The organism is Larkinella sp. C7, assembly GCF_006149005.1.
Classification (GTDB): domain Bacteria; phylum Bacteroidota; class Bacteroidia; order Cytophagales; family Spirosomataceae; genus Larkinella.
Window position 1 is genome coordinate 230,687 of record NZ_VBSL01000006.1, and the last position, 57,671, is coordinate 288,357.

The window sequence follows — 57,671 nt, forward strand, 5'->3', positions numbered from 1 at the left end:
GCCAAGTTTTTAAACAAGGTCGAAGAGAAGATTGTCAAGCCGACGCTGGCCGGTTTGCAAAAGGAAGAGATTCGCTATCAGGGTTTTATTTTTGTCGGTCTGATTAATGTCAAGGAAGAACCTTACGTCATTGAATACAACGCCCGGATGGGTGACCCGGAAACGGAAGTCGTGCTGCCGCGCATTCAGAATGATTTTGTGGAATTGATGGTGGCAACGGCCGATGGCGAACTGGATAAAATTCAGCTCCAGATTTCCCCGCAAACCGCCGTCACCACCGTCGTTGTGTCGGGGGGCTACCCGGATGCGTACGAGAAAGGCAAGTCGATCACCGAACTCACGATGCTGGACGACGTAACGGCTTTTCATGCCGGTACCAAACCGGGTTTCAACGGCCACGTGCTGACCGACGGGGGCCGTGTGCTGGCGTTGACGGCCGTCGCCAATTCACTCGAAAATGCCGTTATGAAGTCGCAGAAAGCGGCCCGCGCAGTGCAGTTCGAGGGGAAATACTACCGGAAAGATATTGGGCTTGATTTGATTCGCTATCAGGATTAATCAGACACGTTTATACAAAAAAACCGCCCTACTTCGGGGCGGTTTTTTTGTTGTCTTTCGATTGGTTTCAGGTCTTTCTGCTGATCAGATAAATGTCCTGAAGCTGGCTACTATGAATTGAAGTCGGTTGATTGATTGAATCAAACCGCGTCAACCTCAATACTTCGCAGGCTGATTGGGCTTCGGCGTCGATTTTTTGATGAAATTCCGAATGTCCTCGTTGGACGTCACCAGATCTTCCTGACGCAAATACATCATGTGGCCGCTCCGATAGCCTTTCCAGTCCATTCGGGCTTTGAGTTTTCCGCTGGGGTCCATTTGCCACATGTTATACTGGGCATTGAAATAGTCACAGGCCCCGTCGTAATAGCCGGATTGGACCAGCAAATGCAGGTACGGATTCTGGGCCATCGCCTGCCGCAGGTTTTCGCCCGACCGGTCGGCATTCTGACCCGCCCGATCCCAGGGATGCACCGGCCCGAACATGTAGTATTTCAGGTCAGTTTTGTAGTTCAGGAATTCCCGGAAATAGTAGTTGATGGGAGCGGCAAACGAGTGCAGCCAGGACGTCAGTTCCGGGGAATAATCCGGACGCTCGCCCGCATCTTCCCGGTCGATTCCCAGATAGCGTGAATCCAGTCGGCCAACGGTATGGCCTTTGTCACGCAGCAGTTCCTTCCAGAAGAAAGAAGCCGGAATATCCATGTTATGCTCCAGCACGACTTTTTCCGACAAACCGGAATACCGGGCGACTTTGGCGGCAATCTGCTTTTTCTTCTGTGGGTCCAGAAAACCGCCCATCGTCAGCGCTGGAATAAACTCGTTGATGGTGAATTGCTCCACTTCCGGCAGCATGGCCGTCAAATCTTTCTTTTGCAGGTCGTCGGGCAGCACTTTGTGATACCAGGCCGTGGCCGCATAAAAAGGCAGCATGTTGGCAGCCGCCACCGGCCCTTTCCGTTCAATTCCCAGATCGGTCGGTGATACCAGAATCACGCCGTTGAGGTACATCCAGTTGGCGTTTTGCAACTCCAGTGCCAGACCCGAAACCCGCGTGGTTCCGTAGCTTTCGCCGATGAGGTATTTGGGCGACGGCCAGCGGTTTTTCCGGCTTACGAAGGTGTTCAGCCATTCCGCCAGGTATTTGATGTCAGAATTTACCCCGAAAAACTTCGAGCGGGGCACGTCCTTGCTGGCCGGGCGGGAATAGCCCGTGTTGACCGGATCGATGTAGACGATGTCGGCCACGTCTAGAATAGAGTTGGGATTGTCTTTGAGCGTGTAAGGTTGTAATGGATAACCTTCGCTGTCGATGTTCAGCAGTTTAGGCCCCGTATAGGCCAGGTGCATCCAGACCGACGCGGTTCCCGGCCCCCCGTTGAACGAAATGACCAGTGGGCGGGTGGTGCGGTCTTTCACATCCGTCCGTTCGTAGTAGGTATAAAATACGCCGGCAATGGGCTTACCCTCTTCGTCCCAAACCGGCTGTGTTCCCACCATCGCCGTATAAGGCACTTTGACGCCCTTGATCGTAACGGTGTGCGATGTCGTGATGGTGGAGTCCATCGGGAGCCTCAGGTCGTTGGGACCGGGTTTGGCCGAAGGCGCACCGGCGGGCCGGGGAGTGGCTTCGGCAGCCGCCGGTGGCGGACCGCCCTGTCGGCGTTGCGCAAAAGACAAGGAACCCGTGGTAACAGCCAGCAGGAGTATAACTACAATTCTTTTCATGGGTTGTTTGTGGTTAAAATCAGATAGTTAGGTTTAGTATTTGGCGGGTTGGTCCGGTTTTGGCAAGGTTTTTTTGACGAATTCGCGGATGTCTTCGGTCGAGGTGGCAAGGTCTTCGTCGCGCAGGTACATCATGTGACCGCCCCGGTAGCCTTTCCATTGCAGACGGTTTTTCAGTTTGCCGCTCGGGTCCATGTTCCAGAGGTTGTATTTCGCGTTGAAATAATCAGTCGCGCCGTCGTAATACCCCGATTGGATCATTACGTGGAGGTACGGATTCTGGGCTACGGCCTGCCGGAGGTTTTCGCCCGTCCGGTCGGTATTCTGCCCCGCACGGTCCCACTGCCCGGTTTGGCCGGAAATGTAGTATTTGAGGTCGGTTTTGTAGTTCAGTTTTTCGCGCAGGTAGTAATTGATGGCGGGCGTAAACGAATGCTTCCAGGAATCATACTCAGCCGCATAATCAGGCCGCTCGCCCGCTCCCTGCCGGTCGATCCCCAGATAGCGGGAGTCCAGCCGACCCACCGTGAAGCCTTTATCCCGCAACAGCTCTTTCCAGTAAAAAGACGAAGGAACCGCCAGGTTGTGTTCGAGCACGACTTTTTCCGATAAACCGGAATACCGGGCAATTTTAGCTGCCATCTGCTTTTTCTTTTCCGGCTCCAGAAAACCGCCTTTGACGATAGCCGGTGTCAGTTCATTGATGGTAAATTGCTCGACTTCCGGCAGAATGGCATCCAGATCTTTCTGCTGCAAATCGGTGGGTAACACTTTGTGGTACCAGGCTGTGGCGGCATAATACGGCAGCATGTTGGCAGCGGCTACCGGCCCTTTCCGGTCGATGCCCAGATCCGTCGGTGACACCAGAATCACGCCGTTCAAGTACATCCAGTTGGCGTTTTGCAACTCCAGCGCCAGGCCCGAAACGCGCGTCGTTCCGTAGCTTTCGCCGATGAGGTATTTGGGTGACGGCCAGCGGTTTTTACGGCTCACAAACATATTGAGCCACTCGGCCAGGTATTTGATGTCGGCATTGACGCCAAAAAACTTCGACCTCGGAATCGAATCATTGACGGGCCGCGAAAAACCGGTGTTGACGGGTTCGACGTACACAATGTCGGCCACGTCCAGAATGGAATGCGGATTGTCCGTAACGCCGTACGGCTGAACAGGATAACCTTCGCTGTCGACTTTGACGCGCTTGGGACCGGTGTAGCCGATGTGCATCCAGCAGGAAGCCGCGCCCGGCCCGCCGTTGAAAGAAATGAACAGGGGCCGCGTCGTCCGGTCGGTCACATCGGAGCGTTCGTAGTAGACGTAAAACAGACTGGCGATGGGCTTGCCGTTTTCGTCATAAACCGGTTGCGTACCGGCGGTAGCTTTGTAGGGAACCACTTTGCCTTTAATGGTAACCTGATCGGTGGTCGTTACGGCCGCATCCAGTTTCAGCGTGCGGTTTTGGGCAAAGGAAGAAAAGGTAGTCAGAAAGCACACCCACAGGAGGGGAGCAAGGTATTTCATGATGTGATGGGTTAAAAGGACTGATTTTTAGATGTTACCGGTTCATAAGCCCGTCAGTTTTCCGGGTTTGATATCCAGTTGGTTGACCGTTGCGTTTAAGGCATCGAACTCGGTTTGCTGGCCCGTTTGCTTATACAGTTTTGCCAGCGCTACGTAACTTTCGGTATTATACGGATTTTGCGCCAGCGACTTTTTAAAGGCAGCCACGGCCTCCTCTGTTTTTTTACTCAGGAGCAATAACACCCCATCCGATTGCAAAGCTGCCGATTGGTAAACCGCATCGCCCTTCGTGGAAAGGGTTGTATACAGCGTTTCGGCTTCCGGCAACCGGTTGGATTCGGCCAGCAGTCGCACCAGGCGTTGTTTATACAGCCCGGTCAGGGTTTGTTTGTCCGCCAGGGTTTTTGTCAGGAAGTACGACACGGAATCCGGTTTTTGCAGTTTGGCATAGCCCTCCGCAATCCGCAGATCAAAATCCGGGCGGGCATTTTTCCCCGCATCCAGAATCCGCTGCACCTGCTTCATGGTTTCAATCGCTTCCTGATAGCGGCCATTCGCCAGCAAGGCGTCGGCATACAAACCCCGTAACTCATAATTCTGGGGCCGTTGCAATACCAGTTTTTTCAGGCCATCGAGCTGGTCGGCATGGCCCAGCATGGCGCGTCGGGCCGCAGCAAAGGCCCGCGCATCATCACGCCGGTCGCGCAGGTAGGTCGAGACATCCGGCCCGTTGGCGGCATAGTCCTCAGCCGCTTTGATGGCCGGTCCCAGGAGGGCATTCTGCACATACATTTCCCGCAACTGAATGGACAGCGTGGCCCGGGTCTGGTAATCTTTTTCCAGATCCAGCGCCTTTTTTAGCCAACGCGCCTGGGTTTTGATGAGCTCGTCGTGGTTTTTGTCCGGCGTATGGCTCGCTTCTTCCCACTGCGCATAAGCGGCATACACCGGCGCGTAGTTCGGGTCGATTTCTTCGGCGGTTTTGATGTACGTGTAGGCCTGATCAAACGCTTTCTGTTGCTGTTTCAGACGCGCGTAGGCCAGGTAAGCCGGTTGGTATTTTTTGTCGTAGACCAACGCCGTATCCAGAAATGCAGCCGCTTTGGCCGGATCGGTTCTAACGACCTTGTTGCTCATGTTCAGGTAAACCTGCGCCCAGTTGGAAGCCATCACCACCTTGTCGCCGTTGAGATACGCCCGTTCTTTTTTCACCAGCGCGTCCAGGAAGGCATACATTTTCGGGTCCCGGCTTTTCAGTTCCGCCGTCGTGTTCATCGACTTGAAGTCGAGCGGATGCACTTTCATGGGTTCAAAATACGCCGGGTAGGTCTGGGCAAAATACTCCGATTCGTTGTTCTGGGAGTAATAATCCAGCGTCAATCCGTTTTTCATGGCGTTGTAATACAGGGCGCGGATCTGCCGGTTTTCGGCGTCGGTCAGCACGCGACCGTGGAACAGGTGGACGTATTCGTGCAAGACGACATTCCGTTCCTGATAGGCTCCCCGTTCGACGTATTCAATGGCCGCAGCCCCGCTTCCCACGCCCCGAATGTCCATCCACTGGCGGTTGTCAAAGGTGGTGTTGTACCGAAAATGGGGCGCGCGCATGGCCAGCGCCAGGTCGATGTGCAAGGGCGGCACCACAAAGGCGTTATCCTGCTTGGACAGGAAGGGGAAATACACCACGCTGGTGTACATTTGATTCCAGACCATCGCTTTGGCCCGGTCGCCGGGATAATAGCTCAGGTCGGGAAACACATTGACAAAGTTCTCCGGATCGCTGATGCGGGTGGTTTTCAGCACATTTGTAGTCGAATCGTACGTCATCAGGTACGGAATTCGCTTGGATTTAATCACCGCCGACAAGCCGTTGTGGGCCGGGCCATAGTGGGTTTTGGTAGCCAGAATAGACCGGAAGATGGTTTCGGCCGAATCCAGGTTGCTTTTCCGGTTCGGGTTGTCAAAATCGCTGTAATACAGCGACGCGCGGTGCATGGCGGGCAAAACCGACTGCGGATATTCCTTGCCGACCCGGTGGGTCACGGCCAGGGCGCTGGCCAACTGTTTTGTCCGAAACAGCCGGTCGGCTTCCTTCAGTTTTTCCCGGATTTCTTTCTCATCCTTGTCGGCATAGTCGGCATAAGTCAGGTTGGTGTGGCCGTTGCCCCAATGCCAGTGCGTCTGAAAATGCAGCGGATTGATGTTTAGGGCGAGTTGCCACTGAGCCGCCATGTCGTTGAGCTGCGTGGCATCGATCCGGCGCCAGATGGCGTAGCCGTAGCTGAAACGGGCATCGGCGTTGAACGGGTCGAGCGTGAGCGATTTCACCAGGGGCGCTTCGGCTTTTTCGGGGTGCTGATCCCAGAAATACACATTCGCTTCCAGTTGGTAGGCGGCTGCCAGCGACGGATTCTGCTTCTGAAGCTTTTTGGCAACGGCCATCGCTTCGGTGTAGTTTTTCTGCAACAACAGCGCACGGCCCAGCACGATTGCCGTTTCCGCATCCGTCGGATGGCTGGCCAGAATAGACCGGCACTGATTGACTGCGTTTTGCAAATCCCAGGCTTCAATGGCCAAAACCGCTTTCAATTGCCGACCCCAGCGGTTGTTTTTATCCAGCGACAGGGCTTTTGTGACGGAAACTTCGGCTTTTTTAAAGTCATTGTTCAGCCAGTCGTATTCGGCCTGCAGCAACAGCTTTTCAACCACCGTCAGCCCTTTTCCGGTTTTCATCTCGGCCAGGGCTTGCGGCCACAACCCGAGGTCCAGCATTTTTTTGACGGTTTTGGCCTTGCCAGTCGCTCGGTTCACCTGACTGAGCAACTCCGCGCGTGTTTTTTCGAGATCGGCCTGCGCCCGGCGCGTATCACCAACCTGCTGCGCCATTACCGCTGAGGTAATGGCGAGCAGGAAAAGGAGCAGGAAAGACTTTTTCAGCATGTGAAAAAAGAGTTTAGGTCTAACCGGAATCGCTTATTTGCGGGTATCCCAAAAAACGCGATCCAGCATGGATGCCTTTTGCTTCGCATTCGGATTGTTGTTGATTTCCGATTGCGCGTAGAACAAGGACCGGGGCACTTCGTCGTAAATGGCCATCGGTGTTTTGTGCGGGGTCAGGGCCGGATAACCCGTCCGGCGGTAATCCGTCCAGGGTTCCATCAAAACCGCATGGTTCGCTACATATTTCTCCGTAATGATCTGCTCCAGTTTTTGCTGGTTGGTTCCGGTCAGCGTTCCCTGAGTCGCCAGGTAGGTCGTCACATTCGCTGCGGCCACGCCCGCGTCGGTCATGGATGCCCGAATACCGGCTTCGAAAAACGATTGGGCATTGCCCGGTGCGCCATACAGCAAAGCGGCTTCGGCTCGGATAAAGTTGTATTCGGCGAAGGTCAGCAACCGGGCTGGACCTGCACCCGAGAAGGTAATGGCCCCGTCTTTCAGGCTCCCGTCCGGATTGATTAACGAAACGTTGGGCGCTGAAGCCGTTCCGTAAATATACTGATAGTTCCGGGAATAAGCCGACGACGGATCGGTATCCAGCACACTGGCACCCTTGAAGGTAGCCGGGTTGGAGTTGAACGGAAACGGAATGAAATACGAAGACCGGCGGGGGTCGTTCTTGCCATTCATCAGGTTGACAATGAACCGGTTGGGAAAAAACTGGTTTCTAAACTGGCCGTTTTCCATGCTGTACAGTGGATTCTGGCGTTGTGACTCGGCCAGGAAAGCCATCTGGAAATTGTCCGCCGGGCTTTCCATGAATTTAGCTCCGCTGTTTACCAGCGCCGTAATTTGCTGGGAAGCATAGGCCTGGTCTTTGGCCGAATAATGCAGAAAGATTCGCAGTTTCAGCGTATTGGCAAACTTGATCCATTTGTCTTTGGAAACCGCCCAGGTCGTTCCGCTGTAAATCGTGCTGAACTGGTTGGGCGACAGCGCCGAGGTGGCGGCATTGACATCCGTCAGCCCTTCGTCGATCAGGCGGGTCAGGTCCTTATAAATCACCTCGTCGTCGTCAAAAGCCGGGTAGAAATTCTCGCTGTGTTTGCCGGCCTGCGTATAAGGAACATCGCCCCAGGCATCGACAAGGATCTGATAGACATACGCTTTCAGGATTTTTCCGACCCCGGCATAATGCGGACTGCCTTCGCGGGTGGCCTGCGCAATCATCAGCTCCAGGTCACTCACCGTCGTGCCGAAAATCCGGACCCACTGGCTATTGACATCGGAGTCGTTGATGTTATACCGCTCGTATTCTTTAAACGTCCCGAAACCGGTATTGGGACCCTGACCACTGAACTGCTGCGAGAGCAGGCTGGCGTAGCGGAAAAGGTCACTGGCGCCCATGTAGCCGATGTTGACCGTAACGGAAGGGAGCAACTGCGACACCTGAACACGCTGAATGTTGTTCGGGTCGTCGTTGACATCCAGGTAAGAACTGCAGGAGCTGAAAAAGAGCCCCGTGGCAAGAAGGGAAGTATAGAGTAATTTCTTCATGATCTCAATGGTTTGTTCGATTCGTAATCACCCGTTAAAACGTCGCTCTCAAACTTCCGCCGATGGTCCGGGCGGTGGGTTGGATGCCAAACTCCAGACCGCGCGCATTGCTGACACCCAGCAGGTTTTGTTCCGGATCGAGGTGGGGGTAATTCGGGGCGTGAATAAAGAGATTCCGACCGTATACCGACAATTGAAGTCCTTTGATGAATTTTACATGATCCAGAACGGACGCCGGAATTTTGTAGGTCAGGTTGGCTTCCCGCAGTTTCAGGTACGTAGCGTCCAGCACGTAGCCTTCCCAGGCCACATATTTGCCCTGCAAACTGTAGTACTGCTGCGCCGTGACGCCAATTGTGTTCGGCGTGCCGTCTTCCCGAACGCCATCGAAAATGTAGGGCCGGTTGGGCGTACCGTCGGCGTTAAACCGGGGGAATTCGGCCGTTTCGGCGGCCACCCCATTGATGCGCAAATCGCCGATGGTACGGGAAAGCTGATCGCCTTTGTGTTTGTAATCGAGCAGGAACGACAGGCTGAAGTTCTTGTAATTGAACGTGTTGGTGAAACCGGCCGTAAACCGTGGATTCGGATTGCCGACCCGCTGCACCGCCGTCGTTACTTTGGGCAAGCCGTTGGCGCCGATGATCATGCGACCCTGTGCATCCCGCTGATAGGCATTCGACCAGATCTGACCGTATTCCTCGCCCGACACCAGCCGGATGTTGGGTGACGTAAAGCCGCCGATCGAGATGTTGGCGACGCCCGGTGCCAGTTCTTTCACGATGGACCGGAAACTGGTGAAGTTGAGGGATGATTCCCAGCTGAAGTTTTCTTTCTGGATCGGATTTCCCGAAATCAGCAACTCGATCCCTTTGGTCGACAGCTTACCCGCGTTCGTCACCAGGCTGGTGAAACCGGAGGTGGAAGGCACCGGAACCGAGAAGATCAGGTTGCGGCTGTCGCGTTTGTAAACCGATCCGTCGATGAAAAGACGACCGTTAAACAGCGTTACTTCCGCGCCCAGTTCGATTTCACGCGTAAATTCCGGCGTCAACTGCGGATTCCCCGTGCTGTTGTCGTAGGTGTACCCCGCCAGTCCGCCAAACGGAAAGTTGACGGCCGTTGACCCCAAACCGTCACCGGCGCTCGCCCTGCCGTAATAGGTGTTGATGGCGTAGGGGCTGGCTCCCTTACCCACCTCACCTATGTTCGCCCGGATTTTGGCCGAAGACAGGATTTTCGATTTCAATGAAGGAAACGCTTCCGTTGGCACAAAACTGAGGGCAACGGCCGGGTAGAAAATGGACCGATAGCCCGGAGCCAGCGTAGAAGAGAAGTCGTTCCGTGCTTTGGCGTTCACCGAAAGCCAGCTTTTGTAGTCGAAAACAAGGTCAGCAAACACCCCAACAGCCCGTTGCTCAGTAACGGAAGAGGTCGGGTTGAACGTCAGGAAGTTTTTGATGTTGTCGAAACCCGGCACAACGATCCCCAGACCGATGTTCTGCATTTCGCTGTTGTAGTTGGAAATGATTTCGTTCCCAACCGTTGCAATCAGGTTGATGTCCGGGGTGATTTTCCGGTTTCCGGTCAGTGTGAAATACGAGTTCAGGTTGCGGATCAGTTGCGAGCGGTCCAGCACCCCACCGGCGCCCGCCGAGTTGGTGTTGGCATTGCTGCGTACACCTTTGTCGTCGAACCCTTTGGTGGTGAAGTTGAAAATATCCGTACCAATTTTCAGATCGGCCTGCAACCAGTCCAGAATATCGTATTTCAGGTTCACATTTCCGAAAAACCGGTTTACTTCCTGGTGGTTTTTAATGTGTTCCAGCGACCAGTAGGGGTGATCTTCGGCGGCAAACCACAATTGATTCCCGGCGGCATCCTGAAACGGTTTGTTGGTCAGATCGTAGCTGCGGGGTGTATAAATCCCCCGCCAGAGTGAATTCGCTCCCTGGTTCCCGGATTGCGTCCGGTCGGAGACGTTGTTGGCGTAGGAGAACGAGGTCGAGATTCTGAATTTGTCCGTCAATTGCGTCCCGGCATTCACCGACAGGTTGTTCCGGTTCAGTTTGTTGTTCGGAACCAGCCCGGTTTCGGCCGAAAAACCGTAGGAAACCCGGTAATCATATTTGTCAGTGCCGCCTGAAAAGCTCAGGTCATTCTGCGAAGAAATGGAGCTTTGCAAAATATCCCGAATGTTGTCCGGATAGGCCTGCAGGGTTTCCGACTCGCCAAACCAGTTCGTTACCGTTTGTCCCGCAATCCGCGGTCCCCAGGAACCGGCCACGTTGTTGATGTAATTTCCGTTGCTGCCCTGTGCGTATTCGTTCTGGAATTTTGGAAACCGGCTCACCGTTCCGACGGCGACATTGGTCGAGAACGAAATCTGCTTTTTGACGCCTTTCTTGCCTTTTTTGGTAGTGATCAGGATGGCACCCGAAGCCGCCCGCGAACCGTACAAAACCGTAGCAGCCGCCCCTTTCAGGACGTTGACGCTCTCGATGTCCTGCGGGTTGATGTCCGAAATCCGGCTGGAGTTCACCACGCCGGTATTGACGGAATTGCCTCCCCCGGAATTGTCCAGCGGAATCCCGTCGACCACGTACAGCGGCTGGTTGCTACCCGTAAAGGTGGAGAAACCGCGAATGGTTACGTTGGAACCGGCAAAACCACCGCCCGCACCGGTGACCTGAACCCCGGCCACTTTTCCGGCCAGTGAGTTGGTTACGTCCGTGGTCGGGGCCTGGCTGAGTTGTTCGGCTTTCACTTCACTGACGCCGTATCCCAGCGTTTTCCGGTCGCGGGCAATCCCGAACGACGTGACGACCACCTCACTCAGTTGCTTCGCATCTGATTCCAGCGCAATAGAAATCGTACTCCGTCCGTTGACAGGAATTTCCACGGGCAGAAAACCGATGTAGCTCACCACCAGCGTGGCGTTTTCGGGGACGGAAAGCCGGAACTTACCGTTGGCATCCGTGATGGTGCCGGTATTGGTGGTGCCTTTCACTAAAATAGACGCCCCCGGCAGCGGGTTGCCATCCTCTTTAAAAGTCACAACACCATTGACTTCAATATCCGCCAATTTTGCGGGAAGCCCACCTGCGACGGCCCTACTTCCTGCCAGCAGGCAGAAAAAGACGATAAGCATGGTCAGGGGGCCACGGTTTGATAGGATAGATTGCTTCATAGTCACCTACGGTATGATTGGGGTTAATTGCATGCTGAGTAGTCCAGAATGCCAGTCAGGTCGGAGTCTGCAGGTTTCTTGGCCTGCGTCGGTCGGATTGATCGGTACCAGAACTCTGCCTGATTCAGCGCATCCGGAACGCCACGGTTTGGTGTTCTCAAACAAAGAAAAGCAACATTTTCTTTCCCGAAAGAGGGGTAGGGGGATTCGGCTAAAATCTATTTATCAATAGACAATTTTTGTTAAGCCTCCAAAGAATTGCTCATTAACTACTTTTATTGTAGAATAATATTCGGTCAATTTGGAAAAGTGGCGGGCTTTAAAATTATAAATTCCGGTTTTTTCAAAATGCCTCCTGAATCGGGAAAAGGTGAAAACAAATCCCCGTTTTATCTAAAAAAACCGGTATGACGGGGTTGTCATACCGGTACATTCACCGCAACAAGTGAAGATTCGCGGGACCGATCAATCGGGATTTAAAAAAGGGTAGCGGTAGTTTTTGGGAGCATCAAAGGTCTCCTTGATGGTTCGGGCCGACACCCACCGCAGCAGGTTCAGCTCGGAACCGGCTTTGTCGTTCGTTCCCGATCCCCGCGCGCCCCCGAAAGGCTGTTGACCCACCACCGCACCGGTGGGTTTGTCGTTGATGTAAAAATTGCCCGCAGCATTCCGCAAGCGACTGGTCGCCAGTTCGATGGCATACCGGTCGCCGGACAGGATCGATCCGGTGAGTGCGTAGATGGACGTTTTATCGATAACATCCAGCATGGTTTCATATTCGTCATCTTCGTAGACGTAGACCGTCAAAACCGGGCCGAACAGTTCTTCGCACATCGTCACGTACTGCGGATCATCGACCCGCAAAACCGTCGGTTGAATAAAATAGCCAACGGTTTTGTCATACGATCCACCGGCCACGATCTCAACGCCCTCGTCGTTTTTAGCCTGATCGATGTAGCGGGCCAGCTTGTCGAACGAACGCTCGGAAATCACGGCATTCACGAAATTGCCGAAATCTTCGACCGGTCCCATTTGGATCGTACTCAGGTCCTGAACCACTTTTTCCCGGATAGCCGCCCACAACGACGCCGGTAAATAGGCGCGGGAAGCCGCCGAACATTTTTGTCCCTGGTATTCGAACGCACCCCGCACCAAAGCCGTGGCAACGGATTCTACATTGGCACTGGGGTGCGCCAGAATAAAATCTTTCCCGCCGGTTTCGCCCACAATGCGCGGGTAGCTTTTGTAAGTAGCGATGGAATTACCAATGGTTTTCCAGATGGTTTGAAAAACCGCCGTTGAACCCGTGAAGTGAATGCCGGCAAAGTCAGGATGGCTAAAAATAACCTCTCCGGCAACGGGGCCGTCCACGTTGATCAGGTTGATGACGCCACCGGGTAAACCGGCTTCTTTCAGCACGTCCATGATCACTTGCGCGGCATACACCTGGTTTTCGGACGGCTTCCAAACCACTACATTGCCCATCATGGCCGCTGAAGTCGGCAGGTTGCCTGCAATGGCCGTGAAATTGAAGGGCGTCAGCGCAAACACGAAGCCTTCCAGGGGGCGTTGTTCCAGCCGGTTCCAGACGCCCGGTGAGGAGTTGGGCTGGATGTCGTAAATTTTCGCCATGTACGAAACATTAAACCGCAGGAAGTCAATTAGTTCGCACGCAGAGTCGATCTCGGCCTGGTAGGCATTTTTCGACTGGCCGAGCATGGTGGCGGCATTGATTTTATAGCGATACGGCCCGGCGATCAGTTCAGCGGCTTTCAGGAAAATAGCCGCGCGTTCTTCCCAGGGCAGGGCTTCCCAGCGGGGCTTGGCCGTGAGGGCGGCTTCGATCGCTTCCTGAACGTGGCTGGCATCGCCTTCGTGGTAATAACCCAGAATATGGTGATGGTCGTGGGGGGGGCGAATGGCTCGTCTGGTACCCGTTCGGACTTCGCGATTTCCGATGTAGAGAGGAATGTCCACTTCCTGCGCCCGGGCGCTTGCCAGGGCTTCCTTCAATTTGGCTCGTTCGGGAGTCCCGGGTGCGTACGAATAAACCGGTTCATTTTGGGGTTCCGGAACACGGAAAAATCCTTTTGACATAAACAATTGGTGATTAAATCAGTCCTTCAAAGGTATTGTGCCCCGGTTCTTCCTTTGCATCCAAAATTGTCCAAATGTCATCCAAAATTGCCAAAACCGCCATACCCGAAATTCCCGCTATACATTAGGGGACAAAATACAGACGATGAAAAACGGAACGAAAATAGACCTGGATAATACGGCCGATGCTTTTGCTTATAAAACCGATCAGCAGTTGCGGAAAGCGCAGGTGATGTTCACCCTGATGAATCAAAACTGGCTGGTGAGCCTGGGAGCGGGGCTTACCTCCCTGGCCGTAAAATGGAATCTGCCGGTCAAAGGCCTGATCCGGTCCACCATTTTTGAGCAATTTGTTGGTGGGGAAAGCCTTGATCAAACGATAGATACCATCAAAACGCTTGCCCGGTTCAACGTGCAGGCCATTTTGGATTATGGGGCGGAAGGCAAAGAAACCGAAGCCGACTTCGACCGGACGAAGGAAGAGTTCATTCGGGTCGTTCGGTTTGCCGCTACCCGTCCCAATGTGCCGTTGATGGGCATCAAGATTACGGGCCTGGCGCGATTTGCCTTACTGGAAAAACTGAACCCCCTGGTTCGGCTGACCGATCAGACCGTCGAGATCGATACCGGTTCGCTGACTCCTTCCGAAAAGCAGGAATGGGAGCGGGTGGTCAGCCGAACGGTTGAAATCTGCGAAACGGGGGCTAATCTCAACATTGGAATAGTAATAGATGCTGAAGAATCGTGGATTCAGGATACGATCGATGCGCTGACAATGCAGGTGATGACGGTTTTCAACCAAAAGGCCGCCGTCGTCTTCAATACCGTCCAGCTATACCGCCACGACCGGCTTGACTTTCTGAAACGGAGCTTTGCGCTGGCCCAAAACCGCAAAGCCATTCTGGGTGTCAAAATCGTTCGGGGAGCCTACATGGAGAAAGAGCGAAAACGGGCGCTGGAGCGCAATGAAACCGTGTTGATCCAGCCCGATAAAGCGGCTAGTGACCGGGATTTTAACGCTGCGGTTGATTTCTGCCTGAATCATCTCGACCGAAATTCGCTGATTGTAGCTTCGCACAATGAACACAGCGTGCAACACACCGTCGGGAAACTGCTGGATGCCGACCTGCCGCTCAACCACCCGCACGTTCATTTTTCCCAGCTTTTCGGCATGAGCGACCACATCACGTTCAACCTCGCCAAAATGGGTTGCAACGTGAGCAAGTATCTTCCGTATGGACCCATCGCCGACGTTATTCCGTATTTGATGCGACGGGCGCAGGAAAATAGTTCGGTGGCCGGGCAAACCAGCCGGGAGTTATTTCTGATCCGGAAAGAAGTGGCCAGAAGAAAGTTATAACCGGTTCGGTTTTCGAATTATCATACTGAGCGGGCTACGATACCCCGACAGCGGCCAAAGACCCTGTCAGCGGTATCGTAGCCCGCTCAGTATGATAACACGGCCTTCATCAAGCGATTTGTTCCCGTTTTCAGGACGCCTGGTAAACTTTGGAAATTGTAATCATTTCAAGAGTGAAAAATGAACTTCGGTAATACTTTGATACTATTCCGATATGTGGTTTACGGACGAACTTTTGTAACAGTATTAGCCAATAATCAACAAATATTATCCGCTAGTTTGTAAAATATATAGAATAATGATAATATTGGTATATACTTCGTAAAACAACCGTTAAATGAAGTAAAGTTGTAAAATTGTTCATTTTGCCGGTCATTGTAAAGGCCTTGCCATCTCTAATTGTATTATTTTGATGTTTAATGGTTAAACAATTACCCGATTTGACTGTATGAAAGTACTACAATTTACTCCGCCTGCCCCCAAAGAGGATTCCGTAATTGTAGACGAGGACTTCCTGGCTCATTTTTACAACCATTTTCACCGGCATAAACAACTCCAGATCACGCTTATCCTCAAGGGGAAAGGTACCTTGATGGTGGGGAACTACAGCCAGGCTTTCCGGCCTAATGAAGTCTACATTCTGGGGCCGAACCAGCCCCACATGTTCAAATCGGAGCCGGGGCATTTTACGAATCCACGGCTTGGGAATGCCCACGCGATCCACATCTTTTTCGATCTGGAACGGATTCCGAAAGCCTTTCTGGCTCTGCCCGAAATGGAGTCGATCAGCCGGTTTCTCGATCTCATTCAGAATGGCCTGCAACTGCCGGCCGAACACACCGAATACGTTGCCAAAATCCTGAAATCCCTGGAAGACAAAACCAATCTGGACCGGCTGCTGGCGGTTATTCAGTTGTTCCAATATTTTTCGAAGGAAGTAAAGGGGTGGAAGTCGTTGCAAACCGGTTTCGCCGATTATTCATTTTCGGATTCGGACGGTATGCGGATGAATGACGTTTTCCAGTATACGCTCGATCATTATGCAGAGCCCATTACGCTTGATAAAATTGCCGACATCGCACACATTACCCCGCACGCGTTCTGCAAATACTTCAAGAAGCACACCCGCAAAACGTACAACACGTTTTTGAACGAAATCCGGATCAACGAAGCCTGTAAACGAATTATCAACAGCAGCAACGACGGCATTTCCAGCATTGCCTATTCGACCGGGTTCAACAGTGCCACCAATTTTAACCGGGTTTTCAGAAAAACCACCGGCATGTCGCCCAGCGACTACATCCGGGAATACAAGAGCAAGTAAGGCAACGGTTTAGATCTGTTTTTCGAACGTTTCCGGGAGCTTCTCACCGGTATTCCGGTTTTTCCGGATCAGGAAATAAATCGGGATACCGGTGAGGGTGATGATGAGTCCGGGCCAGGTATAGGTGGGTTTGTAGATAATCAACAGGAGGCAAAACGCGAGGCCCATCAGAATGTATAGAACCGGCAAAACCGGGTAGCCAACGGCTTTGTAGGGCCTCGGTGCGTCGGGGCGTTTTGTTCGCAGGATGAAGATCCCGGCAATCGTCAGCATGTAAAAAACCACAACCACGAACGAAATCATATCCAGCAAGTCGCCATAACGGCCGCTCAGGCTCCAGACGCAGGCCACCAGGCACTGAATCCAGAGGGCAAAACCGGGTACGGAATTTTTGTTCAGTTGCCCCACTTTCCGGAAAAACAAGCCGTCTTTGGCCATGGAATAATACACCCGCGCTCCGGCCAGAATCAGGCCGTTGTTACAGCCAAACGTGGAAACCATGATCATGATGGCAATGATGGTGGTTCCGGCATTGCCGAAAATGACGTGAGACGCCGTCACGGCCACCCGGTCTTTGTCGGCCGAGGCAATCTCCTGCAACGACAGCACGCCGGTATACATGATGTTGGTAAGCAGGTAAATCACCGTGACGATGATGGTGCCCAGGGCCAGACTGAGCCCGATGTTTTTCTGCGGATTTTTGATTTCGCCGGCAATGAAGGTGACGGTATGCCACGAATCACTGCTGAAAATCGATCCGACCATCGCGGCCGCAATGGCACCGAAAGCCGCCAGCGTGGTATAGGATTCAACGCTTCCGTCGGGGCTGAGTTTGTGTAAATCCCAGATGTCGACGTTCGTCCAGTTGGCTTGCCAGACATCGGATTTGATCGCATAAAACCCGAATACGATGAGACCCAGCAGGCTCAGCAGTTTGGCCAGGGTGAAAGTCGTTTGAATGAGTTTCCCGCTGTTGACCCCGCGGGTGTTGATGAAGGTGAGTAAAACGATAATAAGAATTGACAGAAGCTGTGCCGCCGAGATTTGCAGAAAGTTCAGGTCGAAGATGATGTGGTCTTCACTGAATTGGGGCAACAGATAGGCGGTGAATTTGGCAAACGCCACGCCTACGGCGGCAATGGTGGCGGTATGAATGACGGTGAAGAAACTCCAGCCGTATAGGAAACTGATGAGGGGATTATAGGCTTCTTTCAGGTATACATATTGCCCGCCCGCTTTCGGATACATGGCGCTCAATTCGCCGTAACTGAGGGCCGCCGTCAGGGTCATGAAACCGGTGATCAGCCAGACGGCCATCAGCCAGCCCGCGCTGCCGGTGTTGCGGGTAATGTCGGCACTGACAATAAAAATACCGGAACCGATCATGCTGCCGGCCACCAGCATCGTGGCATCGATTAATCGCAGGGAAGGCTTGAAGGCCGAATGTTCTTGCATAAAAGAAAAGCGGGAAAACGGTGTCGACGCCGGGTAAAGTGGATGTCTTAACTATTTATCCAAAGGTAAGTGGCCTGTAACCGCCAAATACCTCCGGTTTTAGTCAATCCTAAACATATTTTAACCGTTTTCATGTGATCATGGATGGGGTTTCTGCCCAACCTGCCCGGAGTCGTTGGGTTCATGCAACCGTTTATGCCTTTTTTTATTAATTTAGGGTATAATTTTGAGGTTGACCGGCCCATGAACGGCGTGAACCGGTTGAGTACAGTGTTCACCGCCCAATTTGGATCTATATAAAATGTGATCCGGATGAAGGCACAAAAAGAAGCGGGGCCGCCCGCACGATCACGAGTTGAGGGTTAAGAGTGAAGAGTGAAGAGTGAAGAGTTAAACGGAGCGCGATAGCCTTATTTTAACTCTTAATTTTCAACTCTTAACTCTTAACCCCTAACTCTTAACTATATAAGGGTTATGGGATGCAAATCATGTACGACCGGCGGTTGTGGGACCAAAACCGCGACCGGAGCCGTGGGCGGATGCAAGAATAATGGGGCCTGTGGCACCGGCGGTTGCAATAAAATGAATGTGTTCGACTGGTTGAGCAACATGGAGACGCCCTCCACACGCCGGTACGATGCAGCCGTAGAAGTAAAGTTTAAGGGTGGCCGGAAGGAATACTACCGAAACCCGCACCAGATCGATCTGACGACGGGTGACTACGTTGTCTGTGAAATGCAGACGGGCTACCACATCGGCTGCGTGTCGCTCCAGGGGGAACTGGTTCGCTTGCAGATGTTGAAGAAAAACATCCCGTTTTCCGACGACCTGAAAGTGATTCACCGCGTGGCTTCGCAGAAAGACCTCGAAAAACACGAGCAGGCCATCGCCCGCGATCTGACGACGATGTACCGCACCCGCGAGGTGGTGAAGGAACTGAAGCTGAACATGAAACTGTCCGACGTTGAATACCAGTCGGATAACACGAAGGCGACGTTTTATTACTCGTCCGACGAGCGTGTCGATTTCCGGGAACTGATCAAGATTCTGGCCGCCGAATTCAAAATTCGGGTCGAAATGCGGCAGATCAGCCTGCGGCAGGAAGCCGGGCGACTGGGCGGTATTGGCTCCTGCGGCCGCGAATTGTGCTGCTCCACCTGGCTGACCGATTTCAAAAACATTACGACCTCGGCGGCTCGCTATCAGAATTTGTCGCTGAATCCCAGCAAGTTATCGGGGCAGTGTGGCCGTTTGAAGTGCTGCCTGAACTACGAACTCGAAACGTACGTGGATGCGTTGCGCGATATTCCGCAGGTGGAAAAACCGCTGGAAACCCAGAAAGGCCGGGCGTCGCTCCAGAAAACCGACATTTTCCGGCGGATCATGTGGTTTGGCTACAGCACCGAAAGCACTTGGTATCCGCTGCCCATCGCGCGCGTCATGGAGATTCAGGAACTGAACAAAAAGGGCATTATTCCCGAATCGTTCGACCTGCTGGAGCCGATGGCCGAGCGGAAAGAAACCGCCAAAGGGTTGAACTCCCTCAACAGCGATCTGGAGAAACTGGACAAAAAATTCAGCGACCGCAGCGATCGGAAGAAAAAACGGAAGAAGAAAAAACCGTCATCCGGTGGTGGTGGTGAGCCGTCGGCTTCGAACGCCCGCCCGGAGAACGGAAAAGCTTAACAATGAAAAAACCGGTCGGAAGGCCGGTTTTTCATTTTCCCAAGATGGGTTTTATTCTACCGCATCATACACCAGAACCTTGCTCCAGTACCGTGCGCAGGTTTCCACAAATTTCAGGTGGATGGGATCTTCCTGATACGCATCGTGGGCCGCTTGATCACTGAAAATATAGGTCAGTGACCAGTCGTAGGAATGATCGATGACGGGCCGACGCGTATCGGCGGGTTTGCCAATGTACAGCGCTTCAAAATGCGTAATGCCTTTGAGCGTTTCAAGGCCGGCGCGGAGCGCCTGGCGGTCGTCGTTGCTTTCGGGGTTCGTGAGCCAGAAATATACGGTATGAACAAACATGCTTGTTTTTTCGACCGGTTCGCCGGTACGGTTTTAGGAGTTAACGCTACATTGAGCCTGAAAACTAACTATTTTTCTCCAACTGCTTTACCAATACTTCGAAATCTTTCGGATAGGGCGCTTCAAAAATCGTTCGTTCACCATCCAGCAGCGTAAACGTCAGCGAGCGGGCGTGCAGGGCCACGCGCTGAATGAGCGACTGTTCTTCGGTATCTTTTTTCAGGTTGAATTTCCGCTTCAGATCCGACAGAAAAACCGGTTTTCCACCATACGTCGGATCATTGGCAATGGGGGCTTTCAAACACATCAGGTGAACCCGAATCTGGTGCATCCGGCCAGTAATCGGCAGACACTCCATCAGCGTATGCATCCGGTATACTTTCAGCGTATTGAAAATGGTTTCGGCCTCTTTCCCTTTTTGCCGGTCTATTTTCACCGCCGTTCCGTCTTTGATGGGCGAAATGGGCAGATACACCGAAATACCTTCGAAATCGTGAATACCGTCCACAACGGCGTGGTAGCGTTTGGTTACTTCCCGGTGTTCGAACTGCATGGCCAGATGGCGGTAGGCCGCTGGGTTTTTGGCAATCGCCAGAATGCCCGACGTGCCTTTGTCCAGGCGGTGGCCGAGCTGGGCGTCGGGGTGGTAGGCTTTGGCTAAGCGCAGGATACTCTGCGACTTATCGGCATTCCGTTCGTCGAGCGAAGCGATATTCGCCGGTTTATTGATTAAAATATAGTCGTCGTTCTCGAAAACAATCAGATCTTCAAAATTCAGTTTCATAGTACAAAGGTCCTGAACAACAGAATGCTATCCAAGCCAAAAAGATTCCCTGTCGAAAAACCGGGTGAATGGCAGTGTTATTTCGGGTACAATCAACAGCGATTGGACACCGTTCTTCGGCCACAATCCGATAACTTTGTCGTACAATAACCGGATCAGGTGTTGATCCAGCTCCCGGTTTTCCCCCGATTTCAACCGGCGGGCGGGCTACATTAAAATTTGACCAATCCGTTTTCCAATGTCGTACTGCACCGCCATCAATTTCATGACCGCCGACCGAAAGGCGCTCCACAAAGCCTACCACGACCATCTCTACGGTTTTCCGATCCATGATGACGACGAGCTGTTTTGCCGGCTGGTGCTGGAAATCAATCAGGCCGGTTTGAGTTGGGAAACGATCCTGAAAAAGGAAGCCGGTTTTCGAAGGGCGTACGACAATTTCGACATTCAGAAAGTTGCAGCTTACACCGACGCCGACCGCGAACGACTCCTGGCCGATGAAGGCATCATCCGCAACCGGCTGAAAGTCAATGCCGCCATCGAAAACGCCAAAACCATCCTGGAACTGCAGAAAGAACACGGTTCGTTTGAAAACTGGCTGGAACTTCACCATCCCAAAACCAGGGAAGAATGGGTGAAGCTGTTCAAAAAAACGTTTCGCTTTACCGGCGGGGAAATCGTGAACGAATTCCTGATGAGCATCGGCTATCTGCCCGGCGCCCATGCGGCCGACTGTCCGGTATTTGAAAAAGTGTTGGAAAACAAGCCGTTATGGGCCGTGGGGCGTTAATCGGCTTTGTCGAGTTTAAAGCTGAACACGGTGCCTTTATCCGGCTTGCTCATCACCGTGATTTTCGATTTGTGGGCGTTCAGAATGTGCTTCACAATGGCGAGTCCCAGTCCGGTGCCGCCCCGTTCTTTCGAGCGGCTTTTGTCGACGCGGTAAAACCGCTCGAAGATGCGGTTGAGGTGTTCGGGCGGAATGCCGGGGCCGTTGTCGCGCACCTGAATGATGTACTGCTTCTTTTCCTCCTCAAAACTGACCACCACCTTGCCGCCGTTGTTGCCGTATTTAATGGCGTTTTCGATCAGGTTGGTAAGTACCTGCGTGATGCGTTGCGGGTCGGCTTTGACCAGAATACCGCCGGGCTGGTCGGACTTGATTTTTAAGGAAGCCTGCCGGGCCAGCGCGTTATTTTCCAGTTGCTCAAACACCTCCAGCGTAATCTGGTAAATATCCACCGGCTCAAAATGCATCTTCACCTCGCCGGTTTCCAGTTGCGACAGCGCGACGAGGTCTTTCACCAGCGCATCCAGCCCGTCGAGGCTTTTGGCGGCTTTGGCCAGAAATTTATCCCGAACGGTTTCGTCGTCGATGGCCCCGTCGATGAGCGTGTGTACGAAGCCCTGTGCCGCAAAAATGGGCGTTTTCAATTCGTGAGAAACGTCGGCCAGAAACTCACGCCGGAACTGTTCGAGTCGCCGGAGTTCCTCGATTTCCTTCTGTTTGCGGGCCACGTAGACAAAAATCTCGTCGTTCAGCTTCTTGAACGGATTGCTGTTTTTAACGATGGTAGTCCGGGAAATTGTGAAATCCTTGATGCGCAGTTTGTGGATGGTTTTGTAGAGTTTGTTGACCTCACGATACACCAGAATTTCGATGGCGTACAGAATCAGGAAAAACGAAACGATCAACGACGAAATCGCCACCACAAACAACATGCTGCGCGTGACGCCTTCCACAAACGTCAGAAATACGACCGTCAGGACCGAAATCAGACCGGCCAGCAGAAACGCAGCAATGCGGGGGCTAAGCGACATGAAGTAAAGATAATCGCTTAACCTTCATCATTGAACATGTACCCGACGCCTTTCAGGGTTTTGATGTAGGTTTCGCCGATTTTTTCCCGCAGTTTCCGGATGTGTACATCGACAGTGCGTTCGAGGACGTAGATATCGACTCCCCAGATTTTTTGCAGCAACTCTTCCCGGCCAAATACTTTGTTGGGCGACAGCGCAAGGAAAAACAGCAGTTCGAACTCTTTTTTGGGCAGCACGACGGTTTTGTCGCCGGTCGTCACGGTGTAGTTCAGGCGGTTGATGACCAGCCCGCCGATTTCGATTTTCTCGCCCGGATCGGCTTTCTGGGCTTCGCGCCGGAAGAGGGCGTTGATGCGGCTCATCAGCGCGCGTGGTTTGATGGGCTTCGTAATGTAGTCGTCGGCCCCGATTTCAAAGGCGGCTACTTCCGAATATTCCTCGGAGCGGGCGGTTAAATAAAGAATAAACGTTTGGCGCAGATCAGGCAAATTGCGGAGTTGGCGACCGGTTTCGATGCCGTCGAGTTGCGGCATCATGATATCGAGCAACACCAGTTCGGGAACAAACGAGCGGGCGGTATCGAGGGCTTTTCGGCCATCGGGCGCGGTGCGGACGTCGTACCCTTCTTTCTCCAGATTGTATTGCAACAGCTCGACAATGTCGGGGTCGTCGTCGACCACCAGCACACGGTGGAGTTGTTGGGAATTCTTCGTGGCACTCATTCTCAGGTTTGTTGGTGTAATTTGGAATCGAAGGTACGCGCTGTGTCAGCAATTTTACGAAGTTAACTCTATTGTTAACAAAAACTTAACACGAAATGGTGTTACCCCGCACAATACAAAGTAATTAAAAAATGGGCGGGTAAGTACACGGTCAAACCGGAAGGGATTCTTTGGTTCTTCCGTTTAAAACGACTAAAATAGTGATACATTTAGCGTGATAAATCGCTGAAAAGAAATGAAATAACCGATCATTATCAGACCGCAGCCCCATGATTAAAAAAGCCGTATTGATCGTTGCCCTGCTTACCGTTCATCTGACTCCGGTTTTTTCGCAAAACCGGACACCTGTGCTCCGGCAGGATGTGCCGCTGGATTCCATTCGCCTGAGCGACCCGTTTATTCTGGCGGATAAAAACACATCGACGTACTACATGACCGGTACGGGGGGCATGCTGTGGAAAAGCAAAGACCTGAAAAAATGGACCGGCCCTTTCAAAGTAACCCGGACGGACCCTGCCTCCTGGATGGGGCCGAACCCGATGATCTGGGCGGCCGAACTCCATCAGTACAAAGACAAATACTACTATTTTGCCACCTTCACCAACCGGGCGGTGAAAATCGATACGGTCGGCGAGAATATCATCGAGCGTCGTGCCAGTCATGTTCTGGTGAGCGATCAACCGGAAGGGCCTTACGTTCCGATGAAAGATCCAACCTATCTGCCTGCCGACAAGCCAACGTTGGATGGCACCTTGTGGGTGGAGAAGGACGGAAAACCGTATATGGTTTATTGTTATGAATGGCTGCAAAACCTGAATGGGACCATTGAAAAAATCGAACTGAAACCGGATTTAAGCGGGTCGATTGGCGAAGGAAAGCTGCTGTTTCGGGCCAGCGAAAGCCCCTGGAGTCGTGAGAATGGCGGAACCGGCCCCAACAAAGTGACGGACGGGCCGTATCTATTCCGTACCGGAACCGGCAGGCTGGCCATGCTGTGGACGAGTTGGATCGGGGATGTCTATACACAAGGCATTGCCTATTCGAAAAGCGGCACGCTGGATGGTCCCTGGCTTCACGAAAAAGAGCCCATCACCCCACCCAATTACGGTCACGGCATGTTGTTTCGGACCCTGAATGGCAACTGGTTGATGTCGCTTCACAGTCATAAAAGCACTAACGGTCGTACGCACCGGGTTCCGCATTTGTTCGAAGTAGACTTTTCGGGCGATAAACTGGTGGTCGGGAAGCCGTATTTGCCTTAGGGATGCGCTGGCATTTCCCCGTTTTTGGGAAGACCATAAGGCAAACCCTTTTTTGCCTTATGGTCGGCTATTACCCTTGATATTTGATTTGGGCGATATCCTGCACCCGGAAAGAATCGTTTACCGATTCAGGGCATTCATAAATCGTTCCGGGTAGCGGGTACCTGAAACGATTCCGGCTGGCATGATCGCTTCAATGCTCTGCAAGTCTTCCCGGTTGAGTTGCACGTTTTCAGAGGCTATGTTTGCTTCCAGATAGTTGATCCGTTTGGTACCGGGGATGGTAATGATATCGTCACCCTGAGCCAGCACCCAGGCAATGGCTAACTGAGTGGGCGTACAGCCTTTTTCAGTGGCCAGCATTTTAATCTGTTCAACTAGCGCCAGGTTTTTGTAAAAATTCTCACCCTGGTAGCGGGGCATGTTGACCCGACTGTCCTTGAGATCATTGGGCGTTCTAATTTCCCCGCTTAGAAAGCCCCGGCTTAACGGGGCGTAGGCAACCAGCCCGATCCCCAATTTTCGAATGGTTGGCAGCACTTCGGCTTCTATATCGCGGCTCCAAAGCGAGTACTCGATCTGTAAGGCGGTGATGGGATGTACGGCAGCGGCCTTACGGATCGAATCGGGCGATGCTTCCGAGAGGCCGATGTAACGAATCACCCCTTTTTGGACTAAGTCAGCCAGGGCACCGACCGTTTCCTCGATCGGAACCGTTGGATCTACCCGTCCCTGGGTGTAGAGATCGATGTAATCGGTTTTGAGACGGCGGAGACTGTAAAACACCGCGTTGCGAAGGTAATCAGGGTGGCCGCAGACCGGACCAGGTGTCATCGATCCGTCAGGTCCAGGAGTAACCAACTGCCCCGTTTTTACCGATAGAAAAGCTTTTTCCCTTTTGTCTTTGATGGCCTGGGAAATGAGTTCCTCGTTGTGGCCCAGGCGGTAGTAATCGGCCGTATCCAAAAAGTTATGGCCCAGTTCGAGGGCTCTTTCGATGGTAGCGATCGATTCTTTTTCGTCGCTTGGTCCGTAAGCACCCGACATGCCCATACAGCCTAAACCGATTGCCGACACCAGCGGGCCATTTATTCCTAATCTTCTGTTCATCATTTTGCTTGTTAGTACGAGAACAAAGGTCTGGAGAACAGCAGGGAATGAACTGGACAAAACGGATTAGTTCCCGGACAAATCCTGAACGAAGGTGGCGATGGTTTGGCCCGTTACTTTTTTGAACAGACGGGAAAAGTAGTCAGGATCGTTGAAACCCAGGTCGTAGGCCAATTCCTTGATGGAACTTTCTGAATAGTATAGACGACGTTTAGCTTCTAAAATCAGGCGGTTGGTGATGAACGCTTTGGGAGAAAGCCCGGAATAGTGCTTCACAATGGTATATAAACGGTTGGTGTTGAGGGCGAGTTTTTGGGCAATCGCCTGGATGGAGGTATGATCGGTCAGGTTGTCTTCGACGAAGCGTTTGAAACGGATGTAGTTGGAAAGGTTGTCGTCGGCGGGACTTTTGTCGACAGAAAAATAAGCCCTATTGATTTCGGTTAACAGGCTATTGAGATGGGCCAAAATGAGATCAGGATCGGTGTCTATGGTACTTAATACGTTGAGCAGTATTTCAAAGATCGCTTTTAAGCGGGCAGCCGCTGGTGCGGTAAACTGTATTTTTTGCTGGTTGAACGGGTTGACCAGGAAGGGATAGTGTTTGGGTAAAAGAGAAAGACAGTTTTCATCAAAACCCAGCTTGAAATAATCAGTACCTTCTTTGGTAGCTGGCAGTCGATGGATTTGGTGAGGCAGGATAAAAAGGAGCTCATTGGCTTTGATCTCGAACTGCTGGAGATCGACGCCGTGTTGGGTGTGGCCTGCCAGCATGAAGAGAAAAAAATAGTGTGGTTTGCGGTGTGTAAGACCGTATCGTTGGGCGATGTCTGGAGGGAGATGACCGAATGTAGGCGAAATAATGCGGATGGCGAGTTTGTTATTTTGTCTATTGATTGTAAGAAGTGATTCAACGTTTTGCATACGATAAAAGTAAAGAAAATAAGTAACCACTCTCCTTTCACGAGACGACGACAAGAGGTTCAACATCACTTCCTCCGAATCAAATACATCCTTCCCCGTTCATTCGTCATCACCAGATCCGTGTTGTTCACAAACATCAGTCCTTCGGTTTGCCCCCTCGGAATCCGCAGGCAGCGCGTCGGGTGTTGAAAATCGATGCGGTTATTTTTCTGCTCAAACAGGAAAATCTTGCCGTAGGTCAACACCGCCAGCGTTTGGCCGTCGGGGCTGAGGGCGGCATCGGTCACCATGCTTTTCAGGAAAATGCTGTCGGCAGGAACCAGAGCGTGGTTCCCGCCCTGGGCGGGCATCCCGTAGAGATTGACGAGCCGCCGGGGCTCCGACCGGTTTTTTGAGATGAGAAACAGACTGTCTTTGGCGGCAAAAAGGGCCTCGCTGTCGAAATTACGCGTATCTTTCGACGCCGGAAACGATTTCTGCCGGGCGTAGTGAAACGGAATGGCCTGAAAATCGTTAGGTTGTTTGGGATCGACCCGGTAAATGCGGAGATCCGTTCGGGCGTTGGCATTATTGCCGATGTCGCCGATAAACACCGCCGTGGTGTCCTGGCTCGCCAGGGCTTCCCAGTCCCGGTTTTTCAGCATCGGCAGGGGCAGCGAATCGACGAGCGAACCGTCGCGGGCCACTTCGTAGAGTGTGGGTCGGCCCCCGCTGTCGTTGTGCGTCCAGAATGTGTTGCGACCGGCCCGATACGACAGCCCCGAACTTTCGTTGACCACCGGTGCCAGCCGCCCGACCCGTGAAACCGCATACTGAGCCCGCCCGCTGCGAAAACCGCTGCGTTTGTTCTCCGGGTGGCAGGAGCAAAGGGCTACTTTGAGCGAAAATAAAAAAAGAAGAAAAGAGGTCATAGTTCGAATACCGCACCTAAAATATGGAAAACAAATTACCTGAAGTCAATTTACCGTCGTACGTCCGGTTTGCCTGCATCATGATTGTGCTGACGATTCTGGTCTACTGGCTGTCGGCCATGCAGGAACTGATCGTACCGCTGGTTTTTTCGATTCTGTTCGCCATGATCCTGTATCCGATCAACCACCGGCTCGAACGCTGGCGGGTGCCGCGCGTACCGGCCATTCTGGTATGCCTGGTGATCATGATCGGCTTTTTTTACCTGCTCTTTTACCTCATTTCCCTGCAAATTTCCAGTTTTACCAGTGAGGCTCCTAAATTGCTCGAACGGGGCAATCAAATTCTGGACAGATTGCAGACGTTTGGGGAAGACCGGTTTCACATCGAACGTTCAAGAATGGTGGCCGAGGCCCGGAGTTACGTCAACAACCTGATTCGCGAAAGCGGGTCTTTTCTGACGTCCACCTTGCTGGCTACCACCAACACGCTGTCGACCATCTCGATTGTGCCGCTGTATATCTTCTTTCTGATGCTGTACCGCGACTTCTTCCGCTCGTTTTTTTACAAAGTATTCAAGAGTACGAAGCGGGCCAAGATCGACATCGTTTTTGGCCGGATCTACACCGTTGTCAAGGATTATCTGGTTGGGTTGGTGCTTGTCATCATCATTGTGGGCGTGCTGAACACGGTCGGTCTGCTGATTCTGGGCATCGATTACGCCGTCTTTTTCGGTTTTCTGGGCGCGTTCATGATCCTGATTCCGTACATCGGCATTCTGATCGGGTCACTGCTGCCAGCCCTGTTCACCTTGCTGACCCACGACAATCCGCTGGTCGCCCTGGGCGTCATCGGCGTGTTTTCGTTCGTCCAGATTCTGGAAGGCAATTTCATTACGCCCTACATCGTGGGTTCCAAGGTCAGCATCAACCCGCTGGCGGCCATTATCGTCCTGTTACTCTGGGGGCAGTTGTGGGGCGTGACCGGCCTGATTCTGGCGCTACCCATGACGGCCATTCTTAAAGTTGTTTTCGATGCCGTCGAACCGCTCAAACCGTACGGTTTCCTGCTGGGTGAAGCCGAACGTCCGAAAAAACCAATGAATGTCAAGGAGTTGACGGATAAACTGCCGAAAAAAGTCAAGGATTTGGTGGATTAAAATTTCAACGGGTCCAGATTCTTGAAATGGCCGTTCATCTTGATGCGGTCTTTGGTGCGTTCCATTTCCGAAACCACCGGCAACACCCGGTCGAGGTGGCGGATCAGAAACCGCTGGCGTTCGTTTTCGTGGTCGATCGTCAGCAGCTCGTATTCTTCCTCAACCGACAAACCGATTTTGTGTGCCACCCGAAACGACAGGAGGGGCGTTTCTTCGTCAATTTCGGATTTGATCTGCAGCAGCCGGTACAGCCGGGTCAGTTTGACAATCAGTTCGTCCAGGTGGTCGCCCATTTCGGGTTCAACTTCCACCACCTGCACGGTGCCGCCCGCGTAGAGTTTTCCCGGCGACGGATTTTCGAAATGGGCAACCCGAAAAATCCGGACCCCCTTCGATTTGATGTCCATCCGCCCGTCGTCATACCGTTTGTGTAGGGTAGTAACGCTCATTTCGGTGCCATAGCCGGGCAGTTTGTTGTTGATAAACGCCGGAATGCCAAAGGTTTGGCCTTTTTCCAGGCACTCTGCGATCAACTGCCGGTAGCGTTCTTCAAAAATGTGCAGATTGAGATCTTCGTTGGGATACACAACCAGATTCAGCGGGAAGAGAGGCAAATAAATTTCCATACTATAAGTCTTTTTCCACCGTCACCCCCACGCTGTAAATCTCCGGCAGGGGGTTCTGGCGCATGTATTGCCGCAAGCGGATCGTGTATTTTCCACTCCGCGGAAAGCGGTATTTTTTCATCATGCTGATCCGGTGGTCGAACAGATCGCCCAGACCGTCGCCGTACGGTTTTCCGGTTTTCGGGTCGAGGAGCGTCAGTTCGTCCTGTTTCGACTCCAGCATTTTTCCGGTTCCGTCCAGCAAATAACGACGGATGTACAGGTTGTAGTACGGATACGAAACACTGTTCCGAATGTTGTAATAAACGGAATAGGTGACCGTCGTGTCGGCAATTTCGAACGTAAACTCCGGCGTATTTTTGATGTACCAGGTGCCGTCTTCGATGTCATCGATTCCTTTATAAACCGCCTTCTCGTCGCAACCCGCCAGCAACAGCCACAACCCGGCCAGTAATCCTATCGGTAATTTCTTCATGGAGCGTAAGCTGTCTTTACACAAAACTACGACCCTCCCGCGTAGATTCAAATTAAGGCCGTGGCCGGGGGCAGAATAAAAAACTACGAAAATAGTTTGCAAGCTACCTAAACCGTTCTATATTCGTCATTATGGAGTCAGGACCTTATAAATGGTCACCGGTTTTTGTCCGGACAGAACTTTGTTAACCTAAAATAAGCGCGATGGAAAAGTTAACTGCCAAAGAAGAAGAGATCATGCAGGTTTTGTGGAAAGTCGAGCAGTCGTTTGTAAAAGACATGCTGGCCTATTTCACCGACCCGCCCCTGCATTACAACACCGTTTCGACCATTATCCGGAATCTGGAGGAAAAAGGGTATGTCGGCCATCAGGCGTATGGCAATACCCACGAATACTATCCGATTATCAGCAAGGAAGACTACCAAAACCGCTTTGTGCTGAAGAAAGTCGTGTCGGATTATTTCGATGATTCCTACAAAAACCTGGTGAGCTACTTTGCCAAAAAGGATAAAATTTCGGTGGACGAATTGAAAGAAATCATCACGATGATCGAGAAGGGGCAGTAGCCATGAGCCTGTTGATTTACCTCCTGCAAGCGGGTCTGATTCTGGCGGTGCTGACGCTCTGCTACCGGCTGTTGCTTCGCCGGGCCACCTGGTTTGGCCTGAACCGGTATTTGCTCGGGCTGAACGTGGCGCTGGCGTTGGTGCTGCCACTGGTCGAGTTGCCCGACTTTCGGCCCGCACCCGTCCGGAATCTGGTGCAGCAAACCGTTCCGAACCTGCGGGTGCCGGACTGGAGAGGCCTGGACTGGTCGCGGCTGAAACCGGCCCAACCCACTCCCCAATTTCAAAAACCGCCCGCCCAGATGCCGGATGTCTTGCCGGAAATCCAGCCGGAGGAATCGACTTTCAACGGGCAAAAACTGGCGTTGTGGGTGTATCTGGCAGGGGTAATCTTTCTGGCCGGGCGGCTGCTGGTGCAGCTTTTGTCGCTGGCGCGGCTGATCGCGCGCTCGGAGCGGTCGTGGGAGGACGATGTCTGGCTGGTGGTCAACGCGGAGGTCGATGCTCCTTTTTCCTTTTTTCGCTGGGTTATTCTGAATCCGGAACTGTATGAACAGGACGAATTCGACCAGATTCTGCTGCACGAGCGGGTGCATTGCCGGCAGTGGCACAGCCTGGATATGCTGCTGGCCGAATGGCTGCGGGTCTTTTTCTGGTTCAACCCGTTCGCTTGGTGGCACCAGCGGCTCGTGCAGGAAAACCTGGAATATCTGGTGGACCGGGAAGTGCTGGACGAAGGCATCGAGAAGAAAAAATACCAGTATTACCTGCTGAAAGCCAGCCTCTCGGGCGAAACGCCGGTTCCCGTTCGACCGGCGACCAATTCATTCAATCAGCCGCAGCTTAAAAGCCGGATTTCGATGATGAACCGGCCCCGGTCGAACCGGGGGTGGCAAACGTACCTGCTTTTTAGTGTTAGTATTGTCCTCTCGTGTTCGGCCTTTACCACGCCCAAAACCGTTTCCCGGTATGTGGTCGACAACCGGTTTGGCGTGTTCGGGTTGATTACGGCGGTTACCTCTTTGCAGGATCTGGACGTGATGCAGGCGGTTTTTGCGGAACGGGGCATCACGATGCGTTACCAGGCCGACGTCAATCGTTCCGGCCAGATCGATCACATTTCGGTGGAAGTAAAAAACGGCAAACAGGTCGTTGCCCGGACGCTCAATCAAATACCGCCCTTTGTGATCACCGCGATTCAACCCGACCCGTCGAAGCCCTTTGTGGTGCAGACTACCCGGCGGGTGATGCAGTTGCCCGACACCTTGTTTTCGATTTGGGAACACGAAAAACCGGTGGTGGTGCTCAACGGCCGGGTGCTGAACCTGCGGCCGGGTCAGCCGTTTGGCTTTGGCTCCGTGTCCGACTACAAACGCACGGTGCTGACGGCGCAGGAAGCCATGAAGCGGTTTGGCAAAACCGGGCGCTACGGGGCCACGATGATCGACGGAAAAATTCTGGATGCGGTTTTTTCGGCCAATCCGGAGGTGATGGCGATGGGCCGCCAGCTTCTGTACAAGAAAACGCTCTCGCCGGAACAACTCACCCAGTTTACCTTTCTGATCGATGGCAAGCGGGGTTCGTACCAGGCGTTTCGGGAACTGGCTGCCGACGACAAGATTTCGGTAGCGGTTTTCGACAAAGGATCGGCGGGAATGGTCAAGCCGATGTTCACGACCAAGGGCCTTGTGGTGGTTACAACCAAGCGCCAGTTGCTGGCGGATTAAACGGTTTTTCTGAACCCGCGTATGAAAACGAATGGTATTTTTCGGCAGCACCCGGAGCAGTTCCGCTTCGTCAACCAATTCGGCCCCCGGTTTTTGAAAAACCGCATTCAGATGATGAATCAGGCATCCCAATCCGGGTGGTCGTGGCTGGTCTATCTGGTGTTGTTTACGGTTACCGGACTGGTGACGACGATGGCTGCGGTAGAGAAGCCGAAAAAAACGTCATCGGTGGTGGTAAAGAAAAAACCGGTGGTGATCGCGAAGCCAAAACCCGTTTTTTCTGCGGTTGTTGATCAGGCTGATTCGCCCACGGAATCCGATTTGAAAATCGTTCCGAAACCAGTGGAAGAGTTGGTCGAAAAATCCGTGGCAATTCCCGATTCGGCCCAGGCTATTGATAAAATACCGGTGGTGAATACGGAAAAACAAAGCCGGTATGTTGTTCGGGAAGGGAAGTTGCTGTACTGGGTGATTACGCCCAAAATGTCGTTCAAAGATCTTTCGGAATTGAAACAAACGATTGAAGAACAATCCCGGTTTACCTTCGATTTTACGCATGTCAAATTTGATCCGTTTCAGGTCTATATCAATGACATTGGCGTAAAAGTTCATAAACAGAATGGTAGTTCCGGTTCAACGTCCAATGGGGATGAGACTGGCGAACCGATCAAGTCGATTGGCGGCTATCTGGCCGAGAGCGGTTCGCTGGGCATGGGCATGGCCAGTTCTGGAATGCCGGATGTATTGTCCCAGGTCGTGAAAGAAGACGAAGCGTCCGTTGCGGGCCTGGTGACCGAAAGCCGAATGGCTTATTTGATCCAGAAAAATCAGAAATTTATGGCGGGCAGTCGTTCAGCCGTGAAAGGGGAGTGGCTGCGCGCAAATCCGGGTCGAAGAAACGAGAATCTGGGTGTCTTTGTCAATGCAAATGGTCAGCTTCAGCTATATCACTCGGAAAATGTTTCGGTGTTCATCGATGGGAAGGAAGTGAGTGCCGACCAGATAGCGATGTTCGATCCGAATCAGCTTCATACGGTCATTACCAACGATGTTCGGGATGAATCCGCCGGACCGGGCCGGAAAAAGCGGTATGTCCAGCTTTTCCTCAGCCAATAGTGTTTGATGGGAACACGGATTAGGCGGACGGAACGGATCAAAAAACTGATTATAATCAGTGTAAATCCGTTCTATCCGTTTAATCCGTGTTCCCATTCTTTATACAACGTAACTTTACTTCCCCTGAAAATGAAACAATTTCTGTTATCGCTGAGCCTGTTGCTGGTAATCGTGCCGTCAGCCATGGGCCAGAAAACCGGCGCGGCTACCGAATGGAAAACCGCTACCAGCAACGGCTATACGTATCGCTACGTGACCAACGACCCAATGCAAACCCGGTTTTATACCCTCAAAAACCAATTGACGGTTATCCTGAGTGTCAATAAAAAAGAACCGCGCATCTTCTCGTTTATGCCAACGCGGGCGGGCTCCAATACCGATCCGCGAAACAATACCGGGCTGGCGCATTACCTCGAACACATGCTGTTCAAAGGCACCGACCGCTACGGCAGTCTGGATTGGGCGAAGGAAAAACCACTGCTCGATCAGATCGATGCGCTGTATGAACGCTACAACCAAACGACGGATACCGTTCAACGGAAAGCCATTTACCGGGAAATTGACCAGAAATCGGGTGAGGCTGCGAAGTTTGCCATTGCCAACGAGTACGATAAGATGATTGCCAACATGGGCGCGCAGAATTCCAACGCGTTCACCAGTTATGAGGTCACCTGCTACCTCGAAGACATTCCCGCTAACGCCATCGACCGCTACCTGACGTTGCAGGCCGAGCGGTTCCGTAATCCGGTCCTGCGCATTTTCCACACCGAACTGGAAGCGGTGTACGAAGAAAAAAACCGGAGTCTCGACAACGATCCCTGGAAAGTGGAAGAAACCCTGATGGCGGCCTTGTTTCCGGTTCATAACTACGGCCAGCAAACCACCATCGGGACCGTCGAACACCTCAAGAATCCGTCGCTGCTCGAAATCCGGAAGTATTTCAACAACTACTACGTACCCAACAACATGGCCATCATTATGGCGGGGGATTTGAACCCGGATGAGGTCATCAAAAAAATTGACGAGAAGTTCAGCTACTGGAAACCGAAAGAAGTAAAGCTCTACAATCCGGCCCCCGAAGCCCCGCTGACCCGGATTCAAACCCGGGAAGTGTTTGGCCCCACGCCCGACAACGTCCGGATCGGCTACCGCCTGCCGGGTGTGCTCGACGTGCGATCATCGCTGCTGGCGACGCTGGCCGATGAGGTGATGTCGAACTCGGCGGCTGGGCTGATTGACCTCAACCTCAACAAACAGCAGAAGATTCTGGGTGGTGGCTCGACCATCGAAAAACTGAAGGATTATTCCGTCTGGACGATGTCGGGCCGACCCAAACAGGGGCAGACGCTCGAAGAAGTGAAAGATCTGCTGATCGGGCAGGTGGAGAAACTGAAGCGCGGGGAGTTCGATGAGAAAATCCTGCGGGCCATCGTCAACAATTACAAACTGAACGCCATCCGCGGCCTGGAAAACAACTACAGCCGGGTGGCTCCGATGCTGGATGCGTTCGTCAATGACAAAGGCGAAAGCTGGGTCGACTACACCCGTCGCCTGGACGAGATGAGCAAAATCACGAAGAAAGACGTGGTAGCCTTTGCCAATCAGTGGTTTAAGGACAATTATGTGGTGGTTTACAAACGGAAAGGGGAGGACAAGAGCATTCAGAAAGTAGAAAAACCGGCCATTACGCCCGTTGCGACCAACACCGACAAGCAGTCGCCGTTTCTGCAAACCGTCAACGACCTGCCGATGGCCCCGATCAAACCGGTGTGGCTTGATTACAAGAAAGACGTGAAACGCGGCAAAGCCGGGATGGCGGACGTGCTGTATGCGGCCAACGTGGAAAACGAGATTTTCCGGCTGGGCTACCGGCTGAAAATGGGCACCTACCACAGCAAACTCCTGGGTCTGGCAACGCAATACCTGGCTTTCCTGAGCACGCCGAATTTGAGTGCCGAGCAGGTGAGCACCGAGTTCTACAGCCTGGCCTGTAGCTACTCCATTCAGCCCGGCAACGAATACACCACCATCCGGTTGAGTGGCTTGCAGGAAAATTTCGAACCGGCGGTGAAACTGCTCGAAACGTTGCTGAGGACCTGTAAACCGGATGAAAAAGCGTTGGAAGAACTCAAAGGGCGGGTGTTGAAACAACGCTCCGACGCCAAACTCAGCAAAGAGACGATCATGCAGGGATTGATGCAATACGCGCAGTACGGTCCCCAAAACCCGTTTAACAACCAGTTGACCAACGACGAGTTGCAAAAAGTGACGGCTGCGGAGTTGGTCGCCTTTCTGCATAATCTGGTCAATCTGCCGCATCAGATCATTTATTACGGTCCGAAACCGCTGGCGGTTTTTGAAAAGCAGATCGTAAGCCTGCACAAATTGCCCGCGACGTTTGCCGCCCTTCCCACGAAGCGGGCTTTCAAGCAGGTTGCGCAGAATGAAAACCAGGTTTTGTTTGCGGATTACGACATGGTACAGTCCGAAATCTCGTGGGTGCGCAACACCCGGGCCTACGATCCGGCCCAAACCCCGGTTGTCGAGTTTTTCAACAACTATTTCGGGGGCGGCATGGCCTCGGTGGTGTTCCAGACGCTCCGCGAATCGAAAGCGCTGGCGTATTCGACGTATGCCTATTACGACACGCCCGCCAAAAAAGACGAGCAGTATACGCTGATCGGTTACATCGGTAGTCAGGCGGATAAACTGCCCGAAGCCGTTGCCGGGATGAATGAGTTGCTGAACGCCCTGCCCGAATCGCCGGTGGCCCTGGATGCGGCCCGGAAAGGGATGAAAAAGGGCTATGAGACCGAGCGGGTTTTGCAGGACGCCGTGATTTACAGCTACCTGGCCGCTGAAGAAAAAGGCCTGGACTACGACGAACGCCAGAAGATTTACGATGCCCTCGACCAGTTGAGCTATACCGACCTGAAGAAATTCAGTGACGAGCACCTGGCCAACAAACCGTATACCTATTGCATTGTGGCCTCGGAAAAACGGGTAAACGCCGATCAGCTAAGCCAGTATGGCAACGTAAAAAAGGTGTCGCTGGAGGAGATTTTCGGGTATTGAACCCGCTAAAGGACGCTTGTTGATTGAAACCAAATCACTATCTTTACTCATGTCAGCAATGAGACGATCTTCCTGATAAAGAGCTGATCATGAAGCATAAACGCCCATATCGCTACCGGTTCACGAACCAGTTTGAGTACGCCGGATTGAAAAACCGCATTCAGATGATGAACCAGGCCCGTTCTGACGAAGCCTGGTGGCGGTATGCGCTCCTTTGGGTCGCAACGGTGCTGGTGGTGATGGCGTGCCAGAATGAGCAGACCACCAGCGAAGTGAACGTGACCCATCGTCCCGATTTTCCGTTGATCAACCCGACCCGCCTGCTGGTGACCAAACTGGAAGACGGTCCGCTCTGGGGACGGTCGCTGACGTACTACCAGCGGAAAAGCAAGCTCAAAACCGCAACGGTTCTCCAATTCAATGCCCCGTTTATTATCAACCTGAAAGACAACGTTTTGACGCTGGCGGAAAACTACAAAGCCCAGGCGCTGGTGTACATCAATGGTAAACAGGCGTCGGCGGCTCTGCTGGCGAAGCTGAAAATCGATTACATCGAGGAGCTTTTCGTGCTGCACCAGTTTGACGGCATCGACAATCCGGATCCCAATCCGTATCGTATATTGATTCAAATCAGCAAGCATTCCATTCCGATGGGGCCGGAGCGGCAGCAGTTGGTCGCGATGCTGAAGGCTGCGGGGATGTCGGATCATCCGCTGGGTGCTTCGCACACGTATACGATGAATAAACTGCTGGAAGCCACTTTTTTCGGGTATAAGGACGTATTCGTGAAACGGACGAAAAACCAGCACCTGAAAATTCAGGAGGAGTTTATCAGCGACATCGACGTCTTCATCAACGGCATTCCGGTTGATCCGAAAGAGGTGGAAACCGTGCATGTCCGCGAAGTAGACCGGCTGTACACCCACGAACGGCCCTTTACAGACTGGATGCGGACTGAAAAACGCCAAAGCCGGTATGCACTTCTTATCAAAACCGCGCCCAAACGGGCCAAACGCGACAGCAGTTATTACGTCTTTAGTCCGTTTTATTCCGGTGACTTTTAACGTTTTACGATGCTGCGTGACGCTGTTGTTTCTTTTTCTCCTTCTGGCCTGCGCCCAACCCGGTGCCGAAGACGACCTTATGACAACCCAACCCGGCGCGTCGACTGACGCCAATTACCTCGCCCTCGGCGATTCCTACACCATTGGCGAGAGTGTGCCGGTTGCCGACCGCTGGAGCGTTTTGCTGGCCGGTTTGCTGCGTAAAGACGGGGTAACCATCACCGATCCCGATATCATTGCCCGGACCGGCTGGACCACCAGCGAGCTAAGCGACGCCATCAAACAGAGCGGAAACCAGAAAACGTACCAACTGGTGTCGCTCCTGATTGGGGTCAACAACCAATACCGGGGGCAGGACGTCGAACGATACCGCACGGAATTTCGGGCTTTGCTGCAAACCGCTACTCGCTTTGCCGCGGGGAAACCGGGGCGGGTTTTTGTGTTGTCTATTCCCGATTGGGGCGTAACGCCCTATGCCGCCGGTTCAGGCCGGGATCGGCAGCAGATTGCGAAAGAGATTGACGCCTTTAATGCCGTGGCGCAGGATGAATGCAAAAAAGCCGGTATTACGTACGTCGATATTACGCCAACGTCGCGCATGGCGGCCGGAGATCCGTCACAAATTGCCGAAGACGGGCTGCATTTTTCGGGGAAACAATACCGCCAGTGGGCCGAAAAAGCCTTGCCGGTGGTGAAGAAATTGCTGTAGGCTTACTGATCGTCTTCCGCGACCTCTTTTTCTTTCGGGCGCTCGTAGGTGATCTTTCCTTTGTCGTCCCACTCGCTGATGACGTACGGTTCAAATTCTTCCGTCCAGCGGTCGCGGCCATACTGGGTGATTTTCTTGCGTTGCCGCCGGAACTGGTAGTATTCGACCCAGCGCCCAACTTTCACGCCGTTGTCATACTTGCCTTCAGCCGCCAGTTGGCCGCCTTCGTAGAACGCCATGTACTGCCCGTTCACTTTCCCAAACTCCTTCGGCAGCACTTCCTTGATTTTGGTATGTGCGGAATCGTAATACGTGATCTCGGATTCGGCGGGAAAACCGCGATCCCATTTTTGCTTATCGAGGAGTTTATAGTTGGCGTCGTATTTTTCCCAGCGGCCGTCTTTGGCACCCACGTAATAGTAGCCTTCTTCGAGCAGAATACCATTCTGATAGCGCTTATACGGCCCGTGCATGATCATGACCTTTTCCTTGTCTTTGATCAGTGCCGATGAAATCCGCTGGGCTTTGGGGTCAAACCAGTAGGTTTCGCGGACGTAGGCATTCGGCTGGCGGTATTGCTTCAAAACCGTAAACTTCTCGATGATGGTGCGGTCGCCACTGCCAAACTTCGTGTATTGTTCGACAATCGGGATGCCTTCGTATTCCGTCCGGGCCAGCTTTTGTTTCTTCCTGCGTTCGGATTTCTCTTTCTGGTCTTTCTTGAATTGCTTGACTTTCAGCCCCAGATCGGGCAGCGTTTCGCTCACCAGATTCTCCACACCCGTTGGCACCAGCGACAGGCCGGGTTTGTCGCCCTTGGCCGACTTATCCGTAACCGGAGCTTGTGAGGTGGTGAAGGAGTTCTGAACGGGTGAGGTAGTCGTCTGGGCTGTTCCCACCAGCCCGCTACCCAGTAATAACCCAAGTATCGTAATTCGTTTCATGCAGCGTAAATCAGTCTCAGCGGCTTGGCCGGTTTAACCTTATCAATGCAACGTTTTTGATGTGGTTTTATTTTGTCAGAAACCGTGCCTAACTTTAGTACTAAAATACTGAATTGTGGAAAAAGACGCTAAAATATACGTAGCTGGTCACCGGGGGATGGTTGGATCGGCCATCGTCCGGAAATTACAGGCGGAAGGATTTGAAAATCTGCTGGTTCGCACCTCGTCGGAACTGGATCTGCGCAACCAGGCTGCTGTCGAAGATTTTTTTCAGACCGAGAAGCCGGATTACGTGGTGCTGGCTGCGGCAAAAGTGGGCGGTATTGTTGCCAATAACACCTACCGGGCCGAATTCCTGTACGATAACCTGCTGATTGAAGCCAACATCATTCACCATGCCTACGTGGCTGGCGTTAAGAAATTGCTGTTTCTGGGTTCGTCCTGCATTTATCCGAAACTGGCTCCCCAGCCGTTGAAGGAGGAATATTTGCTGAGCGGTTTTCTGGAACCGACCAACGAGCCCTACGCCATCGCCAAAATAACCGGGATCAAGCTGTGTGAAGCCTACCGGAGTCAGTACGGTTGCAACTTCATCTCGGCCATGCCGACCAATCTCTACGGGCCGAACGACAATTACGATTTGCAGGGCTCGCACGTCTTACCGGCTTTGATTCGCAAATTCCACGAAGCCAAGGTCAACGACCAGCCGTTTGTGGAAGTGTGGGGGACGGGGACGCCCCGCCGGGAATTCCTGCACGCCGATGATCTGGCCGATGCCTGTTTTTTCCTGATGCAGAACTACGACGAGGAACTGTTTGTCAACATCGGCACCGGCGAAGACGTCACGATCCGGGAGTTGGTGGAGCAGGTGCAGCAGGTGGTGGGCTACGAAGGCGAAGTCCGCTGGAATACCGACAAACCCGACGGCACCCCCCGCAAGCTGATGGACGTTTCGCGGCTTCACGACATGGGCTGGAAACACACCACGGAATTGAAAGACGGTGTGGAACGGACGTACCAGGATTTCCTGGCAAACGTGGAGTTGTATGTGGAGTGATTTAGGTTATTACACCCGCGCTCTTCGATAGACCATCGGGGTATCCCGGTAATACCGTTTGAAGAGTTTATTCAGGTGGCAGATGTCGGTAAACCCAAACTCGTCGGCGATTTGCGAAACCGTCAGTGAACTCAACCGCAGCCGTTTTTCAACCAGCTTCAGTTTGTATTGGATGATGTAGTGCTGCAACGATTCGCCGACCTGCTGCTTGAACAGCGCACTCAGATGACCGGGTGAATAATGGAAAACATCGGCCAACTGCTCGATGCGCAGGGATTCGGGTTGCATGATGTGCTGACAGATGTAGGCTATAATTTTCGGGATCAGATCGGCAGAAGGCGTTAATGTGTGGATTGATTTGAGTTGTTGTTGCGTAATCTGACGCTCAATCAGGCCCAGAATAACGCCCATCAGGGCATCAACAATCGGCGAAGAAAGCTGGCGGTTTTTTTGTTCGCTCAGCAGAATAGACAACAGGGCCTTCAGGTGCTGTTGGTCTGTTGCGGTTTTAATCAGACTCCCCGTAAAACCGTGCGTGGTGTGCAGGCTATAGGTTTTGATTCGCTTCCAGACGGTATTTTTGACGTTGGCCAAACCGGCTAGGTACGCATCGGTGAACGTGAGAAAACAGAACTGGGTCTTTTCAGCCACGCTGAAAGAATGATGGTCTGAAGGGCCGAGAAAATATACATCGTCCGTCGTATACGGGAAGCGGTTATCATTGATGATGTGGTTCCCACTGCCCTTGCCAATCAGAATGAGTTCATAGAAGTCGTGCGTATGAACCGGCAAAAGCCATTGACTGGTTTCGACTTGCTGAACGAGCAGCGGTTCTTGTTGGCGGTAGCGTTTCATACAGAAGAGCGTTTCAGGTTGTTCGGAATCAATTTAATGACACTGTATACCAACGAAATGCCACCCCCTCCTTTACGAATGAAAGTAAACCGTAGATGGTAGTTAATATTTTGGTTTTCAGTATTTTATAAATTGCTTTAAGCCTGCTTGTGGCCGGTAATGTCCTCCACTATATTGGATTGCCTCCATTATAGTGGAGTTGGATTTTGGAGGTTACACCCGTGTATTCTTGTTTGTATCTTTGGGTTCACCGTACCGGGAACCGAATCCAAAATCCAGAAAAAATGCTGTCTCCGAACGAATTGGTTCCGTCGCCTACCTTGCTCATTGTCGAGGACGAATTTATGATTGCCAACGACCTTCGGCGCATCCTGGAAAAGGCGGGCTACCGGGTTATTGGATTGGCCGGATCGGTTCCGGAAGCGATCACGATGGTCGAAAAGCAGCGACCGGATATTGTCTTGCTGGACATTTTTCTGGATGGCGATCAGACCGGCATCGATTTGGCGCACTGGCTGCGTGAAAAAAATACGCCCTTCGTTTACCTGTCAGCCAACCTGACGAGCCGTGTGCTGGAATTGGCCAAAGAAACACACCCGTTCGGGTTTTTGAACAAGCCGTTTCGCGAAAAAGACGTTCTGTCCACGCTGGAAATCGCCCGCTACCGGCACGCTCATAGTGAAGAAGCCCGTTTAAGGCAGCAACAGGCATTGCAAATGGCCGTGAACAATGCCATTGTAACCATTCAGGATCGCAGCCAACTTTGTCTGGCTATTGCCGATCAAATCGATCAAATTGTTCCCTTTTCCTTCTTCAACCTGCGCATCGGTTTGTCCGACGAAACCGCCAGTTACTGGCTGATGTTGCAAAAGGTCGCTCCTGGAGTCTTTGAGCGCATTGCGTTCACTTCGTTGGTGCAAAGTGAGCTGCGGGACGAAATGATCGATGACCTGAAACGGGAGTCATTGGGCCAACCGGATAAGCAGAGCGGTATTTTCACCGAAACCGCCTTTGATCAACTGTGCGAACGGTACCCGGCCATTCGCGCCTGCCGGGACCGTTTCGGCGTTCGGTCACTGGCGTTTTTTCCGATTCAATTGAAGCGGGAATCGTCTACTACCATCCTGTTGTCCAGCACGCTTGCCGACGGTTTTTCCCGGAAAGAGTATGACGCGATTAGTCTGATTATTCCCCAGATTGCGCTGGCCCTGAACAACCTGCTGGCTTACGAAGAAATCGAAGCCCACCGGCAGACCAAAGCGACGGAACTGGCCATTGTGACGGCTTTTCGGAATGGCAAAGACCGCGCTGAGATCGTTCCGCTGGTGGCGAAAGCGCTCAACAACCTCCTGCCCATCGATGGGTTGGCGATTTTTCGGATTGATTCTACGAAGACCTCATCCACTACGACGACCGTGGTACAGAAAGTGGGCGGTTCATTCACCCTGATGCCCGCTCAGGACTCCGTGGCCGCTCTGACTGGAATGACGCCCTGGTTTACGGAACCTGCGGACCAACAATCGCCGGAAACGGAAAAGCAGCGGAGACTGGCCGAGGCCGTGTATGGCAAAGGAGCCGACTGGAAAGCGTTTCTCTATATCCCGATTATGAGCAAAGGCCAGCCGATGGCATCGCTGTTGCTGGGTAGCAAAGCCGCGTATGCGTTTACCCGAAAAGACGTACTGGTTTTGCAGGAAATCGGCAGTCAGATCGCGCTGGCACTGGAAAATCTGGTAGCCTATGAGCGAATCAGGGACTTGAGTGAGCAACTGGAACAGGAGAAGACGTATTTGACGGAGGAAATTAAAACCGGCCATAATTTCGAGGAGATTATTGGAACCAGTTCGGCCCTGAAAACCGTGTTTGAAAGTGTGGGGCAGGTCGCTAAAACGGATTCTACCGTACTGATTACGGGCGAAACCGGTACGGGAAAAGAGCTGATTGCCCGGGCGGTACACAACCAGTCGAACCGCAAAAACCGGTCGGTGGTGAAAGTAAACTGCGCGGCACTACCCTCTCAACTCATGGAATCCGAACTGTTTGGCCACGAACGCGGAAGCTACACGGGGGCTACTGAAAAGCGGATTGGCAAATTTGAACTGGCGAATGGGAGTACTATTTTTCTGGACGAAATAGGGGAGCTTCCCCTGGAGTTGCAGGCCAAACTGCTCCGGGTGATTCAGGAAAAAGAGATTGAACGGCTGGGCGGAAAGGGACCGATCCAGGTGGATGTCCGGATCATTGCGGCTACGAATCGAAACTTACAGCAGGAAGTGACGGCAGGCCGGTTTCGTTCGGATCTGTATTACCGACTGAATGTTTTTCCGATCCGATTGCCGCCCCTGCGCGAGCGATTGGAGGATTTGCTGCCGCTGACGACGCATTTTCTGCAAAAAATCGGCAAAAAACTGGGGAAACCGCTGACCGGGATTGCCAATTCGTCGCTGCAGCAGATGAGGCAGTATGCCTGGCCAGGCAACATTCGGGAGCTGGAACACGTGCTGGAGCGGGCGGCCATTCTGTCGCGCACTACCACGCTGGAACTCGCCGAGCCGCTGCTGACGGGTTTGGCGATTCCGTCGGTTGCTTCACCGGCCTCTGCGGAAGTGGAACCTTTGCAGGCCACGATGCGAACGGCGATTCTGGCGGCTCTGGCAAAATCGGGCAATCGCATCCGGGGCGAAGGTGGGGCCGCCGAACTCCTGAACATCAAACCGACGACGCTGGAAGCGCGCATGAAAAAGCTGAACATCACCGTTCGGCCCGTTTAATCCATCAGCTCGTCTGCAAAACCGTCCGCACCGGTTTTTTAGCCACGCTGAACAGCAGACTGATTTCCACCCCGTTTTCCTGTGTAATCTCCAATTGCCCCTTGATCTGTTTGCTCAACCCGCGAATCATCGTCAGGCCCAGTGAGTTGCTGCGGGTAACATCGAACCCGGCAGGCAATCCCACCCCGTCGTCGCTGATCATCAGTCGGTAGGTCTGCTCTTCGACGCTGGTTAGGGTGACGATGACGGTGCCGGGACGGTTTTGGGGAAAAGCATATTTGAGCGAATTCGTGACGGCTTCGTTGATGATCAGGCCCAAAGGCGTGGCCAGGGCTACATCGAATTGGACATCGACACTCATGACCTGAGGGTGAATGGTATTGAACCGGTCGAAGGATTCGATGAGGTAATCCACAATTTCGTGGATGTATTCCCGCATGTTGATCTGGGCCAGATTGTCGGATTGATAGAGTTTCTGGTGAATCAGGGCCATGACCTGCACGCGGTTCTGACTCTCGCGGATGGCGGCCAGAGCGGTCGGGTCGTTGAGAAAGTCAAACTGGGAGTTGAGCATACTGGAAATGACCTGCAAGTTGTTCTTAACCCGGTGGTGAATCTCCCGCAACATCCATTCGCGTTCTTCCAAAAGCCGTTCTTTGTCACTCAATACCTCCTGGAGCGACTGATTTTTCTGGTCAATCAGCCGCTGTTTCGTTTCGAGTTGCTGGTTGGTGCGTTGTTTCAGCCGGTAGCGGTTGTAGGTCAGTCCCAGGAGCAGGGTGAGCAGAACGGCCCCGCCAACCATGCTGTTGCGCTCAATTTCATTCCGGGATTTCTGCGCCAGATTCGCACTGGTCAGGAGTTGAATGTTTTTTCGGTTGAGGTCGAGTTGCTGTTCTCTTTTTTCGGTTTGAAACTCTACATTTAATCGCGCAATCTCCTTGTTTTTATTCTCACTATACAGCGAATCCTGAAGTGATTTGTAGGTTTTAAAGTGATTGATGGCGGTTAGGTAATGGCCCTGCGCGGAATCCAATCGAAACTGCATGAGATGGCTGGTGGCGATAATACTTTTATTTTCCATCTGTTCAGCATTTTCAACATGTTCCTTTAAAAGGGGTTTCACTTGCTCAAGTTGATGCGTGTTGATCAGGAAATCAATCAGGGGCGGGTAGACCAGGATAATGGATAGATAGCCCGGATAAGCCTTTTTAAATTGCGCAACCTGATCGATCAATTGATTGTAATGGTACTGGGCCTGTTTATACTGGTTCTTGCTTTGATAAATCTTGAGGAATAAGCTATTTACCCTGATGTTGAAATATAAATCAGGCGCGGTATATTCTTTTTTTAGTTTCAAGAGGAAGGCAATGGCCAGGTCGTATTGGCCTGATTTAAAATACGATGTACCCAGATTAGCGCCCACAAGGCCAATGGAGGGCAGGTCATTGTATTGCCGGGCTACCGCAAGCGAGCGCAGAAAATACTGAATGGCCTGTTTGTGATCATGCGCATCATCATAATTTATGCCAATCCGGTTATAAATGGTGCATAACTGCAGGGTGGTATCATTTTGTTGTTCCGCCGTTTTTAAGGCTAACAACCCATACTTTGTCGCCATCCTGAAATCGCCGGTCGTGTTATATAATACTCCTAATAAATCATAGACACCTTGCAAATTTGGATAGTTAATTTGTTTATAAATAGCCAGTGATTTTTTTAACAACTCAATTGCTTTGGTGGTATTTAAAAGGATATGGTAAAAGTCAGCCAGCTCCCGTAAGGTAGTGGCCTCTCGCTCTTGATTACCGACCTGCTGAAATAAAGGCAGCGCCCGTTCGTAATACGTGATTCGTTGCTTTAGTTCTTCATCGTAACTGCCATAGGTGTTGCCCAATTCCATATAGGCAGCCGCCAGTTCGGCGACATGGCGGTTTTTAGTAAAGCGATGGATGGCCGTTTGACCAAACCGGCGGGCTTGCTGCGTATTTCCGCTTTCGCGATATGCCTGTGCACCAATTAAATACGCATTTCCTTCTCCTTTCTCATACTGTAAATACCGGCTGACCGAATAACCCTGACGCACCAATAGCAAGGCCGTATCGAGATCGCTTGCCTGTTCGCCCGGTTTAAGGATGAAGCTCCGGGCCAGTTCCAGCAGCAGATTGGCCCGGTTGGTGTCGGGACGGCTTTGCTGGAGCAGCACTTTTAAGCTATCGATCGAATGGGTTTTTGCCTGCGCATGAGCACCCTGCTCACAAAGCAGCCATAGTCCCCAGAAAAGAAAGAAAAAAACGGATCGTCTCATCAGAACGCGGGAAGTTAGAACAACAAATTGAAGCAACACGTCAGGACGAGTGTTGCTTCAACGAAATAGGTCGACGGTGTGAACTTGGTTTCTCTTTCTTAAAAATACGCCGGTAAAGCGCGTTGAATCAACGGTTTTCTCTTTTTATTTTCAGCATAGAACCCATACGGAGTCGCCGACGCGGCAACCAGGCGGTTGTCAGCTTAAGAACTTCTTCAATTCAGCCGCTGCGTGGGTGATGAGCGAGCGCGTACCGGGCACCTGACTCAGCGGATTGAGCAACCCCCAGTCGTGAATCATGCCCTGGTAGCGAATCAGCGTAACCGGCACTCCGGCTTCGTCCAGCTTGCGGGCATAGGCTTCGCCTTCGTCGCGCAGCACATCGTTTTCGGCCACCTGCACCAGCGTTGGCGGCAACCCTTTTAACTGCTCGAGGGTGGCTTGCAGCGGGGCCGCGTAATATGATCGGCGGTCTTCCGGATTCGGGGCGTAACTGTTCCAGAACCAGATCATCATGTTGCGGGTCAGAAACCGGTCAGTCGCGTATTGATGGTACGAAACCGTGTCAAAATCGGCGTTGGTAACGGGCCACAGCAACACCTGCAACCGAATTTTCGGACCGTTTTTGTCCTTAGCCATCAGCGCGACGGCGGCTGTCAGATCGCCCCCGGCACTGTTTCCAACGATGGCCAGCCGCGAACCGTCGACGTTTAGCTCCGGCCCGTTTTCGGCCACCCACTGGAGAGCGGCATACGACTCATGGAGCGCTACGGGAAACCGGGCTTCCGGCGAGCGGCTGTAATTGACAAAAACCGCTACGGCCCCCGACTCGACCACCAGATCGCGCACCAGACGCTGGTGGGTCGGAAAGTCGCCCAGCACCCAGCCCCCGCCGTGGAAAAACAGGAAAACGGGGAGAATCCCGGCGGCCCCCGCCGGGCGCACGATGTCCAGATCCACGCTTAAACCGTCCTGCGAAATGGTCTGATGCGAAACATAAATGCCGGACAAATCGACCTCGACCGACGTTTGGGCCGATTCCAGCACCGCCCGGGCCTCTGCCGGACTGAGTTGTTCCATCGGTGTGCCTCCACCGCTGTTCAGGGCGTTCAGAAAAGCTTTGGTGTGGCTCTCGATGGCGGGGTCCGTTGCCGGATCGAGCGGTTCGATCGCGGGCAGTCTCTGTATTTCCATGTTCGTTTAAAATGAAATGTGCGTTAATTAATCTCCTTCAAAATGGTCACCAGCTCGTCCGGTTTGGCCCAGTAAGGGCTGTGGCTCGTGTTCATCGTATAGATTTTCGTGATTTTGCCCGGGTAGCCGTCGATCATGCGTTGCTGTAACGTAGGCGTGACGCCCTCATCTTTCAGCGTTTTGATGTAGTATTTGGGGATTTTGCCAAAGTTGGCGTCCGTCAGACTGGCCTTGGCCGCAAAAACCGCCAGCGGTTCCGGCCGGGTTTTCGCCACCTCTTTCTGAATGGCTTCCGGCGCATCGACGGCAAAAACCTGAACCAGCACATTCGGCGGCAGAGAAGCCGTCAGGCCATCCGCTTCCGGATGCAGGCTGCGTCCCAGCAAACTCTCGGTATCAGAACTGGCCAGTTCGTACAACGTCTGGCCGTTTTTAGGCAGAAAAGCACACAGATACACCAGCTTCTCGATTTTGGCCGGAATCTGCTCCGCCACCTGGGTGACGACCATGCCGCCCATGCTGTGACCCAGCAGGACCACTTTCCCCGAAATGGCATTGATTTTCTGGACGACCGTGCTGACATACAACTCAAAATTGGCTTTGCTCACGGGGGTCTGGTCAGTGCCGTGGGCGGGCAAATTGAAGGCAACCACCGAATAACCAGCCTGTTCGAGCTTGGGCTTGATCAACTGCCAGGCCGACTCATCGGCGAATGTACCGTGTACGAATACGAAAGTCGGTTTGGGGGCCGCTTCCGTTTTGTCGTCGTCGCAGGACGTTGCCAGAAACGGACAGGCCAGGACAATAAGCATCAGGAGAAATTTCATGATTTCAGACGTGTTTATGAGATAAAAAGTGTGGTTAGAATCAAAAAAATGGTGTGGAGTAAAGAACGGTATTTTGTATACGCAGCGTCTTTGGCGGTTAAACTGAAGCAGCTTTTTTCACCAGAACTTTCGTATCGATCCAGTCCAGAATAAAATCGGCGTCTTCCTGCCAGGTCGGCAACCCCAGCACGTAGTGATTGCGGCCACTGAATAACTTGTAATCCAGCACGGAACCATTGAATTCATAGGCTCTGAAATTTCGGATGTTCAGGTGAGCCGGGGTGATGTGGTCCAGATCGCCCGCCGTAAACAGCAAGGGCGCGTGCGGTTTGGCATAATCCACCTTAGAGACATTCGTCAGGGCGCCCCGGGCAACGGTTTTTGATTCCGGGATGATGTATTTTTCGTACGAAGCCTGCTGTTCTTCGAGCGGCATGCCGTTGACGAAGGCATATTGCCAGTCTTCAAACGACATCAGATACGTTTCCTCCAGGTCGGTAAAGATGCCCAGTGATTTCCAGCCGGCTTTCAAAAACGAAAACTCGTAGGGAAACACACCCAGGGGCGGAATGGAGTGGATGGCGACACCAGCCGCAGCCAGATCCCGGTTTACCATGATCTGCGTCAGCATCCCGCCGTAAGAATGCCCGATCACGATGGGTTTTTCGGGGAGTGCCTCGATGAAGTCTACATAATGATCGACCAGTTCGCCCAGCGTTAGCAGCGCCAGTTGCTTGTCGTTGGGCTGGCGGGCCCGGAGTTCGACGGCCGGGGCGTCTTTGTAAGGCCAGGGCGGAGCAAAGGTGGTATAGCCTTTGCATTCAAAATAGGTCCGCCATTCGTCCCAGCAGGTGTGGCTGACAAATGCGCCGGTGATGAACACGACGGTTTTTGAGGTGGAGTTTTTCATTTTTTTCTGGTTTTTAAGAATCGGTTGTTTAGAAAGAACGGGACAAAGGTCGGCTCGACGTCCGGGAGATTACTGGTACGAATTGACGACAAAGCGGTAAGAATCACGGAAAACGCTGGCAATCCGTGGTTTTTTCCGGTAATGATGCTAGGGGTTAATCAGAGACGTGATGACGTATTGAGTGGTCCAGGCTATAAAAAAGATCAGTAAGATCCATACCCAGGAGGGAACGTTTGACAGCGTTAGTTTTACCAAACGCCACATGATGAGGATGGCCAATAGGGAAACAACAACGACTACGATCAGTGAAAACGCGATTGATGCGAGGATTTCCGGAAAGAGGAGTTCATCAAGGGGCTCCATAGTACCGACTGGACGCGGAAAAAGAAGGAGCGGAGAAGCAAAAGAAGGTTGTCATGATTCCGGGAACGAGTTGTCTGATCGTCCCGGGCAAAGGTCGGTTCCTTCTGCGGGAGAGGACCGGTAAAAATCAACGACAAAGCGGTAAGAATCACGGAAATGAACTTGGCTATTACACAGGGTTGATCAGAGAAAATCAGAGGTCATCAGAAAAATTTTCTGATAAACCCCGATTATCTCTGATCAACTCTGTGTAACAACTCATCCGACTTTCTTCGCCGGATTACCGAACACCGTCGTCCCGGCTTCCACGTTCTCGATCACAACGGAACCCGCGCCGATCCGGGCGTTTTTGCCAATGGTGACGCCCGCAATAACCGTTACACCCGTACCAATGAAAGCGCCTTCTTCGATGGTGACCGCCGAATTAATGGAACTGCCCGTTCCGATGTGGACAAAATCGCCGACTTTGGCCTGCGACTCGATGACCGAACCCGACTGAATGATGCAATGCTGGCCGATTTCTGCAAACGGGTTGATCACCACCCGGGCCGCAATCAGATTCCCGTGGCCGAGGGTGGCCGTAGCGGCCATAACGGCGGTATCGTGAATGGCGTTGACGGGTTGAACGTGCCGCCGGTCGTTCAGCATTTTGACCAGTTTTTTCCGGACGCGGGTGTCGTCCACGGCCACGAAGGCTTCACATTTATGGCCGATGAGTTTCAGAAAACCGTCGTCGTCGGTTTCACCCAACACCGTCACGTCCCCGAATTCCTTGCCGTGTAATTTTTTATCGTCATCCAGCAAACCGTAGACGACCACACCGTTGCGCTGAAAAATGTCCAACGCCGTGACGCCCAAACTGCCTGCTCCCAAGATGAGTACCGGATTCTCCATGTTGATTGAATTACATTAAGGTATTGTTAACAAACCGCATAACCGTCCGAAAAAGTTTGCAATCCGGTAAAATTGAGGAAATACCGGACTCATACACAAACCGTATTTTCGGACATGAAACAAAACACTCATTTCCGAACGATCGTCATTTCGGATGTGCATTTGGGAACGAGCGGTTCGAAGGCAAAGGAAGTCACTGACTTTTTGAAGTACTACAGTTGTCAGAAATTAATTCTCAACGGCGACATCATCGACGGCTGGCAACTGCGCCGGGGGGGCGAATGGAAAAAGAAACACACGGCGTTCTGGCGGGCCATTTTGAAGGCGATGGACCGGCACGACACCCGCGTGATCTACCTGCGCGGGAATCACGACGATTTTCTGGACCAGATCATGCCGTTGCGGCTTGGGAAATTCTTTTCCATCCGGAAAGATTACGTTCTGAATTCCGGCGAAAAACGGTTTTACATCACCCACGGCGACGTTTTTGATACCATCACGACGCAGATGAAATGGCTGGCCTACCTGGGTGATATTGGCTACACGTTTCTGCTCTGGGTCAACAAATTTTACAACAATTACCGCGCCTGGCGGGGACTTTCGTATTATTCGCTGTCGCAAAAGATCAAAAGCCGGGTGAAACAGGCGGTGAGTTACATCTCGGATTTTGAAGAAAAACTGACCGAACTCGCCAAAGCCCGAAACTGCGACGGCGTCATTTGCGGCCACATTCACCAACCGGCCATCCGCCAGTTCGACGACCTGATTTACATGAATTCCGGCGACTGGGTGGAATCGCTGAGCGCCCTGGTCGAAGATCACGACGGCAACTGGAACCTCCTGTATTATAGCTCCGAACTCGAAAAAGCCGAGTCCCAACCCGCCCTATACCAGGCTTGATTCGTTATTTTCCGCATTTGATTTTCGCCAGCATCCGGTATTTTTCGCTAACTTCCGGTATTAGAAGCTCTGGCATATGAAAATTCTGCATACCGCAGACTGGCATTTAGGAAAACGACTGTACAAGCATGAACTCCGCGACGATCACGTCCGGTTTCTGGACTGGCTGGCTGAAACCGTCGAAAGCCGGGAGATCGACGTGCTGATTATTTCGGGGGATATTTTCGATACGACGAACCCCAACGACGGGTCGATGCAGTTGTATTACCAGTTTCTGACCCGGATGCTGCCGCTGGAACGCCGAATCATCATCACCGGTGGCAATCACGATTCGCCCAGCAAGCTCAACGCCCCGCGCGAACTGCTCCGGCACCTTAATATTCACGTCATTGGCTGCACAACCGGCGACTGCATCGAAGAGGTGATTCGGCTAAAAACCGGCTCGACGGATTTGCTGGTGGCTGCCGTTCCCTATCTCCGCGACAGCGATTTGCGACAATCCATTTCGGGTCAAACCTACGAGGAACGCATCGACGCCGTGCGGATGGGCATCCGGAATCATTACGAACGCATTGTCGATCATTGCCAGACAGCATACCGCGATGTGCCGGTTCTGGCGATGGGCCATTTATACGTCAATGGCGCCACGGTTTCGCCCGAAAGCGAACGGGAGATTCACGCGGTGGGCGGGCAGGCGGCCTTTTCGTCCGAGCATTTTCCACCCGGTTTCGATTATGTGGCGCTGGGACACATTCACGTCCCGCAGCAGATCGGGGGGATTGAAACCGTTCGTTACAGTGGCGCTCCGCTGCCGCTGAGTTTTGCCGAACGCGATAACCGGCATCAGGTGCTGGAATTGACCGTCGAAAACGGCAAAATCAAGACCATCGAATCTGTTCCGGTTCCGCACTTCCGCTCGTTGCGACAGGTGGCCGGAACGCTGGATGCCGTTCGGGAGACGCTGGAAAAACTGGAAGAAACCGACGCGCTGGCTACGATGGTGGAAATTCTGGTGGAAGAAGAGAACGAGAGTCTCACGGTTCGGCAGCATTTCGAGCAGTTGCAGCGCGATTATGCCGAAGCGCCGTTTCTGATTGCCAAATCCCGGTTGATTTTTCGCAATAAATTAAAAGGGTTAGACTCGCTTTACGTGGCCGACACGCAGTTGCAGGACCTTTCGTACCTCGATGTGTTTGGCCGTCGGCTGGATGCGTCGCTGGTGGAAGGCGACGAGCGGACGGCACTTCTGGAAGCCTATAAAGAATTGTATCGTTTGGTTACGGAACAAGCAGCCCATCCTGTACTCCTGCATGAAAATCCGACAAATTCGCTTTCGTAACATCAATTCCTTTTACGGCGAACACCCGCCGATTCAGTTTAACGAAGGGCTGCTGAACAGTACCGGCCTGTTTGTCATTGCCGGGCCAACCGGAGCCGGAAAATCGACTTTGCTGGACGTCATTACGCTGGCGTTGTTCAACCGGGTGCCGCGGATTTCGGGCGGCATTTCCAATACCAGCATCATCGACGAAGGCATTCTGGTCAATCAGCAGGCGGCCCGGGAACCCGGAACGTCGGCTTATGCGGAGATTGAGTACGAAGTGGGCGGGAAAGCCTACCGCTCGCGCTGGTCGATCAAGAAAAACCGCAACGGCAACTGGAACAACTACGAAATGGAAATTGCCTTTCTCCCCGAAGGGCAAACGGAAGGTCAGTTGCTGCCGATCAAAGGCTTGAGCGAATTTCCGAAGAAAAACGAAGAACTCATTGGCCTGACCTACGACCAGTTTATCCGGTCCATCGTGCTGGCACAGGGCGCGTTCGACCAGTTTCTGAAGTCGCGGGCGGCTGAACGGAGCAAGATGCTGGAACGGATCACCGGCACCGAAATTTACCGGCAACTGGGCCAGCGGGCGCACCAGGTCAATAGAACCTACGACGAACGAATCAGGGAAAAACGGCAGGAAGTCGAGCTGATCAAAGTGCTGAGCGACGAGCAGGTTGACGAACTCAAAAGTCGTCAGAAAGCCATTGGGAGCCGCCTGGATGACCTCGCCAAAGTGATTGTCTTTTATACAAACGAAGAAAAATTCCTGCGCCAGATTGCCGATGCCGATCAACAGCTTGCGGTGTTGACCAAGCGGCAGCAGGTGTCGGAAGAGAAGAAACAGGCCTTTGTGCCGGATGCATTGCGACTGCAACGCCATGAGCAGGTCGCCGACCTGGCCGCTTACTTCTCCGACATTGCCAACGCCGAACGCAGCCGCAAAACCGCCGAACACGACCAGCTAACGGCCCGCGCGAATCTCCACGATCTGGAGAAACAGCAAGCGGTTTTGATTGGGAAGGCGCAAACGCTGACGCAGAAAGCGGGGTTGTCGGAACAGACCTTTGAAAAAGACCTGAACGACTTTCGGGAAACCGTGCTGGATCTGACCAACCGGTACCAAACCGAACGCGATAAAGCCAAACCGGCATTCAGTTCGATCAAAAAAGAACTGGAAAATACAAAGCTGGAATGGTTTAAGTCGCTCGATCTGCGGGATGTCGATCAGATGACGGCGTTAGTCAAGGGGCGATTGCATGAGCTGAACGTTCAATTGGTGCAAATTGAGAAGGATTACACAGCCCTGACCCCGGCATCCATTCAGGATGAGTTAGACCGGCTGCTGGAACAGGACGGAAATCTGGCCGAACTGCGGACGTTGCTCATTCAGCAACAGGAGCGTTTGCTCGACGGAACGACGCTGAACGGCAAAATCAATGACCACACCGCCTTTCTGAACGAACACCAAAAACCGCTGAGCCAGCTAGTGGCAGAGGTGGAAGGGCTTCAGCAGAAAATTGACCAGTTGCAGAATACCAAACGACGACTGGCCGAAGAAGCGGATCTGGAAGAACTTCGTAAAGCTTTGCAGGATGGTGAGCCCTGTCCGTTATGCGGTTCGCTGGACCATCCGTACGCCCAGCATTACATCAACCAGACCGGTAAACTCGAACTGGAGTTGCGGCTGGCTACGAAGGATCTGGAGCATAAGAAAAAGGAATTGGATGCCTTACAGGGGAAATTGCTGAGAGTACAGTCGGAACTGGAGCTGTATTCCGAGCAGCGGAATGTGCTTCGGAAGGCCTACTCCGAAAAAAGGACGTTTATTTCAAACCGGCTGACCACGCTCGCGCTGGACCCCACGCTGTCGCCGGAGCAGATCAAGGACGCCCAGCAGGAGATTCAGATTCAGCGGAAAGAACTGAACCAGATTCAAACGCTCTGGGAGGAAGAAAGTCTGTTGCGACGGCTTTCGGGTGACCTGGAAACCGTGCAGCAGAGTAAAAATCAGGCGGAATTGCTGAAAACGCAAAAAGAGCAGTTGTTTGTGGGCGATGATGTGCGGTTTCAGTGTGAACAGCTTGTGAGTCAATACACTACCGTTCGGGCGAAAATTAGTACGCAGCGAAGCCTGCTCGAAAAAGCCACCGCCAATTATGCCGATTCGGACAAAAACTACCAAACGCTGACCACAGAATTACAGCCGGTTTTGGTGGAACGCGGTTTTGCCGACCTGACCGACGCCCGTGCCTGTCTGCTCGAAACACCGAAAGTCCGGCACTTGCAGGAACTGAAAACCGCTCTGGAAAAAGAAGCCGACGAGATTGTCCGGAAGCAAAAGGAAGAAACGCTGAAACGTCAGGAAGCCGCCGAAGCCTGCCAGACTGCCTTGCCGCTGGATGAAGTAACGGCCAAACTGCTGGCCACGAAAAAGGAAGAATCCGGCGAGCGGGAAAACATCGGGTATTACAAACGGCAACTGGAGGAAGACAAGGAGAAACGTCGGAAATTCAAACAACTGACCAAAGACCTTGAAAAGCTGGAAACCGAAGCCCGGCCCTGGCGGGAACTGGACCGGCTCATCGGCAGTGCGAAAGGTGACGATTACAGCAAGTTTGCGCAGGGATTGACGCTGGCGCAACTGATCGGTCTGGCGAATCGGCGGTTGAAAGAGCTGTCGGATCGGTATTTGTTGTTGAAACCGCGCGACGGGCAGGATGAACTCTACGTTGTGGATCTCTACCAGGGCAGCACCGAACGCTCGGTGTCCAGCCTGTCGGGGGGCGAAACGTTTACGCTCAGTCTGGCGCTGGCGTTGGGGTTATCGGATCTGGCTTCCCAGAACGTTCAGATTGAAAGCCTCTTTATTGATGAGGGCTTCGGCACGCTCGACCCCGATTCGCTCGATACGGCCATTGCTATGTTGGAAAAATTGCAGCACGACAGCAAGAAAACCATTGGCATCATTTCCCACCGGCACGAGATCAAGGAGCGGATCAGCGTACAGATTCAGGTGGAGAAAGGGATGGACGGAAATAGTAAGATCAGTGTGATTGAAGTGTAATTAGAACAGCAAAGGGAGAAAAGGACAAACGTGCCAGTGGCTCCCTTTTATCCTTTCCTCCCTGCTCCGGTATTCTTTCTTTTTTTACTGTTGCTGCTGCTGAATAGCAGTCAGTTTTACAGCCATGTCTTCCGAAATGCCGACGCTTGAGAAACCGCCGTCGTGCAACAGGTTTTGCATCGTTACCATGCGGGTCAGATCGCTGAAGAGGGTAATGACATAATTGGCACAATCTTCGGCGGTTGCGTTCCCCAAAGGAGACATGAGGTTGGCGTATTCGTAGAAAACGTCGAAACCGCCTACCCCGGAACCGGCTGTGGTCATGGTTGGCGACTGCGAAACGGTATTGACCCGAACGTTTTTCAGTTTACCATAGCGGTAACCGTAGCCCCGGGCGATGGATTCGAGCACGGCTTTGGCATCGGCCATGTCGGTATAGAACGGGAACGTCCGCTGGGCGGCAATGTAGCTCAGAGCGACGAACGAACCCCACTCGTTGATGGCATCCAGTTTCTCGGCGGTCTGCATCATTTTATGAAACGACAGGGCTGAAACGTCGAGGCTTTTCTGGTACCACTCGTAGTTCAGATCGCCGTATGGTTTGTTCTTGCGAATGTTGGGGCTCATGCCGATGGAGTGCAGCACGAAGTCGATTTTGCCGCCCAACACGTCCATTGATTTGGTATACAGGTTTTCAATATCCTCTAAAGACGTCGCGTCGGCAGAAATGATTTCAGCGTCGCATTGCTCCGCCAATTGTTTGATCGCACCCATTCGCATGGCTATCGGTGCGTTGGAAAGCGTAAATGTTGCGCCTTCTTCTTTCGCTTTCAGTGCTACTTTCCAGGCAATGGATTTTTCATCCAATGCTCCGGTGATGATTCCTCGCTTGCCTTTCAATAATCCGTAAGCCATGAATTTGAGTTGCTTTGTTGGGTGATCGTGTCGATTCAGAAGGGGGCAAAGTAACTACTTTTTTTGCTGGAATGCCAACACCGGCGTTTGCACCGGGCCGGGTTTGCGGATCAATATTCCTTGATATCCATGCGGATGCGCCATTCTTTCGGCAGGTAATTATTCACCCGATTGCCCACGCCTTTCAGCCAGCCCAGATTCAATCCGTTGTAGCGGGCCAGCAGCCAGCCCTTCACCGGTTCGTTCAAAACCAGGTTTTCTTTCTTGAAATACCGCAGCGCATCGTCTTTTGATAAGTCAATTCCCGGCAGGTTTTCGGCCAGGGCGGTGCTCAGCGCGAGCGCGTGCGACGGAATGAAATCGTCGCCTTTGAACGTGCCCATTTCCAGCCCAAATCCTTTGTTGTGGAGGGCCGCATCCAGCACGCGGAGGTCGGCCGAGAGGGTTTCCGGGATCGCAAAAACGTCCTCATTCGGTTTCACATAAAACGAAAAGGCGTCGGGATTTTTCAGAAAGGTTTTTAAGATTTTCTCCTGCCAGTTGCGGACCGGTTTGAGCGACCGAAACGACCGGGGAACGCCCATTTCGGGGCTTGATCGTTGTTTCTTTTTGAACACACTCAGGAAAAAACCTTCGCCGGTTACCCGGTGGGGATAACACTGGTAGCCGACGGTTTTGTCCAGCGTCTTTTCGGCAATTCCCCAGGATTCGGGCAACTGTAGCGGAAGGTTTTCAAAACCGTGTTGGCTCAGCCAGGCGGCATTCTGGCTATTTTCTTCGTCATTATAAGTACACGTACTATAAAGGAGCAATCCGTCGTCGCACAGCAGGGGCGTGGCGGCCGTCAGAATCCGCTGCTGGCGGGCGGCACAGAATACGACGCTATCCGGCGACCATTCGAGCATGGCTTCCGGATCTTTCCGAAACAACCCTTCGCCCGAGCAGGGGGCATCCACCAGCACGACATCGAAAAAACCGTTCAGGGATTTAAAGTCTTCCGGATCGTGGTTGCTGATGACGACATTCGGGAAGCCCCATTTTTCCATATTTTCTTTCAAAACCGGAATCCGGCTGCGAATGACTTCGTTGCAAACCAGCAAACTGTCGGCGTTCAGCAGCGAAGCCAGCAGGGTACTTTTGCCGCCGGGCGCGGCACACAGATCCAGCACCCGCAGCGGGCGTTTCAACCGGGCCGTCTGGCGCAGGGCTTCTGCCACCAGCATCGACGATGCTTCCTGGACGTAAAACGCACCGGCCTGAAACAAGGGGTCAAGCGTAAAAACCGGTCGCTCGGGCAAATAGAAGCCTTCGGGACACCACAAAACCGGTTCCAGATCGGCCGTTGGCAACGCCATCTTTTGGGGATTCACCCGGATGCTGATGGGGGGCGATTGTTGCAGAGACGCCAGAAATGCTGGGTAATGGGCACCCAATTGCTGCTCCATTTGGTGCCGGAATGGGGTGGGTAAAGGGATGTCACTCATCGGACAAATATATAATTTTTCTGAGTTGTTCGCTTACAACGG

43 protein-coding genes (1 of these 43 cut by a window edge) are annotated in these 57,671 nt (G+C 52.6%); 18 read left to right on the forward strand and 25 right to left on the reverse strand.

The window, feature by feature from the left end; genetic code table 11:
* Positions 1 to 558, forward strand: the final stretch of a protein-coding gene (purD, locus tag FH871_RS17220) for a phosphoribosylamine--glycine ligase (protein ID WP_138992655.1). 732 nt of this gene lie to the left of the window's left edge; only the last 558 of its 1,290 coding nucleotides appear in the window; its start codon lies beyond the left edge, outside the window; the stop codon is at positions 556 to 558.
* Positions 559 to 714: 156 nt separating this feature from the next.
* On the opposite strand, the gene FH871_RS17225 is transcribed toward purD, so the two are convergent.
* The 6 genes from FH871_RS17225 to pruA form a co-directional block, all read right to left on the reverse strand.
* Entirely contained in the window at positions 715 to 2,286 is a 1,572-nt protein-coding gene (locus FH871_RS17225; RefSeq protein WP_138992656.1) for a S10 family peptidase, read from the reverse strand.
* A 33-nt stretch (positions 2,287 to 2,319) separates the two neighbouring features.
* Positions 2,320 to 3,807, reverse strand: a complete 1,488-nt coding sequence (locus FH871_RS17230; protein ID WP_138992657.1) for a S10 family peptidase — start codon at positions 3,805 to 3,807, stop codon at positions 2,320 to 2,322.
* Between the two features lie 42 nt (positions 3,808 to 3,849).
* Positions 3,850 to 6,747, reverse strand: a complete 2,898-nt coding sequence (locus FH871_RS17235; protein ID WP_138992658.1) for a tetratricopeptide repeat protein — start codon at positions 6,745 to 6,747, stop codon at positions 3,850 to 3,852.
* A 33-nt stretch (positions 6,748 to 6,780) separates the two neighbouring features.
* Positions 6,781 to 8,304 (reverse strand): SusD/RagB family nutrient-binding outer membrane lipoprotein, encoded by a 1,524-nt coding sequence (locus FH871_RS17240; protein WP_138992659.1) that lies wholly within the window; start codon positions 8,302 to 8,304, stop codon positions 6,781 to 6,783.
* A 34-nt stretch (positions 8,305 to 8,338) separates the two neighbouring features.
* Entirely contained in the window at positions 8,339 to 11,455 is a 3,117-nt protein-coding gene (locus FH871_RS17245) for a SusC/RagA family TonB-linked outer membrane protein (RefSeq protein WP_171062869.1), read from the reverse strand.
* A 504-nt stretch (positions 11,456 to 11,959) separates the two neighbouring features.
* A complete protein-coding gene (pruA, locus tag FH871_RS17250; RefSeq protein ID WP_138992661.1) occupies positions 11,960 to 13,591 on the reverse strand; it encodes an L-glutamate gamma-semialdehyde dehydrogenase in 1,632 nt (543 codons plus the stop codon).
* A gap of 145 nt (positions 13,592 to 13,736) precedes the next feature.
* Here pruA and FH871_RS17255 point away from each other — a divergent pair, with 145 nt between their 5' ends.
* Positions 13,737 to 14,951 carry a proline dehydrogenase family protein gene (locus FH871_RS17255; RefSeq protein ID WP_212768242.1) on the forward strand — a complete coding sequence of 405 codons (1,215 nt, stop codon included), beginning with the start codon at positions 13,737 to 13,739 and terminating at the stop codon, positions 14,949 to 14,951.
* A 448-nt stretch (positions 14,952 to 15,399) separates the two neighbouring features.
* Positions 15,400 to 16,275 carry an AraC family transcriptional regulator gene (locus FH871_RS17260; RefSeq protein WP_138992662.1) on the forward strand — a complete coding sequence of 292 codons (876 nt, stop codon included), beginning with the start codon at positions 15,400 to 15,402 and terminating at the stop codon, positions 16,273 to 16,275.
* Positions 16,276 to 16,284: 9 nt separating this feature from the next.
* On the opposite strand, the gene FH871_RS17265 is transcribed toward FH871_RS17260, so the two are convergent.
* The gene (locus tag FH871_RS17265) at positions 16,285 to 17,730 is read right to left on the reverse strand and encodes an APC family permease (RefSeq protein ID WP_138992663.1); all 1,446 of its coding nucleotides are present in this window, start codon (positions 17,728 to 17,730) and stop codon (positions 16,285 to 16,287) included.
* Positions 17,731 to 18,204: 474 nt separating this feature from the next.
* Here FH871_RS17265 and FH871_RS17270 point away from each other — a divergent pair, with 474 nt between their 5' ends.
* Positions 18,205 to 19,416, forward strand: coding sequence for a regulatory iron-sulfur-containing complex subunit RicT (locus FH871_RS17270; protein WP_138992664.1), 1,212 nt, complete (start codon positions 18,205 to 18,207; stop codon positions 19,414 to 19,416).
* 51 nt (positions 19,417 to 19,467) lie between these two features.
* Here FH871_RS17270 and FH871_RS17275 read toward each other — a convergent pair whose 3' ends face one another.
* Together FH871_RS17275 and FH871_RS17280 are read right to left on the reverse strand one after the other, a co-directional pair.
* Positions 19,468 to 19,767: a Dabb family protein gene (locus FH871_RS17275; RefSeq protein WP_138992665.1), complete on the reverse strand. Its 300-nt coding sequence runs from the start codon at positions 19,765 to 19,767 to the stop codon at positions 19,468 to 19,470.
* Between the two features lie 64 nt (positions 19,768 to 19,831).
* Positions 19,832 to 20,551 (reverse strand): RluA family pseudouridine synthase, encoded by a 720-nt coding sequence (locus FH871_RS17280; protein ID WP_114408732.1) that lies wholly within the window; start codon positions 20,549 to 20,551, stop codon positions 19,832 to 19,834.
* Positions 20,552 to 20,789: 238 nt separating this feature from the next.
* On the opposite strand from FH871_RS17280, the gene FH871_RS17285 reads away from it, so the two are divergent.
* Entirely contained in the window at positions 20,790 to 21,341 is a 552-nt protein-coding gene (locus tag FH871_RS17285) for a DNA-3-methyladenine glycosylase I (RefSeq protein ID WP_138992666.1), read from the forward strand.
* Here FH871_RS17285 and FH871_RS17290 read toward each other — a convergent pair.
* On the reverse strand, positions 21,338 to 22,372 hold the full coding sequence (locus FH871_RS17290) for a cell wall metabolism sensor histidine kinase WalK (protein ID WP_138992667.1): 1,035 nt from the start codon (positions 22,370 to 22,372) through the stop codon (positions 21,338 to 21,340). The two genes, FH871_RS17285 and FH871_RS17290, sit on opposite strands and share 4 nt — an antisense overlap.
* 17 nt (positions 22,373 to 22,389) lie before the next feature.
* Entirely contained in the window at positions 22,390 to 23,094 is a 705-nt protein-coding gene (locus FH871_RS17295; RefSeq protein WP_138992668.1) for a response regulator transcription factor, read from the reverse strand.
* Positions 23,095 to 23,363: 269 nt separating this feature from the next.
* Between FH871_RS17295 and FH871_RS17300 the strand changes: the two genes are divergently transcribed.
* Positions 23,364 to 24,356 carry a glycoside hydrolase family 43 protein gene (locus FH871_RS17300; RefSeq protein WP_138992669.1) on the forward strand — a complete coding sequence of 331 codons (993 nt, stop codon included), beginning with the start codon at positions 23,364 to 23,366 and terminating at the stop codon, positions 24,354 to 24,356.
* A gap of 120 nt (positions 24,357 to 24,476) precedes the next feature.
* Here the strand turns inward: FH871_RS17300 and FH871_RS17305 are convergent, their stop codons facing one another.
* From FH871_RS17305 to FH871_RS17315, 3 genes are all read right to left on the reverse strand, one after another.
* Positions 24,477 to 25,469, reverse strand: a complete 993-nt coding sequence (locus FH871_RS17305) for an aldo/keto reductase (RefSeq protein WP_138992670.1) — start codon at positions 25,467 to 25,469, stop codon at positions 24,477 to 24,479.
* Between the two features lie 63 nt (positions 25,470 to 25,532).
* Positions 25,533 to 26,390: an AraC family transcriptional regulator gene (locus tag FH871_RS17310; RefSeq protein WP_138992671.1), complete on the reverse strand. Its 858-nt coding sequence runs from the start codon at positions 26,388 to 26,390 to the stop codon at positions 25,533 to 25,535.
* 65 nt (positions 26,391 to 26,455) lie between these two features.
* A complete protein-coding gene (locus FH871_RS17315; protein ID WP_138992672.1) occupies positions 26,456 to 27,301 on the reverse strand; it encodes a hypothetical protein in 846 nt (281 codons plus the stop codon).
* Positions 27,302 to 27,324: 23 nt separating this feature from the next.
* Between FH871_RS17315 and FH871_RS17320 the strand changes: the two genes are divergently transcribed.
* A complete protein-coding gene (locus tag FH871_RS17320; RefSeq protein WP_138992673.1) occupies positions 27,325 to 28,458 on the forward strand; it encodes an AI-2E family transporter in 1,134 nt (377 codons plus the stop codon).
* Here FH871_RS17320 and FH871_RS17325 read toward each other — a convergent pair.
* Both FH871_RS17325 and FH871_RS17330 read right to left on the reverse strand, forming a co-directional pair.
* Positions 28,455 to 29,084: an LON peptidase substrate-binding domain-containing protein gene (locus FH871_RS17325; RefSeq protein WP_138992674.1), complete on the reverse strand. Its 630-nt coding sequence runs from the start codon at positions 29,082 to 29,084 to the stop codon at positions 28,455 to 28,457. The two genes, FH871_RS17320 and FH871_RS17325, sit on opposite strands and share 4 nt — an antisense overlap.
* Position 29,085: 1 nt before the next feature.
* Complete coding sequence (locus tag FH871_RS17330; RefSeq protein ID WP_114404571.1) at positions 29,086 to 29,559, reverse strand: gliding motility lipoprotein GldH; 474 nt, start codon at positions 29,557 to 29,559, stop codon at positions 29,086 to 29,088.
* Positions 29,560 to 29,762: 203 nt separating this feature from the next.
* Between FH871_RS17330 and FH871_RS17335 the strand changes: the two genes are divergently transcribed.
* The 6 genes from FH871_RS17335 (at position 29,763) to FH871_RS17360 (ending at position 37,816) form a co-directional block, all read left to right on the forward strand.
* Positions 29,763 to 30,125: a BlaI/MecI/CopY family transcriptional regulator gene (locus FH871_RS17335; protein WP_114404570.1), complete on the forward strand. Its 363-nt coding sequence runs from the start codon at positions 29,763 to 29,765 to the stop codon at positions 30,123 to 30,125.
* Between the two features lie 2 nt (positions 30,126 to 30,127).
* Positions 30,128 to 31,852, forward strand: a complete 1,725-nt coding sequence (locus tag FH871_RS17340) for a M56 family metallopeptidase (protein ID WP_138992675.1) — start codon at positions 30,128 to 30,130, stop codon at positions 31,850 to 31,852.
* Positions 31,853 to 31,873: 21 nt separating this feature from the next.
* Entirely contained in the window at positions 31,874 to 32,968 is a 1,095-nt protein-coding gene (locus FH871_RS17345; protein ID WP_138992676.1) for a hypothetical protein, read from the forward strand.
* A gap of 129 nt (positions 32,969 to 33,097) precedes the next feature.
* Entirely contained in the window at positions 33,098 to 36,043 is a 2,946-nt protein-coding gene (locus FH871_RS17350) for a pitrilysin family protein (protein WP_138992677.1), read from the forward strand.
* A gap of 89 nt (positions 36,044 to 36,132) precedes the next feature.
* On the forward strand, positions 36,133 to 37,107 hold the full coding sequence (locus FH871_RS17355; protein WP_138992678.1) for a hypothetical protein: 975 nt from the start codon (positions 36,133 to 36,135) through the stop codon (positions 37,105 to 37,107).
* 79 nt (positions 37,108 to 37,186) lie between these two features.
* Positions 37,187 to 37,816, forward strand: a complete 630-nt coding sequence (locus FH871_RS17360; protein ID WP_138992850.1) for an SGNH/GDSL hydrolase family protein — start codon at positions 37,187 to 37,189, stop codon at positions 37,814 to 37,816.
* Positions 37,817 to 37,818: 2 nt separating this feature from the next.
* Here the strand turns inward: FH871_RS17360 and FH871_RS17365 are convergent, their stop codons facing one another.
* Positions 37,819 to 38,760 (reverse strand): toxin-antitoxin system YwqK family antitoxin, encoded by a 942-nt coding sequence (locus FH871_RS17365; RefSeq protein WP_229317354.1) that lies wholly within the window; start codon positions 38,758 to 38,760, stop codon positions 37,819 to 37,821.
* Between the two features lie 115 nt (positions 38,761 to 38,875).
* On the opposite strand from FH871_RS17365, the gene FH871_RS17370 reads away from it, so the two are divergent.
* The gene (locus FH871_RS17370; protein WP_138992679.1) at positions 38,876 to 39,817 is read left to right on the forward strand and encodes a GDP-L-fucose synthase; all 942 of its coding nucleotides are present in this window, start codon (positions 38,876 to 38,878) and stop codon (positions 39,815 to 39,817) included.
* A gap of 9 nt (positions 39,818 to 39,826) precedes the next feature.
* On the opposite strand, the gene FH871_RS17375 is transcribed toward FH871_RS17370, so the two are convergent.
* A complete protein-coding gene (locus FH871_RS17375; RefSeq protein ID WP_138992680.1) occupies positions 39,827 to 40,672 on the reverse strand; it encodes an AraC family transcriptional regulator in 846 nt (281 codons plus the stop codon).
* A gap of 284 nt (positions 40,673 to 40,956) precedes the next feature.
* Between FH871_RS17375 and FH871_RS17380 the strand changes: the two genes are divergently transcribed.
* Entirely contained in the window at positions 40,957 to 43,443 is a 2,487-nt protein-coding gene (locus FH871_RS17380; RefSeq protein WP_138992681.1) for a sigma 54-interacting transcriptional regulator, read from the forward strand.
* Between the two features lie 4 nt (positions 43,444 to 43,447).
* Here the strand turns inward: FH871_RS17380 and FH871_RS17385 are convergent, their stop codons facing one another.
* The 5 genes from FH871_RS17385 to FH871_RS17405 all read right to left on the reverse strand — a co-directional run bounded on the left by FH871_RS17385 (position 43,448) and on the right by FH871_RS17405 (position 49,939).
* Entirely contained in the window at positions 43,448 to 45,751 is a 2,304-nt protein-coding gene (locus tag FH871_RS17385; RefSeq protein ID WP_138992682.1) for a histidine kinase dimerization/phosphoacceptor domain -containing protein, read from the reverse strand.
* A gap of 198 nt (positions 45,752 to 45,949) precedes the next feature.
* Positions 45,950 to 46,945 carry an alpha/beta hydrolase gene (locus tag FH871_RS17390; protein WP_138992683.1) on the reverse strand — a complete coding sequence of 332 codons (996 nt, stop codon included), beginning with the start codon at positions 46,943 to 46,945 and terminating at the stop codon, positions 45,950 to 45,952.
* 23 nt (positions 46,946 to 46,968) lie between these two features.
* On the reverse strand, positions 46,969 to 47,772 hold the full coding sequence (locus FH871_RS17395) for an alpha/beta fold hydrolase (protein WP_138992684.1): 804 nt from the start codon (positions 47,770 to 47,772) through the stop codon (positions 46,969 to 46,971).
* 97 nt (positions 47,773 to 47,869) lie between these two features.
* Positions 47,870 to 48,682 (reverse strand): alpha/beta hydrolase, encoded by an 813-nt coding sequence (locus FH871_RS17400; RefSeq protein ID WP_138992685.1) that lies wholly within the window; start codon positions 48,680 to 48,682, stop codon positions 47,870 to 47,872.
* Between the two features lie 621 nt (positions 48,683 to 49,303).
* A complete protein-coding gene (locus tag FH871_RS17405; protein WP_138992686.1) occupies positions 49,304 to 49,939 on the reverse strand; it encodes an acetyltransferase in 636 nt (211 codons plus the stop codon).
* Between the two features lie 114 nt (positions 49,940 to 50,053).
* Here FH871_RS17405 and FH871_RS17410 point away from each other — a divergent pair, with 114 nt between their 5' ends.
* The 3 genes from FH871_RS17410 (at position 50,054) to FH871_RS17420 (ending at position 55,230) form a co-directional block, all read left to right on the forward strand.
* Positions 50,054 to 50,839, forward strand: coding sequence for a UDP-2,3-diacylglucosamine diphosphatase (locus tag FH871_RS17410; protein ID WP_114404556.1), 786 nt, complete (start codon positions 50,054 to 50,056; stop codon positions 50,837 to 50,839).
* A 76-nt stretch (positions 50,840 to 50,915) separates the two neighbouring features.
* Positions 50,916 to 52,178, forward strand: a complete 1,263-nt coding sequence (gene sbcD / locus FH871_RS17415; RefSeq protein WP_138992687.1) for an exonuclease subunit SbcD — start codon at positions 50,916 to 50,918, stop codon at positions 52,176 to 52,178.
* Positions 52,150 to 55,230 carry an AAA family ATPase gene (locus FH871_RS17420; RefSeq protein WP_138992688.1) on the forward strand — a complete coding sequence of 1,027 codons (3,081 nt, stop codon included), beginning with the start codon at positions 52,150 to 52,152 and terminating at the stop codon, positions 55,228 to 55,230. Before sbcD ends, FH871_RS17420 begins: the two co-directional genes overlap by 29 nt.
* Before the next feature lie 84 nt (positions 55,231 to 55,314).
* Here FH871_RS17420 and FH871_RS17425 read toward each other — a convergent pair whose 3' ends face one another.
* Positions 55,315 to 56,145, reverse strand: coding sequence for an enoyl-ACP reductase (locus FH871_RS17425; RefSeq protein ID WP_138992689.1), 831 nt, complete (start codon positions 56,143 to 56,145; stop codon positions 55,315 to 55,317).
* 110 nt (positions 56,146 to 56,255) lie between these two features.
* Positions 56,256 to 57,629 (reverse strand): RsmB/NOP family class I SAM-dependent RNA methyltransferase, encoded by a 1,374-nt coding sequence (locus tag FH871_RS17430; RefSeq protein WP_138992690.1) that lies wholly within the window; start codon positions 57,627 to 57,629, stop codon positions 56,256 to 56,258.
* Positions 57,630 to 57,671 lie beyond the last annotated feature (42 nt).

Coding starts and splice junctions, on each gene's coding strand:
- FH871_RS17225 (WP_138992656.1), bottom strand. CDS start 2,286: ATGAAAAGAATTGTAGTTATACTCCTGCTGGCTGTTACCACGGGTTCC.
- FH871_RS17230 (WP_138992657.1), bottom strand. CDS start 3,807: ATGAAATACCTTGCTCCCCTCCTGTGGGTGTGCTTTCTGACTACCTTT.
- FH871_RS17235 (WP_138992658.1), bottom strand. CDS start 6,747: ATGCTGAAAAAGTCTTTCCTGCTCCTTTTCCTGCTCGCCATTACCTCA.
- FH871_RS17240 (WP_138992659.1), bottom strand. CDS start 8,304: ATGAAGAAATTACTCTATACTTCCCTTCTTGCCACGGGGCTCTTTTTC.
- FH871_RS17245 (WP_171062869.1), bottom strand. CDS start 11,455: ATGCTTATCGTCTTTTTCTGCCTGCTGGCAGGAAGTAGGGCCGTCGCA.
- pruA (WP_138992661.1), bottom strand. CDS start 13,591: ATGTCAAAAGGATTTTTCCGTGTTCCGGAACCCCAAAATGAACCGGTT.
- FH871_RS17255 (WP_212768242.1), top strand. CDS start 13,737: ATGAAAAACGGAACGAAAATAGACCTGGATAATACGGCCGATGCTTTT.
- FH871_RS17260 (WP_138992662.1), top strand. CDS start 15,400: ATGAAAGTACTACAATTTACTCCGCCTGCCCCCAAAGAGGATTCCGTA.
- FH871_RS17265 (WP_138992663.1), bottom strand. CDS start 17,730: ATGCAAGAACATTCGGCCTTCAAGCCTTCCCTGCGATTAATCGATGCC.
- FH871_RS17270 (WP_138992664.1), top strand. CDS start 18,205: ATGGGATGCAAATCATGTACGACCGGCGGTTGTGGGACCAAAACCGCG.
- FH871_RS17275 (WP_138992665.1), bottom strand. CDS start 19,767: ATGTTTGTTCATACCGTATATTTCTGGCTCACGAACCCCGAAAGCAAC.
- FH871_RS17280 (WP_114408732.1), bottom strand. CDS start 20,551: ATGAAACTGAATTTTGAAGATCTGATTGTTTTCGAGAACGACGACTAT.
- FH871_RS17285 (WP_138992666.1), top strand. CDS start 20,790: ATGTCGTACTGCACCGCCATCAATTTCATGACCGCCGACCGAAAGGCG.
- FH871_RS17290 (WP_138992667.1), bottom strand. CDS start 22,372: ATGTCGCTTAGCCCCCGCATTGCTGCGTTTCTGCTGGCCGGTCTGATT.
- FH871_RS17295 (WP_138992668.1), bottom strand. CDS start 23,094: ATGAGTGCCACGAAGAATTCCCAACAACTCCACCGTGTGCTGGTGGTC.
- FH871_RS17300 (WP_138992669.1), top strand. CDS start 23,364: ATGATTAAAAAAGCCGTATTGATCGTTGCCCTGCTTACCGTTCATCTG.
- FH871_RS17305 (WP_138992670.1), bottom strand. CDS start 25,469: ATGATGAACAGAAGATTAGGAATAAATGGCCCGCTGGTGTCGGCAATC.
- FH871_RS17310 (WP_138992671.1), bottom strand. CDS start 26,390: ATGCAAAACGTTGAATCACTTCTTACAATCAATAGACAAAATAACAAA.
- FH871_RS17315 (WP_138992672.1), bottom strand. CDS start 27,301: ATGACCTCTTTTCTTCTTTTTTTATTTTCGCTCAAAGTAGCCCTTTGC.
- FH871_RS17320 (WP_138992673.1), top strand. CDS start 27,325: ATGGAAAACAAATTACCTGAAGTCAATTTACCGTCGTACGTCCGGTTT.
- FH871_RS17325 (WP_138992674.1), bottom strand. CDS start 29,084: ATGGAAATTTATTTGCCTCTCTTCCCGCTGAATCTGGTTGTGTATCCC.
- FH871_RS17330 (WP_114404571.1), bottom strand. CDS start 29,559: ATGAAGAAATTACCGATAGGATTACTGGCCGGGTTGTGGCTGTTGCTG.
- FH871_RS17335 (WP_114404570.1), top strand. CDS start 29,763: ATGGAAAAGTTAACTGCCAAAGAAGAAGAGATCATGCAGGTTTTGTGG.
- FH871_RS17340 (WP_138992675.1), top strand. CDS start 30,128: ATGAGCCTGTTGATTTACCTCCTGCAAGCGGGTCTGATTCTGGCGGTG.
- FH871_RS17345 (WP_138992676.1), top strand. CDS start 31,874: ATGAAAACGAATGGTATTTTTCGGCAGCACCCGGAGCAGTTCCGCTTC.
- FH871_RS17350 (WP_138992677.1), top strand. CDS start 33,098: ATGAAACAATTTCTGTTATCGCTGAGCCTGTTGCTGGTAATCGTGCCG.
- FH871_RS17355 (WP_138992678.1), top strand. CDS start 36,133: ATGAAGCATAAACGCCCATATCGCTACCGGTTCACGAACCAGTTTGAG.
- FH871_RS17360 (WP_138992850.1), top strand. CDS start 37,187: ATGACAACCCAACCCGGCGCGTCGACTGACGCCAATTACCTCGCCCTC.
- FH871_RS17365 (WP_229317354.1), bottom strand. CDS start 38,760: ATGAAACGAATTACGATACTTGGGTTATTACTGGGTAGCGGGCTGGTG.
- FH871_RS17375 (WP_138992680.1), bottom strand. CDS start 40,672: ATGAAACGCTACCGCCAACAAGAACCGCTGCTCGTTCAGCAAGTCGAA.
- FH871_RS17380 (WP_138992681.1), top strand. CDS start 40,957: ATGCTGTCTCCGAACGAATTGGTTCCGTCGCCTACCTTGCTCATTGTC.
- FH871_RS17385 (WP_138992682.1), bottom strand. CDS start 45,751: ATGAGACGATCCGTTTTTTTCTTTCTTTTCTGGGGACTATGGCTGCTT.
- FH871_RS17390 (WP_138992683.1), bottom strand. CDS start 46,945: ATGGAAATACAGAGACTGCCCGCGATCGAACCGCTCGATCCGGCAACG.
- FH871_RS17395 (WP_138992684.1), bottom strand. CDS start 47,772: ATGAAATTTCTCCTGATGCTTATTGTCCTGGCCTGTCCGTTTCTGGCA.
- FH871_RS17400 (WP_138992685.1), bottom strand. CDS start 48,682: ATGAAAAACTCCACCTCAAAAACCGTCGTGTTCATCACCGGCGCATTT.
- FH871_RS17405 (WP_138992686.1), bottom strand. CDS start 49,939: ATGGAGAATCCGGTACTCATCTTGGGAGCAGGCAGTTTGGGCGTCACG.
- FH871_RS17410 (WP_114404556.1), top strand. CDS start 50,054: ATGAAACAAAACACTCATTTCCGAACGATCGTCATTTCGGATGTGCAT.
- sbcD (WP_138992687.1), top strand. CDS start 50,916: ATGAAAATTCTGCATACCGCAGACTGGCATTTAGGAAAACGACTGTAC.
- FH871_RS17420 (WP_138992688.1), top strand. CDS start 52,150: ATGAAAATCCGACAAATTCGCTTTCGTAACATCAATTCCTTTTACGGC.
- FH871_RS17425 (WP_138992689.1), bottom strand. CDS start 56,145: ATGGCTTACGGATTATTGAAAGGCAAGCGAGGAATCATCACCGGAGCA.
- FH871_RS17430 (WP_138992690.1), bottom strand. CDS start 57,629: ATGAGTGACATCCCTTTACCCACCCCATTCCGGCACCAAATGGAGCAG.